Raw genomic sequence first — 57,671 nt, forward strand, 5'->3', positions numbered from 1 at the left:
TATTTACGAGGAACGGCTAATTATCGGGAAAAAATGATGAGTATTTTGGACTTAGCAAAAGTTTTTCAGCAAGGTGATTTAATTGTAAACGAGGAAGTTTAATACTATGAAATTCGATAATATGTTTAGGAATTTAAAGCTTAGGGACAGGATTATTTTAGGTTATTCTGTACCTTTACTTTTTTCTGTGGCGATCGCCACCGTAGTTTACTATAACGTCGCCAAAGTAGAATCACAAAATGAAAGGGAAGTTCTGGGTTATGAAATTGTCAGAAACACAGATATGATCGCTTTGAGTTTAGCGAGGCTGCAAAGGGCGGCTAGGGGTTACTTATTAAAACCAGATCCCCAAAACATTAGCAACTTTAGGGAAGCGGAAACACTATTTAATAAGTCAGCACAATATTTACAAGAAAAAGTAGAAGTTGCAGCCCAAAAAAATCGCCTAGATAGAATTACTGAGCTAGGAAATGAGTCCATTCAATTTAATAGTAACCTAATCGATTTAGTAAGGACTGGCAAACTAAAAGAAGCAACACAAAATTATAAATCCTTAAATCGGCAGACATTAAATCAAGAAATTGAGCAAGTATTGGATGAATTTGAAAAAGATGAAATTTTGATTCAACAACAAAAGAATAAAGAAACTAAGGAAGCTTTAAATACGCTAAATTTAGTAGTAATTTTAGGGACATTATTATCTATTGGTTTGGCTATCCCGATCGGCTTATGGATTGCTTCTCGAATTACCCAAGCAATTAATGAAAGTGTGAATGCGATCGCCTCTTCCTCCACAGAAATTGCTGCCACAATTGAAGAACAAGAACGCGCCGCTTCCCAACAAGCCTCCGCAGTTCATCAAACTACTACCACTATTGATGAGCTAGGCGTATCTTCTCGCCAATCAGCCGAACAAGCAGAAATGTCAGCCAAAGGCGCACAAGAAGCATTAGAAAAAGCTGAAGAGGGAAGTTCAGCAGTAGAACAATCTTTGCAAGAAATGGCAAATTTGAAACAAAGAGTCGAGGAAATCGCCAGCAAAATTCTTAACTTAAGCGAACAAACAAATCAAATTGGCAGCATTTCTACCTTAGTCAGCGAATTAGCCAACCAAACTAATATGTTAGCTTTAAATGCAGCCGTGGAAGCAGTTCGTGCTGGCGAACATGGCAAAGGTTTTGGCGTTGTGGCTAGTGAAATTCGTAAACTAGCTGATGCTAGCAAACAATCTGCGGATAAAATTAATGGTTTAGTAGCAGATATTAGAAACGCTATTAACTCTACAGTAATTGTGACTAAAGAAGGCACTAAAAGTGCTGAACAAGGAGAATTAATTGCTCAAAAAACTGCCGATGCTTTTGCCAGTATTATGAACGAAATCAGCAATGTTTATGAAAGTAGTCAACAAATTTCTTTAAATGTCAAGCAGCAAGCCACAGCGATTCAGCAAGTAGCGTCAGCAATGAACTCTTTAAGTACAGCTGCTATGCAAAATGCTAGTGGAATCAGCCAAACTAAACAAGGTACGCAAAAACTCAACGAAGTTGCTGTAAATCTTAAATCAGTTGTCTAGTAGTTGTTACTTTTCACTCCAAAAAGGGCATCCTGAAATTAGACTAAAAGATCGGACTATCTGGCAGTATCTGAACCAAGTTACAGGTAAAAATACTATGTTTAAGTTTGTCTTTAATCATGGATGCTTTTGAACTCATGATTAGTAATTGTACTCAGGATGGCTTGAGCAGAATCAAGTAATGTTAATTCTTAAGGAAGCGGTCTAAATATGAAGGTGTCTCAAGAGAAAGAAATGCCAAAACAGATTAGGTTAGGTTTAATTGTTCCTCTGGGATTTGGGGCAATTTTTCTAGTTATGTTAGGAATTGGCATTGTATCTAAAATAACTATGGAAAGATTGACTAAGGCAACTGAATTAGTTTCTCTTAGTTATGAAATTAAAGTGGGTTTGAAACAACTAGAAAAACTGTTAGTTGATGCAGAAACAGGGCAAAGAGGATTTGTCTATACAGGTTTACCAAAGTTTTTAGAACCTTATAATCAATCAAGAATTTTACTTCCCCGCCAGTTGGAGGAATTGAATAAAAAAATTGAAGATTCTTTGCAAAGAACAAAATTAAATAGACTTGAAGAATTAACACAGCAAAACATGGAGGAACTAGCAACAACTATTGTATTAAAAAGCTCTGGCAAGGAAAAAGAACTAAGAGCTTTGGTAATCTCTGGTAAAGGTAAGAAAATTATGGATGAAATTAGGAAAAATGTTGAGCTAATGATGAATCGGGAAAATATTCTGCTAGCTCAGAGAATGGAAGCAGCAAAGCAAGCAGAATTTTTTGCTCAAGCTGTTTCTGTTGGTGGCACAATAACCGCTGTTTTAATAGGCTCATTTCTTGTCCTGTTTATTAGTCGCCAAGTTGTTCAACCAATTAATCAGGTAGCAGCTGCGATCGCTACTTCCAGCAATGAAATTGCCACCACAGTTGCAGAACAAGAACGTACAGCTGCTCAACAAGCAACAGCTGTTAATCAAACAACTACAACAATGGATGAGTTAAATATATCCTCACAGCGATCGGCAGAACAAGCAGAAGCAGTAGCCACAGGCGCACGCCAAATATTAAACCTAGTTGATGGTAGATACGAAGAAAATTCGGGATTACATGAAGTTAGCTTGAAACAGAAAATTTCAACATTAGCTGAACACATTCTTCATTTAAGTAAACAAACTCACCAAATTGGCAGAATTTCTACTTTAGTTAGCCAATTAGCCAACCAAACTTATATGTTAGCTCTCAATGCAGCTGTAGAAGCAGTTCGTGCTGGTGAAAATGGTAAAGGTTTTGCTGTTGTCGCTAGCGAAATTCGGAAATTGGCAGATCAAAGTAAACAATCAGCCGAACAAATTAATATGATTGTGTTTGATATTCAATCAGCAACCAATTCTACAATAATCGCAGCTGATGAGGGAAAAGTAACATTAGAAGAAATTGTCACAGTGATTAACGATGTCGTTGTTAGTACTCAACAAATTTCTTTGAATGCCAAACAACAAGCAAGTGCAATTGAACAAGTAGTTGAAGCAATGAGTAACCTGAATCAAGGAGCTTCTGAAGCTGCTAGTGGAATCAGTCAAACTAAAGATAGCACGCAAAGGCTAAATGAAGCAGCCTTGAATCTTAAATCTATTGTCTAAATCAAAGATAAAGAAGTACTTATGTTTAGTAATTTAAAATTGCCAAATCGGATGTTATTAGGCTACTCAGTGCCGATCGCTAAACGAGCTTTAATCCTAAGCCAACAGACTGTTTAACTGAAAATTTATTCATGATTTCCCTGTTCCTACAAAAATAGCAAAGGAGAACCAATAATGTTTATCGATGATGAAGAACTGAGAACTATCTTTAAATCAGCCAGCGAAGAACATTTACAAAAATTAGAAGACGGCTTGTTGCATTTAGAAAAAAATCCACATGAGCAAACAAATTTAGAAGAACTCATGCGAGAGGCTCATAGTCTCAAAGGCGATGCCGGAATGTTGGGATTAAAAGACATCTCTACTTTAGCGCATCAATTAGAGCATATTTTAGGTACAGTAAAACGAGGTGAAGTAGAACTATCATCTGAGATTAGCGATCGCCTTTATCAAGGATTAGATGCCATTAGCCAATTAGTAGTAGAAGCCGTTATAGGTACTCCCCCAAGCATTGATGCCTTTCATGTTTTAGCTTATATGATGGGAGGAAATAACCTAAAATCCCCTGCTAATTCAACAGAAAATAACCAGACATCAGAAAGCGAAATCGCAACAGAAACCAGTGAAAAAGTATCCCTTTTTGAACCGCAAGTATCAGAAAATTTGCCAGATTTAGAATCAATAATTACTGCTACTGAGGTAGAAGTAATTCACCCAGAAGTAGAAGAACCACTAACAGTTAATATCCCAAATCTTACGTCTGAGGCTGCCATCAAGGAAATTAAAAAAGTAAACGTTACCATTTCTCCGATTTCGGAAAACTCACCAGAACCATTAAAAGATTCAACCAACAAAACTCCTAATGAACAAACCTATCGCATTGAAAGTGTCCGAGTAGAAACTCGACATTTAGATTCTTTAATGACTCAAGCAGGGGAACTTACAGTTACTAAAATTCGGATTAATCATCGATTATCGGAAATTGAGGAAATCAGCAATGTATGTGAAGAATGTAGTCGGATTAGAACCCAATCTTCTAATAAAATAACAGCCAAAATTGACTCAGCACAAAACGCATTTTTCCCCGTTGCTGCTTCTTTGTTTTCCCTGCCACAAAGCTCCGATTTATCCTTGAGAAAAGATTCATCCAAAAGCATAGAAAAATTCTTAGAACAACTGGAAACTCTAGTTAAGAAATTACGTAATTCTCTTTATGAAGATGTTCAAAGGCTAGAAGTAATTTCTGATGAACTTTCTGATGGAATTAGAACTCTGCGACTGTTACCATTGGCGACTATTTTTAATTTATTTCCTCGCATGGTACGCGACTTAGCTAAACAACAAGGTAAAGAAATTAATTTTATTGTTGAAGGAGGAGAAACTAAAGCCGATAAGCGCATCATTGAAGAAATGAAAGATCCTTTGATGCACATGATTCGTAATTGTGTCGATCACGGAATTGAAACCGTAGAAGAAAGATCTCGTCTTGGTAAACCAACCGAGGGAAGAATTTTACTTAGAGCTAAACAAACAACTACTAATGTAGTCATAGAAGTTATCGATGATGGCAGAGGATTAGATATTGAAAAAATCAAACAAACAGCATTAAAACGTCGTGTTTGTCGCGAAGAAGAACTCGCCACAATGACACCATCCCAAGTTCAATCTTTAATTTTTACGCCGGGATTTTCTACTCGGACATTTGTTACTGAAGTTTCGGGTAGGGGTGTAGGTTTAGATGTGGTGCGGACTAATGTTGAACATTTGAAAGGTAATATCCAAGTTGAATCTAATTTCGGCATGGGTTGTACAATTCGGATGTTATTACCCACCACTTTAGCAACAGCGCACGTCTTAATTGTTTCAGTCGATAATATTTCTTATGCAATTCCTGTGGAATATGTAATGATGGCGCGGTTAATTGCTCAGGAAGATATTTTTCCTATTGAAGGACAAGATACTATTTTGGTAGATTATCAACCTATTTCAGTGACTCACTTAGCTGATTTACTGGAAATAAATCATCAACAAGGATGGGGAACTCTTCCGCTTCAGCAAGCAACGGCAAATTCTCAGCATTTACCTTGTATCATCATTAAAGTAGGAGATGCAACTTTGGGATTAATTGTAGACGCATTACTAGATGAACAGGATGTAATGCTCAAACCTCAAGGTAAATTGCTCAAGCGGGTGCGGAATGTTTCTGGTGCGACAATCTTGGGTACTGGAGAAGTTTGTATGGTGTTAAATCCCCAGGATTTAATTAAATCTGTACGTAAGCAAGCGGTGTCAAAAGTTGCGAGGCGTTCTGTAAAATCCCTTCCTTCGGTAGAACGCAAACAAGCAATTTTGTTGGTAGAAGATTCGATCGCCATTCGTACCCAAGAAAAACGTATCCTAGAAGGAGCAGGTTATGAAGTCGTCACTGCTGTCGATGGCATGGATGCGCTGAGTAAATTGAAATCGCGTTCTTATGATGCTATAGTCTCCGACATTCAAATGCCGAATTTAGATGGTTTATCACTCACCGCCAAAATTCGTCAACATAAAGAATATAGCGAAATACCGATTATTTTGGTAACTTCCTTAGCCAGCGATGAAGATAAAAAAAGGGGTGCAGAAGCAGGTGCTAATGCCTATATTACTAAAGGCACTTTTAACCAGCAAGTGTTATTAGACACGCTGAGAAGACTCGTTTAATAGTCATGAGTCATTGGTAATTAGTCATCTTGAAAAAGACGAAAAACAAATGACAAATGACAAATGACAAATGACAAATGACAAATGAACAAAATGCCAATTCGAGTTTTATTAGTTGAGGATTCACCAGTGGCGTTGGTAATCCTTAAACGCATTCTAGCCACATCTTCAGATATCGAAGTTGTCGGCACTGCTCGTCATGGTCGAGAAGCCTTAGATTTAATTCCTAAACTTCAGCCGCAGGTAATTTGTACGGATTACCATATGCCACAAATGAATGGTTTGGAATTTACCGAAGAAGTAATGATCCGGTTTCCTCGACCAATTTTGGTAATTAGTGCTTCTGTACAAGCAGAGGATACTCAGACTATTTTTAAAATGCTAAATGCGGGTGCGGTTGATGTTTTTCCGAAACCTCGCTCTCCATCTATTGAAGAATATGAATTACTAAAACAGGAGTTAATTAGCAAAATCAAAATTCTATCTGGTGTGACTGTATTTACTAGACACCGACGCAGTAATGTTACCACGTCATTCGATCGCCCACCACTTAAGTTAGAAAGTAAAACCAATATTCCCATTTCTCGACCTTCGGGAATTAGTTTGCTATCTAGAAATCATGATTCTAAACCTAAAATTGTTGCGATAGGTGCTTCTACCGGAGGGCCACAAGCAATCAATAATATCCTCTCCCAATTACCAATAAATTTCCCTTTGCCAATCCTTTGTGTCCAACATATTAGTGAAGGATTTTTACAGGGTTTAGTAGATTGGTTAGGATCGGAATCCCAGCTACCAGTAAGAATTGCTCAATTTGGCGAAATACCTCAACCGGGAATAGTTTATTTTCCTCCTGAAGGGAGGCATTTGGAATTAGATAATTTCGGCAAATTTGTCTGTAGTAGTTCGCCGCCTGTTTCGGGTCATCGTCCTTCAGTTACAGTTACTTTTGCTTCTGTAGCTAAATGTTATAGTGCAGCAAGTATTGCGGTTTTATTAACTGGTATGGGTCGCGATGGTGCTGATGGAATGTTAGCGATCGCCAAAGCCGGAGGCATAACTATTGCTCAAAATGAAGCAAGTTGTGTAGTTTTTGGAATGCCGAAAGAAGCGATCGCTTTAGGTGCCGCAAAACACATTTTGCCAGTCAATCAAATTGCTACCATGTTACTTAAACAATTGAATATAGTAGCTGGGAGTAATAAGTATTAACTTTCTAATAGGAATTATCTGGGAAATTTAAGAATTTGGCTGTTCATACTAAATCCGGCTTCAATACCCCCGTTATTCTTTAGTCCGCGTAGGCGGACTTTGTTTGTGTAGCAGCGTTCGCGTAGCGTGTGCGTAGCACGTATTTCAATCGCCCAATCATAAAGGGGGTAGCTGTTTTATTTGCCTATTCTCCAATATAAACCGGAATCTCTAACACAAACTCTGCTCCCTTACCAGGTGCAGAATTACATCTCAATTGACCACCATGTTTTTCAGCTACAATTTGGTAGCTAATTGATAAGCCTAGCCCCGTTCCTTTACCCACAGGTTTAGTCGTGAAAAATGGATCGAATAAACGTTTTCTTACTTCTTCCGACATTCCCAATCCATTGTCGCTAATACTCACTACTACGATATGCAAATTATCATTAAATTCCGGTAAATAATCATTACTTTGCAGTTGATTTTCCCCAGCCAATAAATAACTTTCAGAGCGATTTTTTACTACGGAAGTGCGAATCGTAATTTTTCTCGGCTCTGCGACATTTTCCAAGGCATCAATAGCATTACTGATAATGTTCATAAATACCTGATTCAGTTGTCCAGCATAGCATTCAATTGCAGGTAAATTGCCGTATTCTTTAATAATTTGAATTTCTGGTTTACCTTGTCCACCTTTTAAACGACTGTGTAAAATTAGTAAAGTATTGTCGATTCCCTCATGAATATTTACAGGTTTCTTTTCGGCTTCATCTAAACGAGAGAAGTTTCTTAAGGATAAGACGATCTGCCGAATTCGTTCTGTCCCTACCTGCATCGAAGCTAATAATTTTGGTAAGTCTTCTTTGAGGAATTCTAAATCAATTTTTTCGGCTTCTTCAATGATTTCTGGGGCAGGAGTTGGATAATACTGCTGATATAAATGTAGCAATCCTAATAGGTCGGCAATATAACCATTTGCATGGTCTAAATTGCCATAAATAAAGTTAACGGGATTGTTGATTTCATGAGCAATACCTGCTACCATTTGCCCTAAGCTAGACATTTTTTCTGTATGTACTAACTGGGCTTCGGTTTGTTTGAGATTTTGTAAAGCATGACTCAATTGTTGGGCTTGACTTTGGGCGGCGAAAGCAGCGGCACGAGTCTGGGCGAAAAGTTCGGCTTGATCGATCGCGATCGCTAACTGATCCACCACGGCTTTTAACAATTCAACTTCGCTATTAGTCCAAGGTCTACTACCACTACAATGGCTACATACCACCGCACCTAGTTGCCCCGAATGAGTTTGTAAAGGAATTAATAATTGGGAAGTAATCCCAAAACTATTTAACAGCGATCGCGTCTGCTCATCTAAATTAGTTTCATTATTAATATTGTCAACTCGAATCGCTTCTAAATTCAAGATCTTTTTCGCTAAATTGGTGACTTTTTCACTCGGATAATCACCTAATGAACTCGGTAAATCTGGGTGACAAGCTTCATGAGTTACAGTTAAACTTGGTTTTTCTGGATGGGGCCAACACCAGAGAAAATGACAGCGATCGATTTGCAATAAACTGCGAATTTCATTAACTGCAATTCCTAAAATTGTATCTAAATCTAAAGAATTACGAATTTGGCTAGCTAATCTAAACAGCAAACTTTCGCGCCGGGAAAGTAATTCCGATCTGGCCCAAGTGCGATCGATCGCCACCGCGATCGCATTAGCCATCCACTCCAGCATACTATACGCTTCTTCGCTGAAAGTTTGCCGACTAGAAAGCGCCATTACCCCCACTAGACGATCTTCCACAATTAACGGATAAGCCGCAAAAGCTTTCAACAAAGAACAGCTACAACTACCGATTTTTTGTAGCCATGATTTTATCTCTAACGAGTCCTGAGTTTGAATTTGATTATTTAAGTAAGGTTGGTGACTTTGAGTAATAAAATCCACAATGGAACTATCAGGATGTAGCCAATTACACGCTGTTATTTCTGCCCTTTCTCCGGTAAAACACTGATTTTTTGATTGAGGAAAAGCGCAATTAACCGCAAAAGCAACCGCCTGCAACTGTAAATTCTCTCCAGCTGGATTTACTGTCCAAATGTAAGCACTAGCAGCATCTAGATGGCTTACCATGATTTGCGTGCAACGGTTGAGGATGTCAGGCAAATTACCACCTTGCCCTAAAGTGATGCCAATTTCGGCGCTAAAAGCTGAGAGGCGCGATCGCTCCAATAACATCCCCTCAGCTTGTTTCCTCGCTGTCACATCCCGTAAATAAATTACTAAACCATCATCATAAGGGCAAGCTCTCACCTCTAACCAAATCCCCAAAGGTAAGTAAAACTCTTCAAAATGAGCAGTAACATTTTGAGATACTACCCTCTGGCATTCTGTAAATAAATTTGAATCGCCTACCCCTGGAAACTCATGCCAAAAATTCTTACCCACCAACTCTTCTTGAGTATTGAAAAAAATCTGTTTAGCTCGTGAGTTTAAATGAGTAATTTGCCACTGGTTATCCAAGGCAATAACAGCATCAGTAATGCTTTCAAATATTTTGGCTACATCCCAAGGTGCTTGTGACGGCATTGATTTAACCTTTATTAATTGATGACCTTGGAGGCATAGTTGATTACGTAACTCCAGTTTACCTATAACCTGACGGCCTAAAGCTTGAAAAGCTTGATAAACTTGCCAAGAAATTTCTCGCGGTACATAATCCATTACAGATAAAGTACCCAAAATTACCCCTTGAGTTGTCATCAAGGGAACAGCTGCATAAAATCTTATTTTCGGATTTAGCTGTACGGCTCGATGCAGAGCAAACCTTCGATCGGTCAAGGTATCTTGGATTACTACTAAGTCAGCTTGACTGGTGGCAAAAGTGCAAAAATCTTCACATTGTTGGGCTTCATTTGTACTTAAACCAAATTTTGATTTAAGTAACAATTTTTTCCCCTTAAGCAACCGAATCACAGCAATTGGAGTTTGGCAAATATAAGCTCCTAGACTAGCCAGGTCGTCGAAATCAGCCTCAGAATTACTATCAGTTTGACACTGGCTCAAATAGTAGAGTTTCAGTGCTGTCTGACTCCCTGACAATGCTTTCATCTTTTCCGCCCCCTTTTTTTAAGTATAAAAATTAACATATTCTCTGTTTAGTACGGTAAGAGTTCGATCGAGTCCCATTAAAGAGTTTTTCTTTTTACTTACCTGGGTCATTTCCTGGGTGCATTTTTTATATTTCCTTTACCCAAGATTCTCTAAAGGTTTTAATTCAGACATATTTTTAAATAATTTTTTCTCCCACACTCTACTGTTAGCTCTAGGGGGAAACTTTAGCTAATCTCCCAATTTGGACATTTCCTCCTTTGTTCAAATTAACTAAATCTCCTGATTTATTTAAGATGCCCATTGAGAAGCCTAATAACATCTTTTGGTTCTTAAAATTATTTTAATAAGTCTCTCTATATAATTTAAATTAAATTTAATCTTTCTTTAGTTGAATTCACAAAAATTTATACTTGTTTTCGCTTAATTATCTCTAGTGTAGTTTACTTAAATAATCAACTACAATTGTATATAAAATAATGCTAAGGTGTGCTTGGGAAACAAGTTAAAGTTGTGGTGTAACCATCAACTCGAAGACGGGAGATAGAGGGTATGTCTTCAAATTCAGGTCATAGTTCAACAGTGCTGACGGTGGATGATAGCGTCGTCATGCAAGAAATGATTAAAAGAGCTTTAGGGCGAGATTATCGGGTAATAGTAGCTAGTAATGCGGTTGATGCTTTAGCATTGATCTACCATGAAAAGATATCCGTATTATTACTGGATGTCTCAATGCCTGGAATCGATGGTTTAGAATTTTGCCGAACAGTACGTAATTTACCGCAATTCCGCGATTTACCAATAATTATGTTGACGGCAAGAGACAAACTTTTCGATAAAGTACAAGGACGTTTGGCGGGTGCTACGGAATATTTAACTAAACCGTTTGATGCTCATCAACTACAACAGGTAGTGGAAAAGTTTGTCAATGAAAATTTAGCAGCAGAACTACCCGGAGAGGCTTAATTGAGTTATTTTGTCAGCCAATTTTGGCGTTGCTGGAATTAAAATAAATAAACAAAAAACTTTTTTGTAAATACTCTTCCTTTAAGGTAAAATTCATTGACGATCGCCCTGGATTATGGCTAAGGTAATTCTTACCTAACTCTGCTATTTTTGCTGAAGAAATTCTCGAATAGCCCGTAATCCTGAATCATTAGGAAGTGAGGTAGAATGTACTTGTTTTAGCCAGTTAGCTGCTTCCCAAAGTTCCATTTTGTGATGCTTACATAGATAGGCAATACAAACAGTTGGGGAACGCTCGATTCCGGCTAAACAATGGACAAAGACGGGGGGATTTTTTTCAATATTTTGGTGAACAATGTTTACGGCTTCAGTTAACTGTTCTGCGGTTAATTTAGTGGTGTAATGTCGATCGGGCAAAACCAGACGGAAACATTGAAAATTTTGGCTAATTTCCTCTGGTAAAATTCCTTCTTCTTCGCTACAAAGGGAAAGCACAGTTTTAATATCAGCTTTCAGCAGTTGTGCTTCGTCACCGGGTTGAGGTAATCTCCCAATTGCTAATTTCCGCGGAATTACCCAATCTATACGAAACAGATTTGTCGGCAGAGATTTTGGTTCTATTCCTAATAGCTTTTTTACTTGGTTAAGCATTGATTGATTATCCTAAAATTTATTTCACAAATAAGTTAAAAACCCTTCGGGAACCAATTTTAGTTTTCCTGACCTAAACTTTTCAATTTCTACCCAAAGGGCAGTTTTTTGGCGTTTCTTTTCATTGAAATTTATACTTTCTAACTGATAAAATTTAGGATCTACAAAGTCGCATTCATAGACGAATAAAATTTCGTGACCCTGCTTACCATTAAAAGTAAAAAGGCTTTCCAGACAGTCCAAATACTTGATGTTAGTTAATTCTGCCTGGATTTCTTCGTAAAATTCCCGCTTTAAGGCTTCGCAGCTAGTTTCGCCAAATTCGACTCCACCACCCAGCGCCCGGTAAAAAATTTCTTGTTTTTCAGGGTCAAAACCTTGGGCGAGAAAAATCCGATCGCTCTCATCCCGAATTATCCCCAAAGCTATGACCCTAATTTCACCCTCTCTGAGCATAAATTTAGTTGGTTAATTAGTTATCGTAAACGCTAGCTTCCCTTTGTCTAGTAACAGGCCAATCTTTATTTTCGCCACCAATAATTAATTTTTCAATGGTGACATATTCCTTACTTAACTGTTGGAAAGCATTGATTAAAATATCCAGAGCGATCGCATCACTAGTACCCAAATCAAACCAGCAACGCGCCCAAGTTCCCTGGTATTCTATCTCACTCATATTGTGCATCAAAGCCATGAAACTTTCATCAGCTGCATCTTGGTCATAATCCATGTAACTGATATCTATCCCAGTATCTTGAACTTGCAGATTTTCGGCATTAAAACCGCCCAATTTTCCCAACAAAAACCAAGAATCAAACAATTCTTCAACGTACTGTTTTTCCGCCGGACTAGGAACAGTAGAGAACTGTAACCAAATCCATAAATCAAAAGGATCGAACTCCCGAAATTCTATTTGCATTGCTTCAATCTCAACTAATCTAATTTAGGTAATTGACTCAAACTTGGCCCCCATTTTCCCTCTATTGCTCTGACCTGATTTCGCATGGCGCTACAATTACGTTTGTTTTGTTCATTGCGATCGATCGAGTTTTGACTTTTGCACTGTTCGCGAACAATTTGCGCCACCATTTCTTTAGGTAAATTTTCCGAGTTCGCCAAAGCTAGCTGAAAATGTTTTTGTGCTTCTTGGTCTTGTTTGGCATCAACTAAAATTTGTGCCTTTAAATAGTGTAACTCTGGATTGTTGGGAGTTTCTTGCAAAGCGCGATCGACATATTCCTCCGCTTGCTGATATTTTTTCAAATCCCGACTACCCACTGCAATTCCTCGATAAGCTAAATAACTTGGAGCCCCTTTTTCCAAACGTTTAATTGCCAATTCAGGATTAGCAAAAGGTAAATTTACCGAAATTAGTAAATCCAACCAACCTTTCAGCAAATTAAACTCAGGATCTTCCGGCGCGATCTTTTCCGCCTCATCTAAACTGCGGTACACCTCCTGTAATTTACCTAAAGCTTGCGTCGCCCCATTCAGCGTTCCCTTCTCTGTAATTACCGCAGCTGCGTCCAAACCATGACCAACAGCTACATAAAGATTACCACGTAAAGGATCGGTCGCTTTCAGCTTTTCCGCAGTTTCACGGGTTTTGCTGGCGTAAGTCTTAAAAGAGTCCAACAAAGCTTGATTTTTCTTATCACTTTGCCAGTCAGTGTAGACCATAGAAGCTTTCATGGCGTAAATTAGCGGTTCATCAGGTTCTTGGGCTGCTGCTTCCGGCAAATAAATTTCTGTTGCAGCTTTGTAATCTCCCTCGCGAAACACCGCGTTAAAAGCAGCTGCGGTTTTCTCCCCAATCGGTTTTGGGTTATTGACGCGAAATGGATCTCCAGCAATAGCCAAATTCACCGATAAGCTGAGCGTCATTACCAGCGAACCGATCAGCGATCGACACTTCCAAGATGATAACCCACTCACAGAAAAAATTCTCTTTCCAGCAAAAAACATCTCTCTCATTACCTCATTTCTTCTAAATCATTATTGTGAATGATGCCAAAGCCAAGACGCAAAGATAAATCATCCTGTTCCTGCCAGTGGGCAAGGGGGCAAGGGGGCAGAGGTGCAGAGGTGCAGGGGGGCAGAGAAAAAGAATAAATTTTCCATCTCCCCATCTCCCTATCTCCCTATCTCCCCATCTCCCCATCTCCCCATCTCCCCAATCCCCAGCCCCCCTTATGCCACAATGATGACAGAATGGTTCATACTTTTTACTGAATGCTCTATCTTCGAGAACTTAGTTATCACCCGGCAGCTACCCCAACACCGATTTTAAAATCGATTAACCTGGAATTAGCACCGCAGCAAATGGGGTTAGTGATTGGGCCTAGTGGTTCTGGTAAAAGTACCTTACTAGAAGTGTTAGCTGGGTTAAGTGAAAACACTTCAGGCAGGGTGTTGTGGCGAGATCAGGAATTGACTCCTGAACATTTACAGCAATTAGCTGGGTTAGTGTTTCAATTTCCCGAACGTTATTTCTGTGGTGGTACGATTTTGGAAGAATTGCGCTTGGGACATCCAGAATTAGGAGCCCAGCGAGTTCAGGAAGCATTGACAGAAGTGGGATTAGCTCATTTATCATTAGGAACTTCCCCACATTCTTTAAGTGGTGGACAACAGCGACGCTTAGCTTTAGCGGTGCAATTAATTCGTCAGCCACATTTATTATTGTTGGATGAACCGACTGCTGGGTTAGATTGGTCGATGCGTCGTCAATTGGTGAGTTTATTAGCAAAACTAAAGAATCATTTAAGTTTATTTGTGGTTACTCACGATGCGGGAGATTTGTTAACAATAGCCGATCGCTGTTGGACATTAAATCACGGCGAATTAATCCCTGTCGATCCAGCTACACTGAGAAATGGAAACTCCAAAAGCAGGAGTGCCGAAGAACAAGGGGGAACAATTTCTGTTAAGTAGAAAATGAATAATTCAATAGAAATGCCACAGTTACCGGAAATGTTGGAACTCTGGCAGCAAACCTTAAATTGGCAACCAAGTAGTAAAGAATTAAGCCAATTTCAATTACTTTATGAGTTAATTTGTCAGGGAAATCGGCAACTAAATTTAACGCGAATTACTGAACCGACAGAGTTTTGGGAAAAACATCTTTGGGATTCTTTGCGGGGAATTTCCCGATTTTTAGGTAAAACAGAACTTCCCGATTTCAAAGTAATTGATATTGGCACTGGTGCGGGTTTTCCGGGTGTACCCATTGCCATTACTCAACCAAATTGGCAAGTAACTTTGCTCGATTCAACTAGGAAAAAATTGACTTTTTTAGATAGTTTAATCTCAGAATTAGAACTTAAAAATGCTACCACTTTAACAGGTCGAGCAGAAGAATTGAGCAAACAATTTCAATATCGAGAAGTTTACGATCTTGCTTTAATTCGTGCGGTTGGATCGCCTGTAGTCTGTGCGGCTTATGCTTTACCATTTCTCAAAGTTGGCGGGTTGGCAATTCTGTATCGTGGTAATTGGACTGAAGAAGAAGCGGTAGATTTGCGATCGACTTTAAACAGCTTGGGAGGTGCGATCGAACTAATCGATCCTTTCACCACCCCAATTAGTAACAGCATCCGTCATTGTTTACATTTACGAAAACTCGCAGTCGATAAACCAGGTAAAAAGGTCAAACTTAAATCTAAATAATAACTTAAGTTGCTAATTATAAGTCTGGCTCCTTCTTATATTAGCCCCCCTTATTAAGATTGGTAGGGTGCGTCAGACTGTAAAATTTGTGCAAGTCACAGGAATTTTTAGTTCTGACGCACCCTACGGATGATAACTAGCAACTTGCATTATTTATTAAGTCTGGCTCCTTCTTATATTAGCCCCCCTTATTAAGGGGGGTTGGGGGGATCTAAACCTAGTAATCACAACATTAGATCCCCCCTAGCCCCCCTTAATAAGGGGGGAACTAATAATCGCCTTTTTCGAGACTTTTAGTTCTCAAAGGCTCTACCTGTAGAATCTTTTTGATAATGAGAACATTGACGAACGCCTTTGGCTACATCTGCCAGCAGTTCATCCGCCAAATCTAAAAGCTTTGCAATTCGTACATCGGCAAGCTCATAATACATAAATCGCCCTTGCTGTTCGCGGACAACTAAATCGCAACAACGCAAGCAACTGAGATGATTAGAAACGTTAGATTGGCTTAACCCTGTCTGCTGAACGATTTCGCTCACCGTTAATGGACCCTGCCGCAGCGTATTCAGGATCGACAAACGAGAAGGATCGGAAAATCCGCGAAAGAGTTTCGCTTTTAAATCTGCTGTTTGTGTGCAGGTAGTCATTTGTTTATGGGCGCGTCTTAGACCATTAAAAATTAGTAATGGCTGATACGTTCATAACATATCATTGATTGCTAATATATTTTATATCATTACTTGCTGATACGTTTGACAAAAGCACGTTTTTGAAGGGCTACTAAGATGAACTCAGCTTCAGCACTGAAAACTTTACAGGCACAAATTGGTGGAATGGACTGTGGTAGTTGTGCCAAGACGATCGAACTGACTTTGCAAAAACTTCCGGGAATCGCTGAAGCTAAAGTTAGTTTTCCTACAGAACGGCTGAGTGTGGCTTACGACGCACAGCAGGTGAATGAGTCCGCGATTCGCGATCGCATCACAGCCTTGGGTTATACCTTTAAAACAATTCCAAATCAAACCACTACAGTCGAGCTAGATAAAACAGCGAATTCATCTGTTGTTACCAGCGTTTCCCCAGAGAACTTAGCAGATCAAAAGTCAGATCCGGGTGGATGGCAATTTTGGTTGAAAACTCGCCGGGGACAAGTAGTTGTTTTAAGTGGCATTGGGCTAATACTGGGGTTAATTGCCGAAAAATTATTGTCATTGCCTTTGATTGCTCAGGGATTTTATGCGATTAGTTTGGTTGTAGCGATCGCACCTATTCTCAGATCGGCTTGGATTGCGCTTAAATTGCGTCGTGCTGATATGAACCTGCTGATGACTTTAGCAGCGATCGGAGCAGCAATTCTAAATCAGTGGTTTCAGGGCGCACTAGTGATTTTTCTATTTGCGCTGGGAACAACGTTGCAAAATTTTACCCTTGGTCGGACTCGGAACGCAATTCGAGATTTAATGGATTTAACTCCTGCAACCACAACAGTTAGGCGAAATGGGCAAGAAATTGCCGTTCCGGTGGAAAATATCCAAGTTGGCGAGGTTTTGACGATTCGCCCCGGTCAGAGGATCGCTCTTGATGGTATTGTTTTGTCTGGTGCGAGTGCGATCGATCAATCTCCAATTACCGGAGAATCTCTCCCAGAAAACAAGGAAAAAGGCGATCGAGTATTTGCAGGAACCTTAAACCAAAGCGGATTTTTAGAAGTTGAAGTCACGCATACAGCTAAAGATACAACCGTTGCTCGAATTGTGCATTTAGTTGAAGAAGCGCAAGAAAGCCGTGCGCCGATTCAGCAATGGGTCGATCGCTTCTCTGCTATTTATACCCCGATCGTCTTAATTATTGCCGCTGGCATTACCCTAATTCCTCCAATCTTGTTTTCCCAACCGTTTCAACCTTGGTTTTACAAAGCTTTGGTATTGCTTGTGATTGCTTGCCCTTGCGCCTTAGTGATTGCCACTCCGGTTTCATTGATTAGTGCGATCGGAGCCGCTACTCGTCAAGGAGTATTATTTAAAGGTGGGAATGCCTTGGAAACTGCCGGAAGGCTGACAACTCTGGCTTTTGACAAGACTGGCACGATTACCCAAGCATTGCCAGTGGTGCAAAAGGTACATAATCTGGGTTTAATGAGTGACAAAATGATGTTAATGATTGCCGCTTCCTTAGAACAGCAGTCAGAACATCCTTTAGCAAAAGCGATCGTAACTGAAGCAAAGGCTCAAGGATTAGATTTAGAAAATCCAGAATCCTTTACCTCTGTTCCTGGTAAGGGAATTTTGGCAAAATTTGGGCCATCTGTCTACTATGTTGGCAATCGTCGCTTATTCGAGGAACAAAATATTGAGCTTTCAAAAACTGCGGAATTGCTGTTAGCTGAAATTGAATCTTTTGGGCAAACTCCTGTTTTAATAGGAACAGAGCAAGGATTACTAGGAGCGATCGCTTTAGCTGATGGGATACGTCTTGAATCACAAGAAGCAGTACACCTTCTAAAACGTATTGGACTTAAAAGGTTGGTGATATTGACAGGCGATCGATTAGCAGTAGTAAGACAAATTGCTCGACAGGTTGGAATTGAGGAATATCAAGCAGAATTACTCCCGGAAGATAAATTAGAAGTTATTTATCAGCTGCGTCGTTCTGGTGTTGTCGGCATGGTTGGAGATGGTATAAATGATACTCCTGCTTTAGCTGCCGCTGATGTCAGTTTTGCGGTAGGTAAGATTGATGTAGCTTTGGAAGCTGCTGACGTTGTACTGGTAGGAAATGACTTAAGACGTTTAGGATATGCGATTCAATTGAGTCGTCGAACTTTATCGGTGATTCAACAAAGTATTGCAGTTGCTTTGGTTTTAAATGCTACTTTTGTAATTCTAGGTGTTTTGGGTGTAATTGGATTACCGATCGCAGTTTTTGAAGATATGGGATCTTCGTTATTAGTAACACTAAATGCTATGCGCTTGTTCAATACCAAAATCTCTGAAACTTAGGCAGACTCGATCGGTTCGTTGTGAGCACTTCAGTGCGCTTCTTTCGCAGAAAACGACTAAAGTCGCTACTACAAACTGTATACGACTGAAGTCGTCACTACGAACCTAATGATTAAGCTGAGGCGGCAAAACGTTTGTTAATTTCATCCCAATTGAGGGTATTCCACCAAGCATCTAAATAGTCAGCACGACGATTTTGGTATTTTAAATAATAGGCGTGTTCCCAAACATCGTTACCCATAATCGGATATTTTCCTTCCATTAATGGACTGTCTTGATTAGCAGTACTCATTACGCCTACTTTACCATCGGGATTGCGAACTAACCAAACCCAACCACTACCAAAACGTCTAGTACCAGATTGATTAAATAATCGTTTGAACTCAGCAAAATTACCAAAAGCGGTGTTAATAGCAGTAGCAATTTCACCTGTAGGTTCTCCACCACCATTTGGGGTCATGATTTCCCAAAACATACTATGGTTATAATGTCCTCCCCCATTGTTGCGAACAGTAGTGCGAATATCTTGGGGTACATTGTCCATATTTCGCAGTAATTGTTCGACAGTTTGACCTTTTAAGTTAGGATATTTAGCGATCGCATCATTCAAGTTTTTCACATAAGCTGCATGATGTCGATCGTGGTGAATTTGCATCGTTCGCGCATCAATATGCGGTTCTAACGCATCATAGCTATATGGTAAAGGTGGGAGTTTAAAAAACCCTGTGTTTTGTGCTACATTCGTCTCACTTTCTGTGGTAGTAATATTATCTCCAGATGCTTGACAAGCACCCAAAGTTACTGCACCAATAGTACTGCCAGCTAAAACTAAAAAATTGCGACGGTTGAGAATCATAACTACTCCCAAATCTTTCACTTTCTCAGTTTAAACGCATTTTAAACATCTTTATTGTTGCGAAAGGCGTTTAACTTCTTCTCCACCTAATAACTGATGTGCTTCTTCTAACAAAGCGGGAATTCGATCGGCATGAGGACTATTGATTAAACATTGACGCAAGTCGAATTGTTTAACTCGATCGGCTTTATTTCCAGGGAACCAATGACTAGCATTTCCTAATAAGTTATAGCGCATTTTGGCATAATCATACATATCGTAAGCTAGCGCCAAATTCCGCAACCATAAAATTACCGGAATGTTAATATTTCCCGGTGTTTCTTCCTGATAAGGTAAACCAATGTGCCAAGTTTTTACCCAATTTTCCCCTAAAACTTTCATTGCTTCTGTTTCCAATCTGGCTAAAATTGGCGGTAAAATCTCATCAGCTTGATCTAGCAAAGGTAAGGTTTTTAAATGTTCGTCAAAATCTGTTGGTTTAGCCGCACCTAAGCTTAAAGTATGTACTTGGGAATGATTTAAGCAGAACAAATCATTAAACACCATTGGGCTGAGAGGATAGCATAAGTCTACTAATTTTGGGGGCGGGTTGTAAAGTTTTCCGCCTTTGTCGGAAGGGCTAATAATAAATACGCCCATGTCATGTTTTGTCGCTGCTTCTATGGCTGACCAATTAGTTTGATTGATATAATACCAATGTAAATTGACGTAATCGAATTGATTTGTTTCTATGGCTTGAGTAATAATATTTGTTGAGCCATGAGTAGAAAAACCAATAAACCTGATTCTGCCTTGTTTTTGGAGTTTTTGCGCTACTTCTAAGCATCCACCGGGACGAACTGTGTAATCTAGTAATTCGGCGTTATTAATACCATGTATTCCCAATAAATCGACATATTCTAAGCGCAAATTACCGAGAGATTTTTCAAAGGTTTTGGCAAATTCTTGCGGGTCGGCATTCGGGGAAATTTTGGTTTGGACAATGATTTTATCGCGAGGAAATTTGGGTAAAATTCTGCCTAATTGTAATTCGGAGGTGCCATAACCTCTGGCGGTTTCAATGTGGTTAATTCCTAGTTCGATCGATCGCCGAATTGTTGCTTCTAAATTCCTTTGTTTATGCCAAGGAATGCGCCACCCTGGAACATCATGCCATTTATATTGATATCTCATTCCGCCACAAGAAAACAGGGGAATAGAAATATTTGTCCGTCCAAAGCGTCGATACTGCATTGTTCGTTAACTCACTACTCTGGGATTTATTTTCAATAATTTAGCAAAATTTCATGGGTGAAATGACTACTGTTGAACAATTTGGCGCAACTGGGAAGATTCTTCTAAGGTTTTTTCTACCCCTTGTAGTTCAAGATCTTTGATGTAGTTGATTTTAATTTCTTCCAGCATATCTATTAGGAGATTTTCGATTTCTTCAAGATTGGGTTGTTTCTGCAATTCTTCTGCTAGGGAGTTGGCAAAGTTGGTGATTAATTCAGAAGTGAGTTTGGCTATTTCAGGATCTTCTAGGGCGGCTTTGATGGTTTTGTAACTGCTTTGGGAGATGTCTTTCGCTAAGTTGTCTGCTAGTTGATTGGGTAATCTATTAACACCAGGAATGTTGTTTAGTTGTTGGTAAATCGGGGATTGATTGAGGGCGCTTTTAATCAGATATTGCAGTAATGCTTCGACTTCTATGCGAACTTGGGGAAGTACATCGTAGATGCTGAGGTAAATTAATCGGGATGCGATCGCTCTCAATTCATTAGTATTATTAATATCAATATAAGGACGGCGACTTTCAGAATTAAACATCCAATTCGCTACATCACCTCGATGAATTGCATTTTGCATTCCATCAATCATTCTTACTCCGACAACCTCGGTAATTTCTTGGGCAAAATTAGTGACAAAATCTCGGTTAATTTGGTTTCGGAATGGTTTTAAATCAACCAACTCTGCTTGATTGAGGCGAATTAATACGGGAATTACTCTTAACCATCGCCAAAAAGGTAAAAGTAAAAATATGTCATACCAACGTCGCAACATGGCTTCTAACCAAGTTAAATTTGGATTACTGCGACTAATAGCAAAAGTTCGGATTAGGTAATCGAGGGCGAACAAAATAATAAAGGGTAGGTCAAGTTTCCAGAATCGATCGATAAATTTACTATTAGTATCGATATGACGATAATAGTTCGTTTCAATCAAGGGACGAATCGCAGAATTAAAAAAGCTAATTTCTGATGACCAACCCACTTGGGAAAAATATGCGGAACTCCAAAAAGTATTAAAAGCTTGATGGGCAGAATTTTGCTCCAGGCGATCGCGAATCAGGTTTTTAATCTTTTCCAACAAACCGCTTTTATTTGCGATCGTAAATGGATTATCTTCAATCATTTGATTACTCAACAAACGCAAGTCTGCCAAAACTGCTTCTACTTCCGGTGACTGCAAAGTATCCGCTGCTACATAAGCTTCCAATTCATCGACTCGCTTTAGATATTGCTGGGTATCCCGATGCGGTTCAATGCCCTTTACTTGGTCATAAAATTTAGTGACATCGGGAAAGTGATGCCAGTAAAAGTCCCGCCAAGGAATATAACTCAGGTCAAAGAAAACTAAAAGCAAGTTGGCTAAGGCGATAATGGCAAGGATACGTTGTAGCCACAGGAAACGACGCGGGGATTTTTTGAGAGTATAAGTTGAAGTCATTAGATTTTAGATTTTAGATTTTAGATTGAAATCCTTCTGATATTGTCTAATTGTAGAGACGAGTTTAGCAGACAATCTTTCGACAAAATCCCCCTCTAGCGTACAATACTGATGCAAAAGAACAGGATATTACGCTTTTTAAGTCCGATCTTGCCTACAATGAGTATTTAGACGGGAACTAATTGAGGCCGCTTCTGTGCAAAGATTAACAAAGTCGTTATTTATTTAAGCTGTCATTGGGTTAACTGCTAACCTGTGATTGCTTCATTATCTAAAAATCATGGTGAAGGTGCCTCAAAAGGAAACACAGGAGTTTATGAAAATTGGCGATCGCATCCGGGTTAAACAGTCAGTCATTGTTTACCATCATCCTGAACATCGTGGTCAACCCTTTGATATTAAGGGTTTGGAAGGAGAAATTGTCGCGATCATACATGAGTGGCAAGGTAGACCTGTGAGTGCTAACCTTCCTGTACAGGTCAAATTTAGTAAAAAATTCAAAGCTCATTTTCGCGACAATGAGGTAGAACTAGTAGAATAATCCAGCGTGGCAGAAATTATTCAGCAGTTGAAAATGGGAAAAAAGTGAACAGAAAAACCTTCTTCCCTTCTGCCTTCTGCCTTCTGCCGTCTGCCTTCTGGCACTAGCGGCGACCTCTGAGAAACCAACTAAAAATACACAGTTCACTTCGCATTTGTTTTAACTCTTGTCGGTGGCGCTCAGCTGTCATGTAATACCATTGGCAGTGGCGCTCAAATTCTTCTCGATACTGCACTTCCCGATAAAATTCTCCGCTTACCTGTTGAACGGCAAACACTTCGTCTGCTGGTGGAGGCGGAGTAGGAATAATGCGTCTTAATTCTTCTGACATAATCTTTGGGTGCTTGGGTGCTAAAGTTCTGCCAATCTAAAATCTAAAATTGCTACAGCCAACCGCGGAGTCGGTAAATTACAATGCCGATGTACTCTTTTAAAGCACGAGTGCTATTGGCTAATCTTCCTGCATCCGGGAGGAATTCTAACACTGCTCCTTGCCAAGTGTTTTGGTTTGGGTCTTGTTCTATAGTAATAAAATCAGTGGGAGCAGGAATAGCATCTATTCCTTGACGCTTAAAAATTGCTAGCGATCGCGGTGTATGAAGTGCCGAAGTAACTAATAAAACCCGCCGTTCTATGCCTTGGGAATCGAGAATTTTGCGGACATTAACCGCGTTTTCATAAGTGTTTAAAGAAGTCGGATCTTGGAGAATTGCTGATTGGGGAACTCCCATAGTTTCCACAAGTTCTGCCATATCTTGAGATTCCGAAGCACCTGTATTTTTCCAATTAATGCGTCCGCCACTTAAGATAACTTTTGCGGCTTTGCCTTCTCGATATAATTTTGCGCCGTAGAGGATGCGATCGCCTTCTTCGCTAATTTCCACCCAAGGACGAGGCGGCACTTTTGGGACAACACTGCCGCCTAAAATCACAATAGCCGCAGCATTTGGCAATTCACCTTCAGGAATATTTTGCCATTCCAAAGAGCGCATCAAGGCACTAGAAACCCAAGCATTACTGAATAAAAATAGGATAATCAACGCCAGAGAAATTAACCCTGCTGCCCATTTTGGTTGCCGCCAAATCATAATAAAAGCGGCAATCAGCAACAGGCAAGATAATCCTAAAGGATAAATGAAAATTGGTAGTAATTTAGAGAGAAATAAGAACATTTTTCCTTAAATTTTAACGACGTTTTTTCGGAGGACGGCGCGGATTTTTCCAGAAAAACCAACTTTTTTGAGGTTGACGGCGATAACGTTTTGGTCGCCGTTTTTTAAATTTATTTTCCTTTTTATTTTTCTCCTTTTCCTCTTCAGTTCCGGTTAATTCGGGAGGAATTTTTTGGGGATCGGGTAACTCTTGGCTTTGCCATCCAGTAATTATCCATCCCGTAGCTATTCCCGCTACAAATGCTAAACCGAAACTCCAAAGAAAACCTTTTCCCAGTAACAAGAAAGCCACCAAGAAAAGTAAACTAACTGTAAGTGCAGATATAGCAGTTTTATTCAGTTGCGAACTCCTTGGAGTGGTTTCCTAAAAAAAGCCTCCAAATTAAGGGAAAAGTTTTAAACGTACCTTTCCCTTTCAGCATTTCCTTAATTTAATTGTGCCGTTAAATCTTGGGTAGTATCCAAAGTCTTCACAAAAACTTTTTCTTCTTCTGTGAAACTTTCCGCATTAGCTAATTGACTGGTTAACAGGTTAGCAGTAGCATCAGAGATGTCGCTTGTGCGGGAGTTCAGGCGATCGCGCAAAACTGCTTCCGGCGCAGTGCAGTGTAAAATTTGTAAAGGTAAGTGATTTTTTGTTGCGGCTGTGATTACTGGTTGGCGGAGAGATTGGCGATCGTACTTAGCATCCAAAATCACCGAATGACCCACCGAAGCCAGCAAAATTCCTAACTCCAACAACCTAGAATAAGTTCTTTCCGTCATTTCAGGAGTATATAAATCTTCCCCTCCCTTTTCCGACAAAGATACACCAGCCAAATGCTTTCTTACCGCATCAGAACGAATATGAATAGCATTATTTTGTCGAGCAATTTTTTTCGCAACAGTACTCTTTCCAGAACCCGAAACACCCGACATCATAATTAAACTTCCCTGCCCTAATTTAGTGCAGTCACAAGCCATTTTATAATATTGAGTAGCTGCAAATTTAGCTTGCTCTTTATCAGCATCAGGAATACTCGGATCGTCCAACAGAAAAGAAGTAATTTTTGCTCTCACATAAGCCTGACGACTCACATATAAAGGCAAAACTTGTAAACCTTCCCAATCACCACTTTCTTCTAAGTAAGTGTTTAAATAAGCATTAGCTAAATCGCGATGACCTCCCACGAAAAAATTCATTACCCCATAAGCCACATCATACATTACATCAACAAACCGGAACGGTTCATTAAACTCAATGCAATCAAACAAAAGAATTTTGCCATCCCAAAGACAAATATTTCCTAAATGTAAATCTCCGTGACATTCCCGAATCTTCCGGTTTTTGATTCTACTAGTTAAAACCTCTTGTTTTGTAGCAAAGAAATTATCAGTAAACTCCTTAGTCGCATCAAATTGCTCTTGAGTTTGCGCCAACCCAATATACTTAGCAGTTTGGGCATAATTTTCATCAAAAGCCTGACGAACTTGAGCAACTTCTCCAAAAGAAAGAATATAATCATTAGTTGGACATTTACTGTGGAATTGTGCCACTAACCTCCCCAAATCTTCCACCATTTCTTCTGTCAATTTACCCTGTTGAAACAGATTAATCAACAGATTATCTTGGGGAAACTGACACATTTTCAAAGCATATTCAACAGCTTCACCACTTCCCGCCAACTCAAACTTATTATCTCCTTGAGTAATCGGTAAAACTTGCAAATAAATCTCCGCAGCGCCACGTTTATTCATTTCTAATTCTTGGCGGCAAAAATGCTCTCGTAATTCCAAAGTAGAATAATCTAAAAAGCCAAAATTCACTGCTTTTTTCAGTTTATAAGCGTAATCTCCAGTCAATAAAACAAAAGAAACATGAGTTTGAATTAACTTAATGGGTTCTTTTACTGGATGAGGATAAAATCCAGGTTTTAACATTTCTTGAATTACCGGAGGCAAGTTAGTTTCACTCATTTTTTACCTACAAATTACAAATTACAAACAGAAAAAAACCAGGGTATAGAACCCTGGTCTAGTAAACAAATCATACCTTTATTTGAGCAAAATTTACTCAGCAGCTGATTCTGTTTCCTCTGTTGTTGCACCTTGAAGTCGCAGCACACTAGCAACTACTTGATCGGGATCTCCAACTACTTGAACGCCTGCGGGTAAAGGTATTTCCCGAATATGCAACGCATCGCCAACATCCAAACCAGAAACATCAATTTCAATGGCATCAGGAATTTTGTCAGGAGGACATTGTACTGTCACTTCGTTCATTACCGGATCTAACATTCCACCACTTAGTTTTACACCTACTGCTTCACCAACAAAATGCAGAGGTACTTCTACTTCTAGACTCTTTTGTGACGCTACAGCAAAAAAGCTGAGGTGATAAATAAAACCTTTTGCCGGATGAGTTTGCACTTCCCGCAGTAGAGTTTTACCACTCCAAGAAGCATCAGGGATGTTCAAATTAATCAGCGTGTTATTTAGAGAGGCTTTTTTGACTAATGTTTCCGCTACTTTAGCGTTCATTGTCAAAGCAACTGATTCAGTGCCATCATGACCGTATAAAACGGCGGGAATTAAACCATTGCGACGCAGAGTATTAGGTTTAGATTCTGCTGTACGCTTTTGACATTCAACTGTGAGTTCCATTTTCCGATTTTAGAGTTTAATTTGAGATTTTTCGAGGTTAGGTTAGGTTGGCAATTTGTTTATTTGCCAATGTTGATTCTGGGAAAATCCATATCTAATTGAAGAAATTTAGAGATGAGATTTTCAGACAGATACAGGTGTGCCGTCGGGATGCAATAATGCTCTTTTGGGGCCGTGAATTGGATCTTCGACGATGATGGTTTGGTCGCGACTTGCGCCTAAAGAGACGATCGCGATCGGCACTTTCATCAATTCCGCGAGGAATTTCAGATAGTCCAAAGCTTTGCTAGGTAAGTCTTCTAGAGTGCGACAGTCTGCCGTTGATTGTTTCCAACCTGGTAAAGTTTCATAGATTGGGCGACAATTGGCAAAAATACGAGAACTGCTAGGAAAATCCTCGCAGCGTTGACCATCTATTTCGTAAGCAACACAAACTTTAATTTCGTCGAGTTCGTCGAGAACGTCGAGTTTGGTAATCGCCAGACAGTCAATGCCATTAATTCGCACCGCATAGCGACCAATTACAGCATCAAACCAACCACAACGGCGTTTCCGTCCGGTGGTGGTGCCGAATTCTGCACCGCGATCGCAGAGCAACTCTCCTAGTGTACCGCCTAATTCGGTAGGAAAAGGCCCTTCGCCGACTCTGGTGGTGTAAGCTTTGGATACGCCGATCACGCGATCGATCATTGTCGGCCCAACACCCGCCCCCACGCAAGCCCCACCAGCCACCGGATTAGAAGAGGTAACGTAAGGATAAGTACCGTGATCCAAATCTAAAAGCGTACCTTGCGCTCCTTCAAATAGGATATTGCGCTTGTGCTGCACTGCATCGTAAATTTTTAAAGAGCAATCGACTACATGAGGTCGCAAACGCTCCGCATAGCCTAAATACTCCTCTATTACCGCTTCCGGGTCAAGAGGCGGCAAATTGTATAGTTTTTCCAGAATCGCGTTTTTGTAATTAATTGTCCAGTGCAACTGTTCGCGCAGCACCTCTGGATCGATCAAGTCTAAAATACGGATACCAGTTCGCTCGGACTTATCGGCATAAGTAGGGCCAATTCCCCGACCTGTAGTACCAATTTTGAAATCCCCACGCCGTTCTTCCGATGCTTGGTCAATCATGCGATGATAAGGCATCGTGACGTGCGCCGTCTGGGAAATCATTAAATTTGCGGTGGAGATCTTCAGTTCTTTCAACTGATCCAACTCTCCAATCAACACTTTGGGGTCAATGACAGTGCCAGAACCAATGATGCACTGGGTTTCTGGATACAATATGCCAGAAGGAATCAGATGCAGCTTAAAGGTTTGTCCCTGAACTACAACGGTGTGTCCAGCATTGACACCCCCTTGATAACGTACTACTACATCTGCTGATTTACTCAGTAAATCTGTTATCTTGCCTTTTCCTTCATCGCCCCACTGGGCTCCAATTACAATAACGTTAGCCAAAGGTTTATTAAAATTGCTAAAGTTTCCACAAATCTCTATTTTTAGCAGAAATGGGGACTGTTGTCAAGGTAACAGGGAATCTTAAGATAGTTTTTAGTAAAACCGAGTTTATTGCTGTTATATTTTTATGCAAAAAACCTTTCAATTATCTCATTTAATAATGAATCTGGGCTAACTCCGTTTTTCAGCGCCAGATCTCTCAATCTTTGAATATTTAAAGAAGAAATTTTAATGGGAGCAAACTTTTCAGGAAATGCCCAAGCGCACTGGTTACACTCAAGATCGCAACCTCGACAAGCAGTACTTTTAAAGTTATTACATTCTCTACACAAAGGTTGCCAATTATCTTCCTCGTTACCGCCACCCCTCAAGCGGGGAATTTTGTGGTCTTGTTCTAAACTCACAACTGGTGGTTGTCTACCACAAACGGCACAACGATGTTGATATTTCCTAAGAATTTTCTCCCAAAACGTATCACTTAGTTTTATTCTCTGTTCGCGTTGAGGGCCAATTTCTAAACTTACTAATTGATATCTTGTTTTCTTGCCACTACCCAACCTAACTATTCCTAAAAATCCTTCTTCCCCTTGCAACTCGCGGATTCGTCTGGGTACATCTTGGTAAGGTTCGTCTGTTGCTCTAAAATCATCTATTACTTGGCGGATGCGTGATAAGAGAACAATTGGCCCCGGAATATCATGTCCCGAAGGCCAAAGAGTTTCCAGTATTAATCTGTAATAATTTCTATTAGCTGGTTTAGTGGTCACAAATCCAGCACAGGCATTTGTGAGCCATTCCTCACGGTTGACTTCCATTTCACTCATGAGGAAGATTCCTCGCCACGCAAAAGCCAAACAGGACTTACTCGGAGCAACCTAGAAATCGCATCTAGCTCAAAGTCTTTGACACCGCGTTTTTGTCGCTCTATTTCTGAGATGTCAGATTGATCTAGTTTGATATTAAAGTCTACTTCCAGCGCCGCAGCTAGATCGCTTTGCTGCCACCCTAGTATTTCACGAGCCTGCTTGATTCTTGGGCCGCTAATGTTAGCCTCGCCCATTTGAGAAGTATATTTTTCAACTACGATCGGGAATGATATCTTGAGGGCTAGTGACTTTGTAGACGATTTTCGTCTATAAGGCTAATCAAGCCACAAACTTTGATGAAAGTGTTTTAGCAAAGAACTACAATAATGCGAGTTGCTTCATTTTTTGCAGGTATTGGCGGGTTCGATCTAGGTTTTGAAAGAGCAGGAATGCAAGTAGTATTTCAATGTGAAATTGATGAATTTTGCCAAAAAATTTTGAAACGCCACTGGCCTAAAGTACCGATTCATGGAGACATCAGAACCCTCATTTGTTCAACTATCCCTACCGCTGACTTATGGTGTGCAGGATGGCCCTGTCAAGACCTCAGCAATGCCAACACGGAACGAAAAGGACTTGCAGGAGAAAGAAGCGGACTTTTCTACAAATTTATGGAACTTGTTGCAGAAGTTCAGCCAGCGTGGTTGGTCTTGGAAAACGTGCCGGGGTTGCTCTCGGCAGAGCAAGGAACCGCTCTTGAGGTCGTTATCGACACGCTGGAAACGCACGGGTATTTGGGGGGATGGCTATCGTGTAACGCTCTCCATACGGGTATACCTCACGACCGAGACAGAGTGTTCTTTATTGCCAGTTTTAGATCGAAACGTGCCTATGGAATCTTTACTGACAGCAGCGAATTGTCTGGGGATTCTGCGGCGCGAAAATCGAGCGGGACGCAAACTCGATCGAGTATTCGTGAAGGCGCTATCGGAGACACTCCGCTTGTGGTACAACGTCGCGGTGGCTTCGGGTATACCCTGGCAAAAAGCGTCTGCCCCACGTTACGCGCCCAAACTGGAGGACATCAAGGAGGTCATTCAGACCGACCAATACTCTGTGGCGAGAAACTTGACTTGGACAGAGTGGGAAAGATTAATGGGGTTTCCTCCCGGATGGACGGTCGCCGAGGGAGACTCCTTGGCAACGCAGTCGTCCCCGGAATTGCCGAATGGATTGGCAGAAGAATAATTGAAATAGAAGGTAAAAGTTAGGAAAATTGTTGGTAGTAGAGAAAAAGTAAAATGACTCAATCTTCAAATTGGCTTAATTCTTTAGTAACTAACCCTTGGTTTGTGCTTGCTATCTCTATAATAAGCGTTTTAGGAGTAATTATAACTGTTGTAAATATAAAAGTCAAAAGACCTTGTTATGCTATTCGTAGTGTAGGAATAATAGAAGATATTGCCAGTAAAAGTAAATTATTAGAGATGTACTATGCTGGACATAAAATAGAAAGACTAACTGTTACCAGAATAGCTTTTTGGAATGCGGGTAATGAAACTATAGACAGAAAGGATATTGCGGCAGCAGATCCTATCAAAATAGTTTTAAGCAGTGGTTACAATATTCTTGATGTTAAGCTAATATATGAAAAGGATAAGGTTAACCAATTTAATTTTAATTTTCAAAGCGGTAATCCAGATGTAATTTTAAACTTTGATTATTTAGATAAACACGATGGCGCTATTATTCAAATCGTTCATACTGGGGAAGATAGTAAAAACTTTGAAATCTATGGAAGGGTAAAAGGTGTTGGTAAACTTCGCTTGGTATCTAATGAGTTATTTTCTAAAGGCCAAGAAATTAGTGTTGCTATTTTCTCAGCAGCAACGGCTGTAATTTCATCTGTGTTAGGTACTATAATTAATAGCATTAATAATATTGGGGTTTTATATACAGCAAACGTAATATATATAATTATAATTATGACATCAGTTTTAATAATTATATGGGAGCTAAACAAGTTTTTTTTCAAAAGAATACCTAAAGAATTCAACATTTTTAAAGATGAATATTGGGGACTTTGAGGAGGATAAAGCGTTCAACCATAAAATTTGTCTGTATTGTCCAAAATGTATAAGTGCGATCGCACCCCAACCTCCAACCCCAGCAGTGACGGAAACTATGAAAAAACTCATTAATAATTCCTATGACAACTGAAACTATTACCCTTCAAATTCCAGAAATACTTTATCAACGCTTGGTCAATACTGCTAATGCGACACAGCGATCGATTGAAGAAGTTATCCTCCATGCTTTACAAGTTGGTAGTCCTCCACAGTGGGATGATGTACCAGAAGAGTTTCAAGCTGATATTGCGGCTTTGGATAAACTAGACGACGATACTTTATGGCAGATTGTTAATAGTCGGAAAACAGCAGCGGAAATGAAAAGATACGACTCTCTTTTAGAGAGAAATTCTAACTGTACACTCACAGAATCGGAACGTTTAGAATTGATGGCATTGCGGCAAGAAGCTGACCTTTTTATGTTAAGAAAAGCACAGGCAGCAGTGTTACTTCGCTGGCGGGGAAATCTCGTACCAACGCTTTGATAATTCATGTCTACCTATATTTCGGAAAGTTTAAGAAATCTAATTTCCCAAAGCGATCGAACAAAGAAATCACATTTCTGGGTCAAAGATTCCCCTTTCTAATTCTCTGTAAATCCTGCCAAAACTCCTCCCGCGTTACAGAATCCAAAATTTCACCTCGTTCTTGGGTATAGTTACCTTGTCCCCATCCCATTTGTTGCAAAAAGCGAATCGCATCAGACTGTCCCAAATTGCTGACCAAAATCTGATAACCTTTTTCTCTTAACTCTAGTGGTGTCATCATTGTTTACACATTATACAAATTACCAATTATCGTACTGTGGCTACTTCTACATATTCGCATTCAGTAGTTGGTTGAGGAATAGGTAAGCCATCTTCTTGCATTGCTTCTAAATGAAATGCGATCGCTTGCTTGGTTGGTTGAGTGTAGAAGTGCGATCGCGCTACGCCAACGCGATCAAACTTTGAAACAAAGTCTTGGATAGACTAAAAAAGATCACATAGCTTCCGAAGCCTAAACCTAGAAAATATGCCAACTGAAACTATTACCCTTCAAATTCCAGAAATACTTTATCAACGCTTGGTGAATACTGCTAATGCGACACAGCGATCGATTGAAGAAGTTATCCTCCATGCTTTACAAGTTGGTAGTCCTCCACAGTGGGATGATGTACCAGAAGAGTTTCAAGCTGATATTGCGGCTTTGGATAAACTAGACGACAATACTTTATGGCAGATTGTTAATAGTCGGAAAACAGCAGGAGAAATGGAACGATACGACTCTCTTTTAGAGAGAAATTCTAACGGTACACTCACAGATGCGGAACGTTTAGAATTGATGGCATTGCGACAAGAAGCTGACCTTTTTATGTTAACAAAAGCACAGGCAGCAGTGTTACTTCGTTGGCGGGGAAATCTCGTACCAACGCTTTGATAATTCATGTCTACATATATTTCGGAAAGTTTAAGAAATTTGATTGGAGAAAGCGATCGCCAACGTTGCTGCTATTGTTTAACTACTGAAGCCAATAGTGGCATTCCGATGTCTTACGATCATATTCAACCTATTTCTAAAGGTGGAGAAACTAGCTTTGAAAATGTTTGTTTAGCCTGTCGTTCTTGCAATGAATTTAAGAGTGATGCAACCGAAGCTGTAGACCCTTTAACAGGAGAAACTGCACCGCTTTTTAATCCGCGATCGCAGAATTGGTCAGAGCATTTTTCTGGGAGTTCTGATAGTACGAAAGTTGAAGGTTTAACTAGCATTGGACGAGCAACAATTGTACGTTTGAGAATGAACAATTCAGTTATAGTTGCAGCTAGGCGACGATGGGCAATTAGCGGTTGGCATCCTCCGGCAAACTAAGTTTATAATTTCTTAATCACCCGACAATTGCTGCTACTTCTACATATTCGCATTCAGTAGTTGGTTGAGCAATAGGTAAACCATCTTCTTGTATTGCTTCTAAATGAAATGCGATCGCTTCTTGAATATTTTGTTTCAATTCTTCTATAGTATCGCCAACACTTACGCACCCAAGTAAATCGGGAACATAAGCGGAATAATTACCTTTCGCTTTTTCAATTACCACAGCGTAACGCATTATTCATTCTCCAATTGTGCTTGTTTCCAAATACTCATAAGTGTTCCATTGGAAAAGAGCGATCGCTTAATCCCCTATTCAACTTCTAATTCTCTTAAAATGGTTTTAACTGGCAAAAATAGACTGCGTTTTGTCTTTTTAAAAGGCACAAAACCTTGCTTCAACCAAAATTCCTTTGCTTCCTCATTCCTGGTATCAACCCTAATTGCTTGAGTCAAATTCGTCTCTCTGAATGTTGGGAACAGTTTTCAGAGTACAAAATCTCCATCCCACGCATCGCTCCTGTTATACTTATCTTTAAATTCCTCAACAGTTGATTTGAGATCTTCTGATGCTGGGGGAGGATTTTCCCAAAGATTTTCTGATTTGATGGTGTTGGATGTTGTTTCTTGCTTTGGCTTTCTGCTTTCACGCCGAATATTAAAACCTTCCAGCACTAAGCGTGGTTCTCTCTGTAGAACAAGGAATATTAGCAAGAGTTGCAATATAATTACTACTGATAAGAGTAGCGGCAAACTTAGTAGCAGAGATTCATAACTCATGGGGTTGGGAATAAAAATAATTAATTATTAATTATATCATTATTTTATTTGATTGATGCGGTTTTGGATTTGGAGTGTTAGTGATGAAACAAATCAAAATAATTGTCGAAAAACATGAGGATGGCTACATTGCCTATCCCCTTGGCATCAAAGGCGTTGTAGTTGGAGAAGGCGACAGCTACGAAGAAGCCTTAGCTGATGTTAAATCTGCTATCCGCTGTCATATCGAGACTTTTGGCAACTCCGTGTTTGTAGAAGAATCTCCCGTTATCGAGGTTTTTGTTGCGGAAACAGAGGTAGCTATTTAATGGCTAAATTTCCTGTAGATGTTCCGAAAGCTAAAGTTATTCGGGCATTGGAATTACTCGGTTTTGTGATTCTTAGAGAACGGGAACATATAGTGATGGTGCGACAAAATCCTGATGGAACAAGCACTCCATTAACTATGCCAAATCACTCACAAATTAAAGGCTCAACACTTAGATCTATTTGTACCCAATCAGGGATATCGCGAGAAGAATTTTTAACGGCGTATGAGCAAAGTTAAAATGTAGTTTAGTTGTGGCTAGTATAGTTGTGGGTTAGGGGAGATCGCTTCTTGCCAAGATCACCCAGTTGGGTGAAACGAATGGGGGAAGTCATAACTTACCTTAGAGTGAGAAACTAAAGTCATATAGAGAAATTAAATATTTTTAACTCTATCCTCTCTGAGAAACTACAACAAACAGCAACTTTTGCCCCGCGAACGAGTGGGGTTTTTTATTGGTTTAACTATCTCGACTTTCAGGAATATAAGGATTACCAAGGGCGGCGGGAGGGGTAGATTTTCCGGCTAATCCTACTAAAGCTAATAGAGCAATTATATAAGGTAACATCACTAAAAATTGATAAGGAATATTCAAATTAAAGGCTTGAATTCTCAATTGTAAAGCTTCAGTAGCACCGAATAATAAACAAGCAAAAGCAGTGCTGACGGGATGCCATCTACCGAAAATTAAAGCAGCTAAAGCGATAAAACCTTTACCAGCACTCATGCCTTCTACGAAAAAGTTAACATGAACTAAAGTTAAATATGCTCCGCCTAAACTGGCAAGACAACCGCTAATTATCACAGCTACATAACGCACTAAGCTAACAGAAACTCCCGCAGTATCGGCGGCGCGTGGATATTCTCCAACCGCCCGTAAAGATAAACCTAAACTAGTGCGAAATATTAGATAGGTGGTGAGGGGAACTAAGATGAATAAGAGGTAAATTAAGGGGTCTTGATTGAATAGTAAAGAACCGATAATGGGGATATTTTTTAATCCGGGGATGGCAATGGTGTTAATTCCGGGAAGTTTTTGTGCTTGTCCACTATTAAATAAGATTCTTGCCCAAAAGGAAGTTAAACCAACAGCAGTGAGATTAATTGCTAATCCTGATACTAACTGATCGACTCTTAAACTAACACAAAGGTAAGCGTGCAAAAGTCCGACTATGCCACCGATGATAATTGCTAATAGTAATCCTACCCAAACATTGCCTGTAAAAAATGCTCCGACGGCGCTAGCAAATGCACCAGATAATAACATTCCTTCTAAGGCAATATTAATTACTCCTGAACGTTCGGAAAAAAGTCCTCCTAAAGCGGCAAAAGCTAGAGGAACTGCAAGGCGTAAACTGGCAATTAGATAGTCGGTGAAAAAGCTGAGGTTGTCCATAAAATAACAAAAATTAACCGCAGATGGGAGAAGAAATAAATGAGACTTTTGCCTAAAATATAATACTAAATCCGGGTTTATTACCCCATTTTAGGAATTTTTTTAACCACGCACCGCTACGCGAACGTGGTTCAATAAAATCCATAATTTATAATCCTAAACCAATAAATGTTGCTATCATCTGCGTTCATCTGCGTGCATCTGCGGTTTAAAAAATCCCTGAAACTTAAATCTCCTTTCCAAAGCAAAACTAATCGCAATAAATAATACGGTTAAACCTTGAATTGCATAAACCACTGTCACCGGAACATTTGCACTGCGTTGCATGACATTTGCGCCGCTGCGAAGTGCTCCGAAAAATAGGGAAGTTGCGACAACTCCGGCGATGTTTCCGCGACTTAAAAAGGCGATCGCGATCGCATCATACCCATATCCAGGCGAAAATTGATCGAAAAGTCGATGCCTCAACCCCAAAACTTCCGAGGAACCCGCTAACCCCGCCAAACCTCCCGCTAACGCCATCACCAGTATAATAGTGCGTTTCACCGACATTCCGGCATATCGCGCCGCTGTGGGGTTCATTCCTACCGCTGCGATTTGGTATCCTAAAGGCGATCGCGCCAACACTACCCACAAAACGATCGCCGCTATTAACCCAACTAAAATTCCGGCGTGGGCTTGGGTTTGCGGCAGTATAATCGGCAACCAAGATGTTTCAGGGAGTAAGGGAGAATACGGACTAGGCGCTCCTGGTTCAATTAAAGGTTGCTGTACCAAGTATCCCACCAAGTTCAAAGCGACATAGTTAAGCAACAATGTAGTAATTACTTCATTTACACCCCGTACTGCTTTTAAGTATCCGGGAATTGAGCCCCAAATTCCGCCAAACAAAAATCCGCCTAATAACGCTAAGGGTAGATGAATCCACGCAGGTAATCCTGGTAAATATAACCCGACTAAAGTACTACCGAGTCCACCCATGTAAATTTGCCCTTCTGCGCCAATGTTAAATTGTCCAGCTTTTAAGGCGACTAACACTCCTAAACCTGCTAATAATAAAGGTGCTGTTTTGGTGAGAGTGCTGCCGAAACCATAATAGTTTGTCAGTGATTCATTAAAGAGGACTGTATAAGCGATGACAGGATTATTGCCACTGAAGGCGATTAATATTGCACCAACTAGTAAGGCGAATGCGATCGCCACAATTGGCGATAAAATTGGGAGCAGAATCGGTAAAATAGGCTGATTTTTTGTCATCATTGAGCGTAAGAATGAGCAAATTTACATTGTAGATTTAATTTAATTTATAATATGTTGCAAATGCTAGTTACTAGAAAACAAACACTATGAACCGAAAATTTTTAGCTAGCGCCGCTACAATCACAATTCTGGGATTATTAGCTAGTCCGAGTTTATCTCAAACTGACACTAATGCCGAACTAAATGCACAACTCAAACAGGCAATTTGTACTCAACAATGGCGCAGAGCTATCCATGTTTTAAATCGCATGAAAGCGAGAGTACCACAAATGGAAAGCGAATTAAATAGTTATCGTCGCCAAATCCAAAGTTTAGCTAATTCTAGAGCCAGAATTCGACAAAATTGGCCTCCTGAATATTGTACTGCTACTTCTACAAATACTCCAGCACCCACAACTCAAACTACTCCTACTCCCCCGCCAACAATGCCAACAACAGCAACAGCTTCCTCAGTAACAGGCGAGGTTGCTGTTAATGAAATTAGCAGCGTATTTCGGGGGAGAACTGTTCGGGGTACTGTGGTAAATAATACTAATAATCCGGTGTCAAATATTAAAGTTAATTTTGCAATTGTCCGCAATACTACACCTGATGGGGAACCAACTGAAGAACGAGTAATTGAAACAGGTTCGCGGGAAATTCCTGGTACGATTGCACCTGGAGGAACAGTTAATTTTGAGGGAAGTGTTAATCAAAGAATTAGAGGTAATCCAAAAGTAATTTCTGTGGAATGGCGAAATACAATTGATAATTCCGAAGGTTCAAATCCACCGAAAGAAAATCCTCAGTAAATAGCCTATTTTTTGAACCGCAGAGGCGCAGAGAACACAGAGGGATTTCTAGTTGTAGGATGGTTAGATTAAGCGGCGAAATTTAGCGGCAATTAAAGGTGAAAGCGTTAATATGAACATACCGATTGGTAAAAGTCCGCCTTTGAGTAGGTTATAATCTGCGGCGATTCTTTCCCAGGAATAACCTGCTACAAAAAGTCCGAATGTCACCTCAAATGTTAGCATTAATACCAGCCAAAGTAAGCCAATAGCTAATAATTCAAAGACACTTTTTGCCCCAATCCATTTAATGAAAATAATGGTAATTGTTAGAATAATTACTGCACCTGTGAAAACTCCGATTTGTCTGGCGTGAAAATCACCGACGTAGGGTACAAGTAGCAGGGTGCGTGCGATTCCATTTGCGATTTCACCACAGACAATAATTACCCAAACTATAAGACTTTTAAAAAGTATCATTGGGTATTAACCTCCGATCGTTTTGAATCTAAAACCTTACCACCAGTCATTAAATAACCCACTTGTTCGATAGTCGCGGTAGTTGCGTCTAGGATATCAATAAATTTACCTTCATACATTACCGCAATCCGATCGCTAACCGCCATCACTTCTTCTAATTCAGTAGAAATATACAAAATTGCTGCGCCTCTTTCCCTTTCTGCTAACAATTTTTGCTGTACATATTCTGTCGCACCTACATCTAATCCTCTGGTAGGTTGCATGGCAATAATTAGATCGGGATTTCCCGAAAGTTCCCGCGCCAAAACTACTTTTTGTTGATTTCCTCCCGAAAGTTGACTAACTTTAATTTCGGGATTTTCGGCGCGAATATCAAAGTTTTCCATTGCTTCAGCAGCATGATGATTAATTACCTGATATTGCAATAACCAACGACGACAAAAAGGGAGAAGTTTAAAGGTTTTGAGAATCAAATTTTTGGCAATGCTAAAACCCATTACTAAACCCATTTTTTGCCGATCTTCGGGAATATAAGCTATACTTTTATTGGTGGTTTTTTTGCTAATTGTTCCGGCGGAAATTTGGCGTAAGTTGGCGTTAGCGTCAGCGTACCGCAGGTATATCGCATCTGCTAATTCTCTCTGTCCATTTCCATCTACTCCCGCTATTCCTAAAATCTCCCCAGAATGCAATTGAAAAGAGACATCTTTTACCACAGGTAAATCTCTTTCATCTCTCACCTGTAAATTCTGCACTTCTAACACTACATTTCCCGAAGTATGAGGAGATTTATCTAATTGAAATAATACCTCTCTCCCTACCATTAATCTGGCTAATTCTTGCGAGTTTGTTTCTTTAATTTGTAAATTTGCTACTACTTTTCCTCGTTGCAAAACTGTTACTGTATCGCAGAGGTTCATTACTTCTTCTAATTTGTGGCTAATGAAGATGATGGTGCGATCGCGATCGGCTAATTCCCGTAAAATTCTCGCTAAATTTTTCACCTCTGACGGTGTTAATACTGCTGTTGGTTCATCTAAAATTAATAACTTTGCTTGGCGATAAAGTGCTTTTAAAATTTCAATTCTTTGCTGAATTCCCACAGGTAAATCTCCCACTTTCGCCAAAGGATCGACATCTAGATTAAATGATTTCGCTAATTGGAAAATCTCTTGACTTTTCTCTGATAAATTCAACCTTAAATCTAACTTAGTTCCCAGAATAATATTTTCGGTGACAGTTAGTTGCGGTACTAACATAAAATGTTGGTGAATCATCCCAATTCCCTGCTGAATTGCCATTGCAGGTGAGAAAATTTGCACAGGTTTATTTTCTAAATAAATTTTTCCTGCATCTGGTTGATAAAGTCCACAAAGGATGTTCATTAAAGTAGTTTTACCTGCACCATTTTCCCCTAATAAAGCATGAATGCTACCTTGATTAACTGTTAAGTTAATATTGTCATTAGCAATAAAGTTGCCAAAGGTTTTAGTGATGTTTTCCAGTCTTAGGTAAGTCATTATTGAACCGCTACGAATCTACAAACCCCCGTCTTGTTGAAGAAGTCGGGGGTTTTATGAACTATGCTTGCTTTACACAACGGGTACTTTTCCCATTTTCCTGACAAGGTTCAAACATTATTTTTTTAGCTAAAATTGCTTCCTTTGTTTGCAATGCTTTCTGTTGTAATTCTTGCGGAACCATATCGCTAAATTTGCCGATATAAAGAATTTCTGGTCTTTCTAAACCAATTGTATAAACTTCACCTTTGAGATTATTTTTTACTGCTAAGTCAGCTAAATAAGCAATGGCTAAATCAATTCGTTTTACCGCACTAGTTAATACTGCTTTCGGTGCTAAATTTAATTGATCTGTTGTATTTCCAAAAGCAAAAACTCCTTTTTCCTCTGCTGTTTGTAAAACCGCAGGAGAAGCATTATCTAACCACTGATAAATTACATCAACGCCTGATGAAATTAAAGCTAAAGATGCTTCTTTTGCTTTCGCTGCATCATTCCAATCACCTGTGTAACTTGGTGTTATTTGGATGTTCGGTTTAACTGATTTAGCACCTAACTCAAATCCGCGTAATTCTTCATCAGTTGCTTGAAAAGATTGTGCTGATAAATACGCAAGTTTATTTGATTTTGTCATATTAGCGCCAATAATGCCGCAAATATAACTTGTCTGTAAATGATCGATTCGTAAAGATGCCATATTTGCACCTTGTACTGCACCATTTACACCAACAAAAAATGTTTTAGGGAATTGGGGTGCTACTTGTTGAATTGCTGCATCAAATTGTCCGCCATGAGCAAATATTACATTATAGCCACGTCTAGCAAAATCTGATAAAGCTTCTGTTTGATCTGCTTGTGCTACTTTTTCCACAAAAGCTGTTTCTACTCCTAATTGATTTTTGGCAGTATCCAATCCTTGAAAACCCGCTTGATTCCAGGCTTTATCAGTAGTAATTCCTGGTAAAACCATCGCTATTTTGAAGTTTTTCCCATTAGTAACCGCAGTGCTATTGTTAGTTGTATTACCTACATTTGGGGTGGGAGAATTGGAACTGTTACCGCAAGCTTTTAGTAATAAACTAGTACCAAGAGCAGCGGAAGCGTAATAAATAAATTGTCGTCTGGGAAGTTTTTGAGACATATTGCGATCGCCTGATTCACCAAATTTAAAGACTGGATTAGTTATACTGTTAATTCTTTCTGTCAAATCAGACCGTATTCTGATATACATTAATAATATAAACTATTTTGTTAAAACAATGAGTCAATCACTAGTTTTGAAACAAATTCCTTCACAATTGATTACTGTAGAAAATTTTCGTCCTTTCGGACAAGTAATTTTTCCCAGTCAAGATGGCAAAAGTTTTGATGCAGAAGATGCACAGTTAAATTTACAAAATGGCACTCCTCGATTTTATATTATGCAATTAACTCAGAGAGGACGCAAATTTCACAAAATTACTCGTCATGTTCAATGCACCCAATGTCTCGGTTCTTTAGCAGGAAAAGATTGGTTAATTGCGGTTGCTCCTCCTAATAATAACATCGATCGACCTGCGATCGAACAAATTGCCGCTTTTCACATTCCCGGAAATTGTTTTATTAAATTAGAAGTAGGTACTTGGCACGCTGGGCCATATTTTGACCATGAATTTGTAGACTTTTATAACTTAGAACTTGCTGATACAAATGTAGTGGATCATTTTACTCATGACTTTTCTCAAAGTCATCAATTAGAATTTGAGTTCGTTTAGTTATATATGCGAGATCCCCGACTTCTTCAAGAAGTCGAGGATCTGTAATTAAACTTCCTTTTCCATTACTTCACCATCAATTATTTCATAACCCCAAATAGAGTTCTTATTTGCCAAATTTCTCGCTGCATCATACTCACCCAAGCGACAAAGTTCTGCTAATAGTTGATATCCCTCTTCTTTTTGTTGTTGCCGTTTTTCTTGACGCAAATTCTCTCTTTCTTTGGGTGAAAGAGATTTTCTTCCGAAACTAAAACCATCAATTCTATTAACTCTTTCCATATTTTCCAGCTTAAAAGGGTGTAATATCTACCACTTCCCCATCAATAATTGCATAACCCCATTCTGGATGTTCAGCAATTTGCTTTTCTACTAAAGTTCGACCCATTGGAGTTTGATAAGCTGCTTGTAAAGCTTCTACTCTCGGAGGATCATTGCTTGAATTTAGGTTTTTATCTTCTCCAATTTTGTTATTTGAATTAAGTTCGATAATTTTTTGGTAATTAGAGGAATTTAAAGAAAATTCCGGTGATAATGCTGCTAACTTTTGCATAACAGTTTCTTTGGTTACATTAGGTTTGTCTCTAAAAGATGGTGGTAAATAAGGGGTTTGGATGCCTGATTTTTTGGCTTTAATTGCTTCGTCGGCGATCCGATCGCACTTTCGCAAAAAACCTTCCCACAAATCTTTTCCTAACACCGGATTTCGCAAATCAGAACGTGCTTTTGATACTGCAACTTCTAAAGGTTCGCCTTTTTGGACATAATATTGTATCCGTTCTTCTTCAAAAGCCGGATAAGCGATTCCCGGTTCAATTTCCCAGTCTCGCTTAATTTTTTGACTTTCTCCTAATGGAATTCCCTGCACAAATTCATCCCAAAATGGTGAAACTATACCTTTGGTTATGCCATCTATTGTTTTAAATACCCATTCTGAAGGATTGTAAAAACCTTTTTCTTTAGCATATTCTAACAAAGCTTTTTGAAATTCAGCAAATTGTTCTGGAGTTTGCCAAGGACCACTAAATTGATAATTTGGTGTCACTTTTACCGCAATTGGTTGACGTTGCCAAGGTATATTTTGCTCATTTTTGCTCGCTGGATTTGCTGGAATTAATTCTAAATTATTGCTCGCAGTTTCCTGAGTAGAATTACTCTTTAATTCATGCAAAAGTTCATGTAACTTTTCCTCTAAAGCTTCTAAGTTTAGCCAAAATTCTAAAGCATGATTAACTAATCTTTCTTTTAGCAAAGACCTCTCAATTAATTCTTTTCTTGCTAGTTCCTGTTCTCTAGGATTTAACCCAGTTTCTTCTTCTATTTCTTTGATAGTAATTTTTATCCAATCATAAGGATTAGTCGATCGCGATCGCCATTGCAAAAGCTGACCAAAAAATATACAAGATGTCACGCTACCAGTGACTTTTGCTAATCTCGGATAGTAAACTGCGGTTTTGCCTAAATCACTGAAAAATACTCCGATTTTCACTCCTAAATACTCCAATTATTTGGCATAATTCTTTATTGCATTAAGTCTTATTTTAGTTCTTTTATCTTGATTGTTCTGTCATCGCAATCATGATTTAAGCTGAGACTGATTGCTTCTTTATCTTAAGTAGTGCGTCAAATGTTAATTATTGCGATTTTAACCAGTTTTTCTCCTCTGACGCACCCTACGACAATAGCTAAATTACAGTAAATTTACGTAAAGTTTATCTAAAACTAGCTTTTAATGTGAATTTCTCATGAAGATTTCATAAATCTAAGGTTAAGCTTGTGTAGTAATACTGAAATTCTCTGGTAAGGAATCAGGTATGAGTAAGGCAAGTTTGCTAGCAATCTCCGCAGCACTTGGCGTTACCGCAGGTAGTCTCGGATTAGCAACACCTGCGTTCGCCGTTCAGTTAACATTAGTGCAAGACGAACCCTACGCACCCGCACCTAGCGGCTGGGTAGATTTAGGGTGGAAAGTGGAAGGTCGTGCAGGCGCACCTTTAGGAGAAGATTATGAATTTGCGATCGGTCCAGATGGTGCTCAAGCAAACAAAACTGATGATATTTACCGCGATTGGAACAATGGCGAAACAGTAGATTGGTCATTTAATTGGGATGGTCAAACTGCTAAATTTACTCTAGCTGGTGAAGACATTTTCTACTCTTTATTGAATCCTTCACCTAACATTTTTAATGGCTTTTCTTTGCTGACAAATGTTGATACTAGAACTTACGATGCTCCGGCTTTAGGAGAACGAAGAGTCGAAGAAGGAACGGCAATTGATTTAATAGTTGAAACCCTGAACGGGGAAGCTGTTAATAACATTTTTAGCAATGCTATTGGACAAGGGGAAGAAGTCCAAAATTTGAGTAAGAAATTCTTTTCTAGTTCGGAAACAATTAACTCCTTAGCTGGCACAGTTAAGGTAAGTTGGTTAAGTATCGATCCCAATGAAATTAAAGCTCGTTCTCGCGTTTCTTTCCAACTTGAAGGTTACGATTTCAATGGTGAACAAACTTCGATTCCTGAACCTACCTCAATATTAAGTTTGTTAGCTTTTGGCGCTTTTGGTATTGGTTCAGTAATTAAACGCCGCCAAGTAAATTAAAAAGTTAAATGGGATACGGTTAATCTGGTACGATCGCCATAAAAATAACTCAATCCAACTTTAAAATTGAGTATGAACACGACGAAACCTGATTTAACTGTGCAAACATCAGCTAGCGAAGATTATCCCTTAAGTCCTGTTCCTGAGTCTTCCCGGAAATCTCTGTGGTCATTGACACCACTTTTAATGGGTTTTACGCTGTACTCAGGAACACTATTTGCAGGTGGTTTAGTTGGCCCTGCTTATCGTTTTTGGCCCGATTTAATTACCATCATTCTTGTCGGGAATTTAATTTTAGGAACTTATGCTTCTGCACTTAGTTATATTGCCGCTAAAACTGGATTAAATACAGTATTAATGGCGCAATTTAGTTTTGGTAAAATCGGTTCCCGGTGGGTGGATTTTATCTTGGGTTTTACTCAGATTGGTTGGTATGCTTGGGGTTCGGCTTTAATGGCAGAATTAGCTAACAAACTGTTAGGAGTTCCTGCTAGTTGGAATTGGTTAATTATTCTGTTTTTTACTTATTTCTTTTGTATAACCGCTTATATTGGCTATCGGGCAATGGATTGGTTATCGCGGATTGCTGTGCCCGCAATGTTAATTTTAATGTGTTGGAGTTTGGCGATCGCATTTGCGAAAGTCGGCGGTTGGGAAAGTTTACAATCAATTCAACCCACTAAAGAATTAGGATTAGGAGAAGCTTTAACAATTATTGTCGGCACTTTCGTTTCTGGTGGTACTCAAGCTACTAATTGGAGTCGCTTCGCCAACTCTGGAAAAACTGCTTTAATTAGTACTTTTTCTGCTTTTCTTTTTGCCAATGGGTTTCTAATTTTTTGTGGTTCATTTTGCGCTTTAGTTTATGGCAATGAAGATATTGTACAAGTAATGGTAATACAAGGCTTACTTTTCTGGGGTTTAGTCTTGTTATTCTTTAATATGTGGACAACGCAAGATAACACTATTTATGCCTTTTCTGTCGCAGGCGCACATTTTTTTCGTAGTAATAAACGCACTGCTTTTGTATTAGGTGGTGCTACTGCGGCTTTAATCCTCGCTTGGGGCGGAATTTATAATTTGCTAATTCCTTATTTAATTTTACTTGGTACTTTTATTCCTCCGATTGGTGGGGTAATTATGGCAGATTATTGGTTAATTAATCGCCAAGAATTCCCCGCTTTAGACTCTCGGCAACCTGCATTTAATTGGGCGGGAATTATTGCTTATGTTTTGGCAAGTGCGATCGCTTACTTATCTCCAGGCATTAAACCAATTAACGGTATCATTTCTGCGATCGTTCTTTACTTTATCCTGCGCCGTTTCATCTTCCGTTCTCACCATAGACCAATTGAAAATTAATTATCAAAATTACTCGATCGCTGTTAAAATAGGAAAATCAAAAACTACGACAAAAGCAGCATCATGGCAGAAAAAATACCGACTGCGGCTGAATATGTTGATACAATATCTCAATTAGTTGATTTGCCGATCGATCCCGAACATCGTCCAGGTGTCATCCAAAACTTTGAGCGAATTATGACGATCGCCAAATTAATCACAGAATTTCCTTTACCTGAAGATCTCGAAGCAGCACCCATATTTGAACCATAACCAAACTCGATCTAGAGTTACCTATGGAATCAATCCAAAATCTAAAATCTAAAATCTAAAATCGAATGGCTTACGGTTTTCCTGATGCTACCCAAATCGCCGAAGTAGTTAGACAAAAAGAAGTTTCTGCCAAATCAATTGTTGCCGCATCATTGGCGCGAATTGCTGACCGAAATTACAAGTATAATTGCTTCACAAATGTAATCGCTGAAACTGCTTTGGCAGAAGCTGAAAAAATCGATCGCACCATCTCTGAAGGCAAAGACCCAGGTATTTTAGCCGGAGTTCCTTTTGCAGTTAAAAACCTCTTTGATGTTGCCGGAATTACAACTTTAGCAGGCGCAAAAATTAACGCCGAAAATCCTCCCGCTAGCCGTGATGCTACCGCAGTTGCTAGGTTGAAAAAAGCAGGTGCGATTCTCGTTGGTACATTAAATATGGACGAGTACGCCTACGGTTTTGTCACCGAAAATAGCCACTATGGACCAACTCGAAATCCTCACAATCTCAATTGTATTGCTGGTGGATCTTCCGGTGGTTCCGCTGCTGCTGTCGCCGCTGGACTTGTACCAATTACTTTAGGTTCGGACACCAACGGATCGATTAGAGTTCCCGCAGCTTTTTGCGGAATTTTCGGTTTAAAACCTACTTACGGTCGTTTATCTCGATCGGGCGCATTCTTATTTGCTGCTAGCTTCGATCATATCGGCCCTTTTGCTCGATCGGTCCGAGATCTTGCCGCTATTTTTGATGTTTTGCAAGGAGAAGATCCTCAAGATCCAGTTTGCACTAAAAGACCTCCAGAACCTTGTTTACCACAATTAAATCAGGGAATTGAAGGTTTAAGAATTGCCATTGCTGGGGAATATTTTGCCGAAAATGCAGCACCGGAAGCATTAGCCGCAGTTGCTAAAGTTGCACTGGCTTTAAATACTACTGAAATAGTCACTATTCCCGAACCACATCGCGCCAGAGCCGCAGCATTTATTATTACTGCTAGTGAAGGCGCAAATTTACATTTAAAAAATATCAAATCTCGCCCTCAAGATTTCGATATTGCTACACGCGATCGCTTTATTGCCGGAGCATTAATTCCTACAACTTGGTATATTCAAGCCCAAAGATTTCGGCGTTGGTATCGCGATCGCTTACGAGAAATTTTTGCTAATGTTGATATAATTATTACCCCGACAACACCTTGCGCTGCCCCAGAAATTGGACAAGAAAAAATGGTAATTGCTGGCGAAGAAATGTTAGTTCGTCCTAACTTAGGATTATTCACTCAACCTCTATCTTTTGTCGGTTTACCAATAATTTCTGTACCCATACAACGTCCCGGTGACTTACCTTTAGGCGTGCAAATTATCGGCGCACCTTACAAAGAAGCATTGGTTTTTCGAGTAGCAAAGTATTTGGAGGATATAAGTATTACTACGGTGTCAGTTATACAGTAAAAAAATTATAATTTTGGCATACCTGTATATCCATTCGCTGATTTATTGCTTTTCAGCTAATAGCTGAATTTTGGCAACAAAGTATAGAAATGGAAACTATATCTCTTTTATCAATTAGAGATTAGTAATTTCTAAGAATCATTTGTCTAAGTGATATTAGGTAGTTATGAAAAATCTATAAAGGGTAATCTATCACAATAAACTGTTTATTTGAGGCAAAGAAACTCATGGGTTTTCTTAGATTTATTTTGGCTGTTAGCGTTATTATTGCTCATGCTTCACCCATTGCTGGATTAAGATTTGTTGGCGGATCGATCGCTGTTGAAACATTTTTTATGATATCTGGTTTCTACATGGCATTAATTTTAACGGAAAAGTATGTAGGTAAAGGTAGATATCAAGCATTTTTGCAAAGTAGACTGTTACGACTATTTCCAGCGTATTGGGTAGTTGCCATTTTTATAGTTCTCATTTCTGTACTGCACAGCACTTTTTTAGAAGGAGGTTTAGTTCTCCAAAGCTGGATGCAAAATTGGAATGTATTAAATATATTTTCCAAAATTTTTCTAATCTTTACTAACATTTTCATAGTTGGTCAAGATTGGGGAACCTTTTTGCAAGTTCATCAACCAGATGGCTATTTAACACTTGCTTTAGATTACACGAAAACCGAGCCTCAAGTACATACTTTTTTACTGATTCCTCCAGCCTGGTCTTTGAGTGTAGAATTACTATTTTATATGATTGCACCTCTATTAGTAAGCCGAAACTTACTAACAATTGTTTTAATGATGTTCGCTAGTTTAATATTAAGGCTGGGGCTTTATTCGGTAGGCTTAGATCACGACCCTTGGACATATAGATTCTTTCCTACGGAGTTATTATTTTTCTTAGGCGGAATCATTTCTTACAGAATTTATGCCAAGTTTAAAAATCATATTTTAGATCCGGGAAAATTGCTGTTAATAATGTTATTTGCTCAAGCTTTTACCCTGGGATATCAATTTATTCCCGAAACTGTGTTTAAACAATGGATCTACTATGCGGTATTGTTAGTATCATTACCATTCGTTTTTATCTACACCAAAAAAAGCAAATTTGATAGGTTATTGGGAGAATTATCTTATCCAATATATATAGTTCATCTTTTTGTAGTTGTTCTCATTGGACGAATTGTATATAGCACTGCTTTAAAAACAGTAGTACAAAACCGTCAAGAATTAATTCTAGAGAATTTCTCTGGCATTATTACGTTGTTTGTGTCAACTTTACTTGCCATACTATTAATTAAATTAGTGATGGAACCAGTGGAAGGATATAGGCAAAGTATTGCTAAAAAATTAACTCAGACGAAACCAGCTTCAGAATTATAAATTATTCATTTTGTAGGGGCGGGTTTAGCTGAAATCCTTGCTGTGTGAAAGATATACCAATCAAAACCCGCCCCCAAATGTACCGCATCCAAACGAGAAACGCTATATTAAATCTGCCCCTACAAACTCAAAACTTTTTTCGGTTCTGTGCTTGCTTCCAAGCTTTCCTTGCTCTCTCCCTGGCTTTGGCTAAAATTTCCTTTTCATCTACGGTCAAAATTTGGCGATTTTGCATCACAATTTTCCCGTCTACCATCACAGTATGTACGTCCGATCCTCTAGCAGAATAAACTAAAGTGGCGATCGGATCGTGCAACGGAGTTAAATGAGGAACTTGAGTATCAATTAAGATTAAATCAGCTAAAAAACCGGGTTGAATCGCACCTAAAGAATCGCCCATGCCGATCGCCTTTGCACCACCTCTCGTTGCCATGCGAAACACATCTTTTGCCACTAAAATATCTGGCTGACGAGTAACAACTTTCTGCAAAAGTGCCGCATCTTTCATAGTTTGAATCATATCTTGATTGTTATTACAAGCTGGGCCATCGCACGCTAAACCAATATTAATATTTTTGGCTCTTAATTTGGGAATTGGCGCTACACCCGAAGCTAAAATCATGTTGCTGGTAGGATCGTGAATCACATGAGAACCCGTTTCAGCAATTAACTCAATGTCGGAGTCAGAAAGGTGAACGCAATGATTTAACATTACTTGATTTCCTAATGCTCCCACATCTGCTAACATTTCTACATTACTTTTACCAGTTCGCTGTCTTACTAAATCGTTATATTCGGGAGTTTCGGAAGTGTGGAGGTGAATTAAAACATTTTTATTTTGGGAAATTTGGATAGCATCTTCAAAGGCTTTGGGGCTCGAACTCCAAGGAACTAAAGGGCCTACACCAATGCGAGTTCTGCTAGTTTGACAATGACAAATTAAGTGTTCGGAACGGCGCATAATATCGGCACGAGTTTCGATAAAATCTTCATAAAAATTTTCATCGTTTGTACAGCGAAAAAAGATGGAACGAATACCCGTGCGATCTAAACTATTGACGGAAATTTCATCTACGCCGTCGCTATAATGGGGGGTAAAAAATATTTCGCAAATCGTAGTATTTCCTGCTTTCAGATTTTCGATCGCACCCAATTCCATACTAATAGCATAATCTTCCGGCTCAAAAGCTTGCATCAGAGGAATTTGTGTTTCCGAAAGCCAATGTAACAAAGTACGATCGCTACCCAAAGAACGTCCTAAAATCATACATAAATGGGTGTGAGCGTTGATGAAGCCGGGACAAACTAACATTCCTGTGGCATCGATAACTCGATCGACATCGCTGGTTTCAGGTTGACCGCTGCCAACCGCGACAATTTTATTTTCTACTCCTAAAACATATCCATTTTCGATGATTGTACCAGCATCGTCGCTAGTCAAAATCGTGCCCCCTGAAATTAGCCAATTAGACATTGAGGATTTTTCCTTCGTGATTTATACTTTGTGAATTTTAACCTTTTGAGCAATATGTATTTATGATGTCTTTTGGTCATCTACCTATGGGAATACTAATATTAAAGAATGAATTGAGTTGATAAATATGGAATTAGTTAACATGAACACAAAAATTCCTGGTTATCGGATCACCGAGCCATTATATGCAGGGTCTAAAACTCTGGTATATCGCGCAGTTAGGGAACTAGACGAGCAACCTGTAGTTATTAAGCTGCTCCGGCAAGAATATCCTAGTTTTCGGGAGTTGCTGCAATTTCGCAATCAGTACGCGATCGCTAAAAATCTCGATTTACCTGGAGTCGTCCGTTGCTACGCCTTGGAAAACTACCGCAGCAGCTATATCCTAATTATGGAAGATTTTGGGGGTGTTTCTTTAAAACAATACATTTCAAATCATACCCTTAATGTAGGAGAATTTTTGCCGATCGCGTTACAAATTGTTACCGCTTTAGATGGTCTTTACAGCCAGCGAATTATTCATAAAGACATCAAACCTGCAAATATTCTGATTAATCTAACTACCAAACAAGTTAAACTAATTGACTTTAGTATTGCTTCCTTACTTCCCAGAGAAACTCAGGAAATCAAAGGTAATAACGTTTTTGAAGGTACCTTAGCTTACATTTCTCCAGAACAAACTGGTCGCATGAATCGGGGAATTGATTATCGTACTGACTTTTATTCGCTAGGAGTAACTTTTTACGAATTACTAACTGGTAGGCTTCCTTTTCCCACTAACGAACCAATGGAATTGGTGCATTCTCACCTTACTAAACAACCGATCGCAGTCCACAATTTAAATCCTACTATTCCCTTAGTATTAGCCAATATCGTTGATAAATTAATGGCAAAAAATGCCGAAGATCGTTATCAAAGCGCCTTGGGAATTAAACATGATTTAGAAATTTGCTTAAATCAATGGGAATCAACAGGAAAGATTCCATCATTTGAGTTAGGTAAACGGGACATTTGCGATCGCTTTGTCATTTCTGAAAAACTGTATGGTCGTCAAGCAGAAGTTAACACTTTATTAGCTGCGTTCGATCGGGTAAGTCAAGAAAGCAGCGAACTGATACTTGTCGCCGGATTTTCTGGTATTGGTAAAACAGCCGTTGTCAATGAAGTTCACAAACCAATTGTTCGACAAAAAGGCTATTTCATCAAAGGAAAATTTGACCAATTTCAGCGCAACATTCCCTTTTCTGCCTTTGTCCAAGCCTTTCGAGATTTAATGGAACAATTGCTCAGTGAAAGCGATGAAAAACTCCAAAAATGGCAGAAAAAAATATTAGCAGCTTTGGGAGAAAACGGTCAAGTAATTATTGAAGTTATTCCCGAACTTGAACAAATTATTGGTCAACAACCAGAAGTTCCCGAACTCTCAGGCGAAGCAGCGCAAAACCGTTTTAATCTTTTATTCCAAAAGTTTATTCAAGTCTTCACAAATCAAGAACATCCCTTAACAATTTTTATTGACGACTTGCAGTGGACAGACTCCGCCTCCTTAAAATTAATCGAACTATTAATGAGCGAAAAAGATACTCGTTATTTGTTATTAATTGGAGCTTATCGAGATAACGAAGTTAGTCCTACTCATCCGTTGATTTTAACTTTAGAAAAACTGCAAAAAATCGGCACAACCGTCAATACAATTACTTTGTCTCCTTTAGTTTTATTAGACTTAAATCATTTGATTGCTGATACGCTAAATTGTCCATTGGACATGGTATTACCTCTCACCGAATTGATATACCAAAAAACTACAGGAAATCCATTTTTTAGCAATCAATTTATCAAATATTTATATGAAGAACGGGTGATTAGTTTTAATTTTGAACTTGGTTATTGGCAATGTAACATGGCAGCAGTCAGAGCATTAGCGCCCACAGATGATATTGTAGAATTTATGGGAAAACAGCTGCAAAAATTATCCCAAAATACCCAAAATGCCCTAAAACTAGCAGCTTGTATTGGTAACGAATTTGACTTGCATACATTAGCGATCGTCGCTCAAAAAACTTCCGCAGAAATTGCCAATGATTTATGGGTAGCCTTACAAGAAGGATTAATTATTCCCAAAAATGAAGTTTACAAATTTTTCCAGCAAGATGAACTAGAAAAAATTAATTCGCCATTAACAATTGAATCAAATAATGGTGCTGCTTATAAATTTTTACACGACCGAGTACAACAAGCCGCTTATTTTCTGATTCCCCAAGCTGAGAAACATTTCACTCACCAACAAATAGGCAAGTTGCTTTTACAAAATACACCAGTTGCAGAAAGAGAAGACAACATTTTTGAAATAGTCAATCATCTGAACATTGGTGAGGATGACATTACCATTCTATCAGAAAAAGCTGAATTAATTGAACTCAATCGTATTGCTGCTCGCAAAGCTAAATTAGCAACAGCTTATGAACTTGCTGCTAAATATTTGAATGTCGCTTTAGATTTGCTCAGTGATGATTGCTGGGAAACTGAATACGATCGAGCGATTAACCTTTATTTAGAAGCGATCGAAGCAGAGTATTTAAATGCCAACTTTCAAAAAGCTGAAACTTTAGCAGAAATTGCCATCCAATCTGCTCAACAAGACCTAGATAAAGTTAAAGTTTATGCCAAAAAATTATTACTCTCGATCGCCCAAAATCGCCTCGCTGAAGTATTAGAAATAGCAACAACTGCTCTGCAAATTTTAGAAGTTGATTTACCAGAAAATCCCGATGCACCATCTACTTTTGTTAGCCAACTTCAGCAAGATATGAGTATTCACGGAATAGAGCAAATTGAAGATTTATCTGGCTTAGATTTAATGACCGATCCTCATAAATTGGCAGCCATGCGAATTCTGATGATTTTGTTTGCTCCAGTGTTGATCGGCTATCCTCATTTGATGCCACTTTTAGGATTTAAAATGGTCGATTTGTGCGTAAAATACGGCAATTCACCCTTAGCAACATTTGCTTATGTTTTCTATGGTTGGTTACTTTGTGGCGTTCTAGGAGATATCGAAGCGGGATATAAATTTGGTCAATTAGGTGTGAATTTATTGTCCCAGTTTAGCGTCAGCGAAATTAACTGTCGCACTGAAGAAGTATTTTATGGATTTGTCAAACATTGGAAAGATCCTTTATCAACAACCCTCGATCCTTTGCTGAAGTCATTTCAAGCAGGAATTGATGTCGGAGATTTAGAATATGCAGGTTACAGTGCGACTATTTACTGTCACAATCTCTTTTTCGTTGGTCAACCTTTGGATTATGTAACTCAAGAACAGGAAAAATTTATTAATGTGATGCGAAAGAATAAACAAGAATTCTTGATTAATCACACCAGTATTATTTGTCAATTAGGGTTACAATTCCAAGGAAAATCTCAAGCAATATATCAACTGAGAGGCGAAAGTTTTGACGAAATAACAATGATGCCGGAGTTTATTGAAAAGAAAACCGTAATGTCAATCTTTTCGGTTTACAACTGCAAAGCCATTCTTTGTTATTTCTTAAAAGACTTTGAACAAGCATTAGCAAATGCGCGATCGGCAAATGAATATGTGATGGCAGTTGGCGGAATGGATGTTTTTGCTGAACACTACTTTTATTATTCTTTAGCATTGCTAGCTTGTGCCAATATAGCAACAGCAGATAACCTCAACATCTATTTAGAACAAGTGAAAGTTAATCAAGAAAAAATGCAAGTTTGGGCAAACTCCGCGCCAATGAACTATAAACATAAATATGATTTGATCGAAGCTGAAAAGTTACGAGTTCTGGGAAATACCTGGGAAGCCGCAGATTTTTACGATCGCGCAATTCAAGGTGCTAAAGAACAAAATTATCTCCAAGAAGAAGCCTTGGCTAATGAACTCGCAGCCGAATTTTATTTCACTCAAGGACGGGAAAAGTTAGCTAAAGTTTATTTAGTCGATGCTTACTACGCTTATGAACGCTGGGGAGCAAAAATTAAAATTCAAGATTTAGAAGCACGCTATCAGCAACTACTGATCTCAATGCTCGAATCAGAAAAAGTTTACTTTCAGTCAGTACAAACTACTATAAGTGATAACTCTTTTGTTCATGATACTAATACTCAAACCTCAATTACTCAGGAAAGTTCTAGTACTTCTGAAGCCCTAGATTTACTAGATTTAGCAGCAGTGATTAAAGCCTCTCAAGCCTTATCTGGCGAGATTCAATTAGAGCAATTATTGGCTAAATTAATGCAAGTAGTAATGGAAAATGCAGGTGCAGATCAAGGAAGTTTAATGCTAAACCGTGAAGGTAATTTAGAAATTGTAGCTCGTTGTACTGGTTCGCGAGATTTTTATCAGTTAAATCTACCTGTAGAAGCTAGTTTTGACGTTCCTTTGCCTGTGATCAATTTCGTTAAACGCACCCAAGAAACTGTTCTAATTAACGACCCTCTGAGTCATGCTTCCTTTGCCACAGATGCTTATTTTATGGCTAATCAACCTAAAAGTTTCTTATGTACTCCGATTCTCAATCAAGGTAAATTAATTGGTATCCTTTACTTGGAAAATAGCATAGCTTCGGGAGCATTTACAAGCGATCGCCTAGAAGTCCTTCACTTACTTTCTTCCCAAGCTGCCATTTCTTTAGAAAATGCGACTCTTTACAGCACCTTAGAACAAAAAGTAATCGAACGTACCCAAGAACTTTCTCAAGCTTTAGAAGATTTGAAAACCACGCAAAAACGACTCGTAGAATCAGAAAAAATGGCGGCTTTAGGTAGCTTGGTAGCAGGAGTAGCACACGAAATAAACACCCCTGTTGGTACTAGCATTACCGTAGCCTCTACTTTAGCTGATGCTACCCAATCATTTATTAATTCAGTGGAACAAGGACAATTAAAGCGATCGACTTTAAACAACTATTTGGAAGTAGCAACTGAAAGCACAGAATTGATTTTACATAATCTTCAACGTGCGGGAGAATTAATTCAAAGCTTCAAACAAGTAGCTGTCGATCAAGCCAATTTAGAAAAACGTCGGTTTAGCGTAAAATCATATTTAGAGGAAGTTTTACTTAGCCTTGCACCCCAATTCAAACACCCTGGTCACACCCTAATCGTAGAAGGTGACGAAAATATTACCATTGACAGTTATCCTGGTGCATTGGCACAAATTATCACTAACTTAGTCGTAAACTCCCTCACTCACGCCTATCAAGTAGGAGAATGCGGAAATTTAAAATTGGAAATTTCGCAACAAAATCAAGTGGCGATCGTTCAGTACAGTGATGATGGTTGCGGTATTCCTTCAGAAAACTTGGATAAAATTTTCAATCCCTTTTTTACAACAGCAAGGAACCAAGGAGGTAGCGGTTTAGGTTTACATATCGTTCATAACTTAGTTACCCAAAAACTCCAAGGAACGATCGATGTTCGTAGCGAGGATAATTTGGGTACTCTATTTATTATGAAATTCCCCCTTTGAGGACTAGGGGGGAGCGGGACAGGGTGGCAGGGTGGCAGGGTAGCGGGGTGTAAAAAAATCTATCTTATTTTGTTGGAGAGAATAAATCATGATTGTTCATAATCATAACAGTAACAAGCTTCAGACAGACGATGACAATGAGGATTTTTTGATATTAGAAGAAGACACAGAATTAGTAAGTACGGAAGTAGGGGGAAATCTAGCGGAAAATTCCCCTGCCGATCCAGAATCTCCGGTTTGGAAAATTGCCATCGTTGATGATGATGCCACTGTCCACCAAGCAACAAGGTTAGCTTTAAAAAACTTTCTATTTGAGAATAAACCCTTAGCTTTTCTCTCAGCTTACTCTGGTTTAGAAGCAAAGCGATTAATTGCCGAAAACTCTGATATCGCTTTTATTTTGCTAGATGTAGTAATGGAAACCAACGATGCTGGTTTAGAAGTAGTTCGTTATATTCGCGAGGAACTGAATAATCAAAATGTTCAAATTGTTTTACGTACAGGTCAACCAGGAGAAGCACCAGAAGAATCAGTGATTGTTGCTTATAAAATCAACGATTATAAACTTAAAACTGAACTGACTCGACAAAAATTAATTACAGCAATGATTTCCGCTTTGCGGGCATACCGAAATGCGATCGCCCTAGAAACACAAGCCAACAATTTAGCTCAAACTTTGCGTGACTTAGAAAAAACTCAACTGCAACTAATTGAAAGCGAAAAGATGTCTGCTTTGGGATATCTGGTAACTGGAATTGCTTACGAAATCAATAATCCATTAGGATGGATTTCCGGTAATTTGAGTTTGCTGGAAGAATTAGTACACAACTTGTTGCAACTAGTTGAATCCCATCATCAACTATGCCCTAGCCTCTGTACGGAAATTAAATCAAAAGTTGAGGAACTTGACTTAGAATATCTCAAAGAAGACTTACCAAAATTGATTACTTCTACCAAAGAAGGAATCGATCGCCTCCACCAGCTAAGTAACAGCTTACGCATCTTTTCTAAAACTAACACAGATGCAAAAATCCCTCTGAATATTCATGAATGTATCGACAGCACTCTGCTAATTTTGAAACATCGTTTGAAAGCCAACAATTATCATCCGGCAATCGAAGTATCGAAAGAATATGGTAATATACCTTTGGTTCAATGCTTTCCCGGACAATTAAATCAAGTCCTGATGAATCTGCTCAATAATGCTATCGATGCAGTAAAAGAATCTAGTCGAGAACGCAATTTCTCAGAGATTCAAGCAAATCCCAATCGTATTACTATTCAGACTGCTTGGGAAGATCAAAGACACATTATCATTCGGATTCAAGATAATGGTGTCGGAATGTCGGAAGCAATTCAGCAACAGGCTTTTGAACCATTTTTTACCACGAAATCTGGTAAACAAGCAAGCGGATTAGGATTAGCGATCGCTCGTCAAATTGTCGTCGAAAAACATCAAGGAAGTATCAAAGTAACATCATCCCCAGGAGAAGGTGCAGAGTTTGCGATCGTTCTGCCGATCCAGCGTAACTAATTACCCCATTCTCTAACACTCCATCTCTATTTTCGATCTGAAAATAAAAGTGTCATTCCCATGACGTGCCTAAAATTTTAAATTTTTCAGGCACAAAAACAGTTATTTTTGGAAAGACAAAAATGCTTATTGTTCAGGTAGTTTTCGGGTCATTCAAACTCAAATAATTTCGTTGAGATTTATTGGCGCTACAAATGAATATTGATTACCGTAAAGCAGAGACGATTCCTGACAGAAAAACGTCTCTCGACAGATTTTTTCGCTAATTTTCACAATCTGCCTATAGTTATAAATATACCTATATATAGGAAGATGAACGATACTTACATCAGAATATTTCTAGATGATTATCTATATAAATGAAGAGGAAATTAGGCATATTTACTAGCTAATCTTAGCACTGAGTATATGGATTAGCAGGAGTTGGAAATGGCAATTTCACAATCATTAATGGGGAATCAATTATTAATTGGTACACCTGAGCCAGACTTTATTGCTGGATTAGAAAATACCGACACAATCTTAGGCGCAAAAGGTGAAGATATTCTAGTTGCTAATGAAGACTTAAGTATGGTCAATGGCAACCAAGGAAGCGACACAATTAATGGTAATGAAAGCGACCAAATGTTGCGTGGAGGTCAGAACAATGACTTTATTGCTGCTAATATCGGCAACGACACAATATTAGGCGATTTAGGTAGCGATACTTTAATAGGCGATCCCGGAGATGACTTAATATTTGGAGCTCCATTTGAAGATGTAGACTTTGCCGGAGATGGGCAAGATTATCTCTATGGCGGACAAGGAAATGATACCTTATTCGGTGGTGCTGAAGACGATTTAGTATTTGGTAACGAAGATTCAGATATTCTTCACGGCAACAAAGGTAACGACACAATTTACGGCGGACAGGGTAAAGATACGATCTACGGAGGTCAAGAAAATGACCAACTTTTTGGTGACAAAGGTAATGATGTCCTTTGGGGAGATTTAGGCGTAGATAGCTTAAATGGTGGTAGTGGTGATGATGTATTTGTGATTGGTAGACGCAACGATGTAACAGGTTTTCTGAGTACAGGTGGAAGTACGATCGACCAAGCAACTTTCATCGCAGACTTTAACGACGGATTAGATTTAATTGCCTTAACAGGTGGGCTAACTTTTGACGACCTAGAC

The 57,671-nt window shown here is 39.1% G+C and carries 55 protein-coding genes and 1 pseudogene (2 of these 56 running past the window's edge); 28 read left to right on the forward strand and 28 right to left on the reverse strand.

Going from position 1 to position 57,671, the window contains the following annotated elements:
• From ACE1B6_RS20790 to cheB, 5 genes are all read left to right on the forward strand, one after another.
• Positions 1–102 carry the end of a chemotaxis protein CheW gene (locus ACE1B6_RS20790; protein WP_413259175.1) on the forward strand. Its footprint begins 951 nt before the window's first position, so 102 of the gene's 1,053 nt are visible here — the last part of the coding sequence; its start codon lies beyond the left edge, outside the window; the stop codon is at positions 100–102.
• A gap of 4 nt (positions 103–106) precedes the next feature.
• Entirely contained in the window at positions 107–1,573 is a 1,467-nt protein-coding gene (locus ACE1B6_RS20795) for a methyl-accepting chemotaxis protein (RefSeq protein ID WP_413259176.1), read from the forward strand.
• Positions 1,574–1,807: 234 nt separating this feature from the next.
• Positions 1,808–3,211: a CHASE3 domain-containing protein gene (locus tag ACE1B6_RS20800; RefSeq protein WP_413259177.1), complete on the forward strand. Its 1,404-nt coding sequence runs from the start codon at positions 1,808–1,810 to the stop codon at positions 3,209–3,211.
• A 174-nt stretch (positions 3,212–3,385) separates the two neighbouring features.
• Positions 3,386–5,911, forward strand: a complete 2,526-nt coding sequence (locus ACE1B6_RS20805) for a hybrid sensor histidine kinase/response regulator (RefSeq protein ID WP_413259178.1) — start codon at positions 3,386–3,388, stop codon at positions 5,909–5,911.
• Positions 5,912–5,995: 84 nt separating this feature from the next.
• Positions 5,996–7,123 (forward strand): chemotaxis-specific protein-glutamate methyltransferase CheB, encoded by a 1,128-nt coding sequence (gene cheB, locus ACE1B6_RS20810; RefSeq protein ID WP_459563070.1) that lies wholly within the window; start codon positions 5,996–5,998, stop codon positions 7,121–7,123.
• A 184-nt stretch (positions 7,124–7,307) separates the two neighbouring features.
• Here the strand turns inward: cheB and ACE1B6_RS20815 are convergent, their stop codons facing one another.
• A complete protein-coding gene (locus ACE1B6_RS20815) occupies positions 7,308–10,226 on the reverse strand; it encodes a GAF domain-containing protein (RefSeq protein WP_413259179.1) in 2,919 nt (972 codons plus the stop codon).
• A 552-nt stretch (positions 10,227–10,778) separates the two neighbouring features.
• On the opposite strand from ACE1B6_RS20815, the gene ACE1B6_RS20820 reads away from it, so the two are divergent.
• Positions 10,779–11,192 carry a response regulator gene (locus ACE1B6_RS20820; protein WP_413259180.1) on the forward strand — a complete coding sequence of 138 codons (414 nt, stop codon included), beginning with the start codon at positions 10,779–10,781 and terminating at the stop codon, positions 11,190–11,192.
• 144 nt (positions 11,193–11,336) lie between these two features.
• Here the strand turns inward: ACE1B6_RS20820 and ACE1B6_RS20825 are convergent, their stop codons facing one another.
• From ACE1B6_RS20825 to ACE1B6_RS20840, 4 genes are read right to left on the reverse strand one after another with little or no spacing between them, the layout of a single operon-like run.
• A complete protein-coding gene (locus ACE1B6_RS20825) occupies positions 11,337–11,843 on the reverse strand; it encodes a protein-tyrosine phosphatase family protein (protein ID WP_413259181.1) in 507 nt (168 codons plus the stop codon).
• A gap of 24 nt (positions 11,844–11,867) precedes the next feature.
• Positions 11,868–12,299: an NUDIX hydrolase gene (locus ACE1B6_RS20830; RefSeq protein WP_413259182.1), complete on the reverse strand. Its 432-nt coding sequence runs from the start codon at positions 12,297–12,299 to the stop codon at positions 11,868–11,870.
• A gap of 16 nt (positions 12,300–12,315) precedes the next feature.
• Positions 12,316–12,762, reverse strand: coding sequence for a DUF3531 family protein (locus ACE1B6_RS20835; RefSeq protein WP_413259183.1), 447 nt, complete (start codon positions 12,760–12,762; stop codon positions 12,316–12,318).
• A 14-nt stretch (positions 12,763–12,776) separates the two neighbouring features.
• On the reverse strand, positions 12,777–13,808 hold the full coding sequence (locus ACE1B6_RS20840; RefSeq protein ID WP_459563072.1) for a Sll0314/Alr1548 family TPR repeat-containing protein: 1,032 nt from the start codon (positions 13,806–13,808) through the stop codon (positions 12,777–12,779).
• Positions 13,809–14,075: 267 nt separating this feature from the next.
• Here ACE1B6_RS20840 and ACE1B6_RS20845 point away from each other — a divergent pair, with 267 nt between their 5' ends.
• The gene (locus tag ACE1B6_RS20845; RefSeq protein ID WP_413259185.1) at positions 14,076–14,777 is read left to right on the forward strand and encodes an ABC transporter ATP-binding protein; all 702 of its coding nucleotides are present in this window, start codon (positions 14,076–14,078) and stop codon (positions 14,775–14,777) included.
• Positions 14,778–14,780: 3 nt separating this feature from the next.
• Positions 14,781–15,512 carry a 16S rRNA (guanine(527)-N(7))-methyltransferase RsmG gene (gene rsmG, locus ACE1B6_RS20850; protein ID WP_413259186.1) on the forward strand — a complete coding sequence of 244 codons (732 nt, stop codon included), beginning with the start codon at positions 14,781–14,783 and terminating at the stop codon, positions 15,510–15,512.
• Positions 15,513–15,805: 293 nt separating this feature from the next.
• Here rsmG and ACE1B6_RS20855 read toward each other — a convergent pair whose 3' ends face one another.
• Positions 15,806–16,159: an ArsR/SmtB family transcription factor gene (locus ACE1B6_RS20855; RefSeq protein ID WP_413259187.1), complete on the reverse strand. Its 354-nt coding sequence runs from the start codon at positions 16,157–16,159 to the stop codon at positions 15,806–15,808.
• Between the two features lie 138 nt (positions 16,160–16,297).
• Between ACE1B6_RS20855 and ACE1B6_RS20860 the strand changes: the two genes are divergently transcribed.
• On the forward strand, positions 16,298–18,511 hold the full coding sequence (locus ACE1B6_RS20860) for a heavy metal translocating P-type ATPase (protein ID WP_413259188.1): 2,214 nt from the start codon (positions 16,298–16,300) through the stop codon (positions 18,509–18,511).
• A gap of 112 nt (positions 18,512–18,623) precedes the next feature.
• Here the strand turns inward: ACE1B6_RS20860 and ACE1B6_RS20865 are convergent, their stop codons facing one another.
• From ACE1B6_RS20865 to ACE1B6_RS20875, 3 genes are all read right to left on the reverse strand, one after another.
• Positions 18,624–19,367: a superoxide dismutase gene (locus tag ACE1B6_RS20865; RefSeq protein WP_413259244.1), complete on the reverse strand. Its 744-nt coding sequence runs from the start codon at positions 19,365–19,367 to the stop codon at positions 18,624–18,626.
• A gap of 51 nt (positions 19,368–19,418) precedes the next feature.
• Positions 19,419–20,600, reverse strand: a complete 1,182-nt coding sequence (locus ACE1B6_RS20870) for an aldo/keto reductase (RefSeq protein ID WP_413259189.1) — start codon at positions 20,598–20,600, stop codon at positions 19,419–19,421.
• Between the two features lie 66 nt (positions 20,601–20,666).
• Positions 20,667–22,076, reverse strand: a complete 1,410-nt coding sequence (locus tag ACE1B6_RS20875) for a hypothetical protein (RefSeq protein ID WP_413259190.1) — start codon at positions 22,074–22,076, stop codon at positions 20,667–20,669.
• Between the two features lie 316 nt (positions 22,077–22,392).
• Between ACE1B6_RS20875 and ACE1B6_RS20880 the strand changes: the two genes are divergently transcribed.
• Positions 22,393–22,617 carry a ferredoxin-thioredoxin reductase variable chain gene (locus ACE1B6_RS20880; protein WP_413259245.1) on the forward strand — a complete coding sequence of 75 codons (225 nt, stop codon included), beginning with the start codon at positions 22,393–22,395 and terminating at the stop codon, positions 22,615–22,617.
• A 103-nt stretch (positions 22,618–22,720) separates the two neighbouring features.
• Here the strand turns inward: ACE1B6_RS20880 and ACE1B6_RS20885 are convergent, their stop codons facing one another.
• The 8 genes from ACE1B6_RS20885 to ACE1B6_RS20920 all read right to left on the reverse strand — a co-directional run bounded on the left by ACE1B6_RS20885 (position 22,721) and on the right by ACE1B6_RS20920 (position 28,950).
• Positions 22,721–22,948 (reverse strand): hypothetical protein, encoded by a 228-nt coding sequence (locus ACE1B6_RS20885; protein ID WP_413259191.1) that lies wholly within the window; start codon positions 22,946–22,948, stop codon positions 22,721–22,723.
• Positions 22,949–23,000: 52 nt separating this feature from the next.
• Positions 23,001–23,789: a YdcF family protein gene (locus ACE1B6_RS20890; protein ID WP_413259192.1), complete on the reverse strand. Its 789-nt coding sequence runs from the start codon at positions 23,787–23,789 to the stop codon at positions 23,001–23,003.
• 13 nt (positions 23,790–23,802) lie between these two features.
• Positions 23,803–24,081 (reverse strand): hypothetical protein, encoded by a 279-nt coding sequence (locus ACE1B6_RS20895; protein ID WP_413259193.1) that lies wholly within the window; start codon positions 24,079–24,081, stop codon positions 23,803–23,805.
• A 134-nt stretch (positions 24,082–24,215) separates the two neighbouring features.
• The gene (locus ACE1B6_RS20900) at positions 24,216–25,745 is read right to left on the reverse strand and encodes a bifunctional aminoglycoside phosphotransferase/ATP-binding protein (protein WP_413259194.1); all 1,530 of its coding nucleotides are present in this window, start codon (positions 25,743–25,745) and stop codon (positions 24,216–24,218) included.
• A gap of 93 nt (positions 25,746–25,838) precedes the next feature.
• On the reverse strand, positions 25,839–26,432 hold the full coding sequence (locus tag ACE1B6_RS20905) for a 50S ribosomal protein L25/general stress protein Ctc (protein WP_413259195.1): 594 nt from the start codon (positions 26,430–26,432) through the stop codon (positions 25,839–25,841).
• Positions 26,433–26,555: 123 nt separating this feature from the next.
• On the reverse strand, positions 26,556–27,890 hold the full coding sequence (locus tag ACE1B6_RS20910) for an adenylosuccinate synthase (protein WP_413259196.1): 1,335 nt from the start codon (positions 27,888–27,890) through the stop codon (positions 26,556–26,558).
• Between the two features lie 125 nt (positions 27,891–28,015).
• The gene (locus ACE1B6_RS20915; protein ID WP_413259197.1) at positions 28,016–28,714 is read right to left on the reverse strand and encodes an HNH endonuclease; all 699 of its coding nucleotides are present in this window, start codon (positions 28,712–28,714) and stop codon (positions 28,016–28,018) included.
• Positions 28,711–28,950, reverse strand: a complete 240-nt coding sequence (locus tag ACE1B6_RS20920) for a helix-turn-helix domain-containing protein (protein WP_413259198.1) — start codon at positions 28,948–28,950, stop codon at positions 28,711–28,713. Before ACE1B6_RS20920 ends, ACE1B6_RS20915 begins: the two co-directional genes overlap by 4 nt.
• 132 nt (positions 28,951–29,082) lie before the next feature.
• Between ACE1B6_RS20920 and ACE1B6_RS20925 the strand changes: the two are divergent.
• The 4 genes and pseudogenes from ACE1B6_RS20925 to ACE1B6_RS20940 all read left to right on the forward strand — a co-directional run.
• Positions 29,083–29,589: pseudogene (locus tag ACE1B6_RS20925) on the forward strand (DNA cytosine methyltransferase); the annotation flags it as partial.
• Between the two features lie 24 nt (positions 29,590–29,613).
• Positions 29,614–29,967, forward strand: coding sequence for a class I SAM-dependent methyltransferase (locus ACE1B6_RS20930; RefSeq protein ID WP_413259247.1), 354 nt, complete (start codon positions 29,614–29,616; stop codon positions 29,965–29,967).
• Between the two features lie 30 nt (positions 29,968–29,997).
• A complete protein-coding gene (locus ACE1B6_RS20935; RefSeq protein WP_413259199.1) occupies positions 29,998–30,783 on the forward strand; it encodes a hypothetical protein in 786 nt (261 codons plus the stop codon).
• 122 nt (positions 30,784–30,905) lie between these two features.
• The gene (locus ACE1B6_RS20940) at positions 30,906–31,310 is read left to right on the forward strand and encodes a hypothetical protein (RefSeq protein WP_413259200.1); all 405 of its coding nucleotides are present in this window, start codon (positions 30,906–30,908) and stop codon (positions 31,308–31,310) included.
• Between the two features lie 82 nt (positions 31,311–31,392).
• Here the strand turns inward: ACE1B6_RS20940 and ACE1B6_RS20945 are convergent, their stop codons facing one another.
• Complete coding sequence (locus ACE1B6_RS20945; protein ID WP_413259201.1) at positions 31,393–31,593, reverse strand: hypothetical protein; 201 nt, start codon at positions 31,591–31,593, stop codon at positions 31,393–31,395.
• Between the two features lie 246 nt (positions 31,594–31,839).
• Here ACE1B6_RS20945 and ACE1B6_RS20950 point away from each other — a divergent pair, with 246 nt between their 5' ends.
• Entirely contained in the window at positions 31,840–32,244 is a 405-nt protein-coding gene (locus ACE1B6_RS20950; protein WP_413259202.1) for a hypothetical protein, read from the forward strand.
• Between the two features lie 6 nt (positions 32,245–32,250).
• Positions 32,251–32,676 (forward strand): HNH endonuclease, encoded by a 426-nt coding sequence (locus tag ACE1B6_RS20955; RefSeq protein ID WP_413259203.1) that lies wholly within the window; start codon positions 32,251–32,253, stop codon positions 32,674–32,676.
• A gap of 16 nt (positions 32,677–32,692) precedes the next feature.
• On the opposite strand, the gene ACE1B6_RS20960 is transcribed toward ACE1B6_RS20955, so the two are convergent.
• Together ACE1B6_RS20960 and ACE1B6_RS20965 are read right to left on the reverse strand one after the other, a co-directional pair.
• Positions 32,693–32,914: a type II toxin-antitoxin system HicB family antitoxin gene (locus ACE1B6_RS20960; protein WP_413259204.1), complete on the reverse strand. Its 222-nt coding sequence runs from the start codon at positions 32,912–32,914 to the stop codon at positions 32,693–32,695.
• A 74-nt stretch (positions 32,915–32,988) separates the two neighbouring features.
• Positions 32,989–33,132 (reverse strand): hypothetical protein, encoded by a 144-nt coding sequence (locus tag ACE1B6_RS20965; protein ID WP_413259205.1) that lies wholly within the window; start codon positions 33,130–33,132, stop codon positions 32,989–32,991.
• A gap of 407 nt (positions 33,133–33,539) precedes the next feature.
• Between ACE1B6_RS20965 and ACE1B6_RS20970 the strand changes: the two genes are divergently transcribed.
• Together ACE1B6_RS20970 and ACE1B6_RS20975 are read left to right on the forward strand one after the other, a co-directional pair.
• The gene (locus tag ACE1B6_RS20970) at positions 33,540–33,764 is read left to right on the forward strand and encodes a type II toxin-antitoxin system HicB family antitoxin (protein WP_413259246.1); all 225 of its coding nucleotides are present in this window, start codon (positions 33,540–33,542) and stop codon (positions 33,762–33,764) included.
• A complete protein-coding gene (locus ACE1B6_RS20975; RefSeq protein ID WP_413259206.1) occupies positions 33,764–34,003 on the forward strand; it encodes a type II toxin-antitoxin system HicA family toxin in 240 nt (79 codons plus the stop codon). Before ACE1B6_RS20970 ends, ACE1B6_RS20975 begins: the two co-directional genes overlap by 1 nt.
• Positions 34,004–34,223: 220 nt before the next feature.
• Here the strand turns inward: ACE1B6_RS20975 and ACE1B6_RS20980 are convergent, their stop codons facing one another.
• Positions 34,224–35,159, reverse strand: coding sequence for an ABC transporter permease (locus ACE1B6_RS20980; protein WP_413259207.1), 936 nt, complete (start codon positions 35,157–35,159; stop codon positions 34,224–34,226).
• Between the two features lie 177 nt (positions 35,160–35,336).
• Positions 35,337–36,416, reverse strand: a complete 1,080-nt coding sequence (locus tag ACE1B6_RS20985; RefSeq protein ID WP_459563073.1) for an ABC transporter permease — start codon at positions 36,414–36,416, stop codon at positions 35,337–35,339.
• Between the two features lie 89 nt (positions 36,417–36,505).
• Between ACE1B6_RS20985 and ACE1B6_RS20990 the strand changes: the two genes are divergently transcribed.
• Complete coding sequence (locus ACE1B6_RS20990) at positions 36,506–37,210, forward strand: hypothetical protein (protein ID WP_413259209.1); 705 nt, start codon at positions 36,506–36,508, stop codon at positions 37,208–37,210.
• Positions 37,211–37,273: 63 nt separating this feature from the next.
• Here the strand turns inward: ACE1B6_RS20990 and ACE1B6_RS20995 are convergent, their stop codons facing one another.
• The 3 genes from ACE1B6_RS20995 to ACE1B6_RS21005 all read right to left on the reverse strand — a co-directional run bounded on the left by ACE1B6_RS20995 (position 37,274) and on the right by ACE1B6_RS21005 (position 40,330).
• Positions 37,274–37,669 carry a hypothetical protein gene (locus ACE1B6_RS20995; protein ID WP_413259210.1) on the reverse strand — a complete coding sequence of 132 codons (396 nt, stop codon included), beginning with the start codon at positions 37,667–37,669 and terminating at the stop codon, positions 37,274–37,276.
• Positions 37,666–39,189 (reverse strand): ABC transporter ATP-binding protein, encoded by a 1,524-nt coding sequence (locus tag ACE1B6_RS21000; RefSeq protein ID WP_413259211.1) that lies wholly within the window; start codon positions 39,187–39,189, stop codon positions 37,666–37,668. The genes ACE1B6_RS20995 and ACE1B6_RS21000 overlap by 4 nt, the downstream gene beginning before the upstream one ends.
• A 61-nt stretch (positions 39,190–39,250) precedes the next feature.
• Positions 39,251–40,330: a BMP family protein gene (locus ACE1B6_RS21005; protein ID WP_459563074.1), complete on the reverse strand. Its 1,080-nt coding sequence runs from the start codon at positions 40,328–40,330 to the stop codon at positions 39,251–39,253.
• Positions 40,331–40,448: 118 nt separating this feature from the next.
• Here ACE1B6_RS21005 and ACE1B6_RS21010 point away from each other — a divergent pair, with 118 nt between their 5' ends.
• Positions 40,449–40,943: an ureidoglycolate lyase gene (locus ACE1B6_RS21010; RefSeq protein ID WP_413259213.1), complete on the forward strand. Its 495-nt coding sequence runs from the start codon at positions 40,449–40,451 to the stop codon at positions 40,941–40,943.
• Between the two features lie 48 nt (positions 40,944–40,991).
• On the opposite strand, the gene ACE1B6_RS21015 is transcribed toward ACE1B6_RS21010, so the two are convergent.
• Positions 40,992–41,225 carry a hypothetical protein gene (locus ACE1B6_RS21015; protein WP_413259214.1) on the reverse strand — a complete coding sequence of 78 codons (234 nt, stop codon included), beginning with the start codon at positions 41,223–41,225 and terminating at the stop codon, positions 40,992–40,994.
• Positions 41,226–41,235: 10 nt separating this feature from the next.
• The gene (locus ACE1B6_RS21020; protein WP_413259215.1) at positions 41,236–42,432 is read right to left on the reverse strand and encodes a hypothetical protein; all 1,197 of its coding nucleotides are present in this window, start codon (positions 42,430–42,432) and stop codon (positions 41,236–41,238) included.
• A gap of 325 nt (positions 42,433–42,757) precedes the next feature.
• Between ACE1B6_RS21020 and ACE1B6_RS21025 the strand changes: the two genes are divergently transcribed.
• The 5 genes from ACE1B6_RS21025 to ACE1B6_RS21045 all read left to right on the forward strand — a co-directional run bounded on the left by ACE1B6_RS21025 (position 42,758) and on the right by ACE1B6_RS21045 (position 47,987).
• The gene (locus tag ACE1B6_RS21025) at positions 42,758–43,546 is read left to right on the forward strand and encodes a choice-of-anchor W domain-containing protein (protein WP_413259216.1); all 789 of its coding nucleotides are present in this window, start codon (positions 42,758–42,760) and stop codon (positions 43,544–43,546) included.
• Positions 43,547–43,618: 72 nt separating this feature from the next.
• On the forward strand, positions 43,619–44,908 hold the full coding sequence (gene codB, locus ACE1B6_RS21030; protein WP_413259217.1) for a cytosine permease: 1,290 nt from the start codon (positions 43,619–43,621) through the stop codon (positions 44,906–44,908).
• Between the two features lie 63 nt (positions 44,909–44,971).
• Complete coding sequence (locus ACE1B6_RS21035) at positions 44,972–45,160, forward strand: DUF4089 domain-containing protein (RefSeq protein ID WP_413259218.1); 189 nt, start codon at positions 44,972–44,974, stop codon at positions 45,158–45,160.
• Positions 45,161–45,225: 65 nt separating this feature from the next.
• Positions 45,226–46,614, forward strand: coding sequence for an AtzE family amidohydrolase (locus tag ACE1B6_RS21040; protein ID WP_413259219.1), 1,389 nt, complete (start codon positions 45,226–45,228; stop codon positions 46,612–46,614).
• Between the two features lie 227 nt (positions 46,615–46,841).
• The gene (locus ACE1B6_RS21045) at positions 46,842–47,987 is read left to right on the forward strand and encodes an acyltransferase family protein (RefSeq protein WP_413259220.1); all 1,146 of its coding nucleotides are present in this window, start codon (positions 46,842–46,844) and stop codon (positions 47,985–47,987) included.
• A 127-nt stretch (positions 47,988–48,114) separates the two neighbouring features.
• Here the strand turns inward: ACE1B6_RS21045 and ACE1B6_RS21050 are convergent, their stop codons facing one another.
• On the reverse strand, positions 48,115–49,461 hold the full coding sequence (locus ACE1B6_RS21050) for an amidohydrolase family protein (protein WP_413259221.1): 1,347 nt from the start codon (positions 49,459–49,461) through the stop codon (positions 48,115–48,117).
• Positions 49,462–49,603: 142 nt separating this feature from the next.
• Here ACE1B6_RS21050 and ACE1B6_RS21055 point away from each other — a divergent pair, with 142 nt between their 5' ends.
• From ACE1B6_RS21055 to ACE1B6_RS21065, 3 genes are all read left to right on the forward strand, one after another.
• Positions 49,604–54,961, forward strand: a complete 5,358-nt coding sequence (locus tag ACE1B6_RS21055; protein WP_413259222.1) for a trifunctional serine/threonine-protein kinase/ATP-binding protein/sensor histidine kinase — start codon at positions 49,604–49,606, stop codon at positions 54,959–54,961.
• Between the two features lie 88 nt (positions 54,962–55,049).
• Positions 55,050–56,495, forward strand: coding sequence for an ATP-binding protein (locus ACE1B6_RS21060; RefSeq protein WP_413259223.1), 1,446 nt, complete (start codon positions 55,050–55,052; stop codon positions 56,493–56,495).
• 429 nt (positions 56,496–56,924) lie between these two features.
• On the forward strand, positions 56,925–57,671 hold the beginning of the coding sequence (locus ACE1B6_RS21065; protein ID WP_413259224.1) for a choice-of-anchor D domain-containing protein. Its footprint extends 3,234 nt past the window's final position; only the first 747 of its 3,981 coding nucleotides appear in the window; it begins with the start codon at positions 56,925–56,927; its stop codon lies beyond the right edge, outside the window.

This window comes from Floridaenema fluviatile BLCC-F154, from assembly GCF_041929135.1.
Taxonomy (GTDB): domain Bacteria; phylum Cyanobacteriota; class Cyanobacteriia; order Cyanobacteriales; family Aerosakkonemataceae; genus Floridanema; species Floridanema fluviatile.

Coding starts and splice junctions, on each gene's coding strand:
- ACE1B6_RS20795 (WP_413259176.1), top strand. CDS start 107: ATGAAATTCGATAATATGTTTAGGAATTTAAAGCTTAGGGACAGGATT.
- ACE1B6_RS20800 (WP_413259177.1), top strand. CDS start 1,808: ATGCCAAAACAGATTAGGTTAGGTTTAATTGTTCCTCTGGGATTTGGG.
- ACE1B6_RS20805 (WP_413259178.1), top strand. CDS start 3,386: ATGTTTATCGATGATGAAGAACTGAGAACTATCTTTAAATCAGCCAGC.
- cheB (WP_459563070.1), top strand. CDS start 5,996: ATGAACAAAATGCCAATTCGAGTTTTATTAGTTGAGGATTCACCAGTG.
- ACE1B6_RS20815 (WP_413259179.1), bottom strand. CDS start 10,226: ATGAAAGCATTGTCAGGGAGTCAGACAGCACTGAAACTCTACTATTTG.
- ACE1B6_RS20820 (WP_413259180.1), top strand. CDS start 10,779: ATGTCTTCAAATTCAGGTCATAGTTCAACAGTGCTGACGGTGGATGAT.
- ACE1B6_RS20825 (WP_413259181.1), bottom strand. CDS start 11,843: ATGCTTAACCAAGTAAAAAAGCTATTAGGAATAGAACCAAAATCTCTG.
- ACE1B6_RS20830 (WP_413259182.1), bottom strand. CDS start 12,299: ATGCTCAGAGAGGGTGAAATTAGGGTCATAGCTTTGGGGATAATTCGG.
- ACE1B6_RS20835 (WP_413259183.1), bottom strand. CDS start 12,762: ATGCAAATAGAATTTCGGGAGTTCGATCCTTTTGATTTATGGATTTGG.
- ACE1B6_RS20840 (WP_459563072.1), bottom strand. CDS start 13,808: ATGTTTTTTGCTGGAAAGAGAATTTTTTCTGTGAGTGGGTTATCATCT.
- ACE1B6_RS20845 (WP_413259185.1), top strand. CDS start 14,076: ATGCTCTATCTTCGAGAACTTAGTTATCACCCGGCAGCTACCCCAACA.
- rsmG (WP_413259186.1), top strand. CDS start 14,781: ATGAATAATTCAATAGAAATGCCACAGTTACCGGAAATGTTGGAACTC.
- ACE1B6_RS20855 (WP_413259187.1), bottom strand. CDS start 16,159: ATGACTACCTGCACACAAACAGCAGATTTAAAAGCGAAACTCTTTCGC.
- ACE1B6_RS20860 (WP_413259188.1), top strand. CDS start 16,298: ATGAACTCAGCTTCAGCACTGAAAACTTTACAGGCACAAATTGGTGGA.
- ACE1B6_RS20865 (WP_413259244.1), bottom strand. CDS start 19,367: ATGATTCTCAACCGTCGCAATTTTTTAGTTTTAGCTGGCAGTACTATT.
- ACE1B6_RS20870 (WP_413259189.1), bottom strand. CDS start 20,600: ATGCAGTATCGACGCTTTGGACGGACAAATATTTCTATTCCCCTGTTT.
- ACE1B6_RS20875 (WP_413259190.1), bottom strand. CDS start 22,076: ATGACTTCAACTTATACTCTCAAAAAATCCCCGCGTCGTTTCCTGTGG.
- ACE1B6_RS20880 (WP_413259245.1), top strand. CDS start 22,393: ATGAAAATTGGCGATCGCATCCGGGTTAAACAGTCAGTCATTGTTTAC.
- ACE1B6_RS20885 (WP_413259191.1), bottom strand. CDS start 22,948: ATGTCAGAAGAATTAAGACGCATTATTCCTACTCCGCCTCCACCAGCA.
- ACE1B6_RS20890 (WP_413259192.1), bottom strand. CDS start 23,789: ATGTTCTTATTTCTCTCTAAATTACTACCAATTTTCATTTATCCTTTA.
- ACE1B6_RS20900 (WP_413259194.1), bottom strand. CDS start 25,745: ATGAGTGAAACTAACTTGCCTCCGGTAATTCAAGAAATGTTAAAACCT.
- ACE1B6_RS20905 (WP_413259195.1), bottom strand. CDS start 26,432: ATGGAACTCACAGTTGAATGTCAAAAGCGTACAGCAGAATCTAAACCT.
- ACE1B6_RS20915 (WP_413259197.1), bottom strand. CDS start 28,714: ATGAGTGAAATGGAAGTCAACCGTGAGGAATGGCTCACAAATGCCTGT.
- ACE1B6_RS20920 (WP_413259198.1), bottom strand. CDS start 28,950: ATGGGCGAGGCTAACATTAGCGGCCCAAGAATCAAGCAGGCTCGTGAA.
- ACE1B6_RS20935 (WP_413259199.1), top strand. CDS start 29,998: ATGACTCAATCTTCAAATTGGCTTAATTCTTTAGTAACTAACCCTTGG.
- ACE1B6_RS20940 (WP_413259200.1), top strand. CDS start 30,906: ATGACAACTGAAACTATTACCCTTCAAATTCCAGAAATACTTTATCAA.
- ACE1B6_RS20945 (WP_413259201.1), bottom strand. CDS start 31,593: ATGATGACACCACTAGAGTTAAGAGAAAAAGGTTATCAGATTTTGGTC.
- ACE1B6_RS20950 (WP_413259202.1), top strand. CDS start 31,840: ATGCCAACTGAAACTATTACCCTTCAAATTCCAGAAATACTTTATCAA.
- ACE1B6_RS20955 (WP_413259203.1), top strand. CDS start 32,251: ATGTCTACATATATTTCGGAAAGTTTAAGAAATTTGATTGGAGAAAGC.
- ACE1B6_RS20960 (WP_413259204.1), bottom strand. CDS start 32,914: ATGCGTTACGCTGTGGTAATTGAAAAAGCGAAAGGTAATTATTCCGCT.
- ACE1B6_RS20970 (WP_413259246.1), top strand. CDS start 33,540: ATGAAACAAATCAAAATAATTGTCGAAAAACATGAGGATGGCTACATT.
- ACE1B6_RS20975 (WP_413259206.1), top strand. CDS start 33,764: ATGGCTAAATTTCCTGTAGATGTTCCGAAAGCTAAAGTTATTCGGGCA.
- ACE1B6_RS20980 (WP_413259207.1), bottom strand. CDS start 35,159: ATGGACAACCTCAGCTTTTTCACCGACTATCTAATTGCCAGTTTACGC.
- ACE1B6_RS20985 (WP_459563073.1), bottom strand. CDS start 36,416: ATGACAAAAAATCAGCCTATTTTACCGATTCTGCTCCCAATTTTATCG.
- ACE1B6_RS20990 (WP_413259209.1), top strand. CDS start 36,506: ATGAACCGAAAATTTTTAGCTAGCGCCGCTACAATCACAATTCTGGGA.
- ACE1B6_RS20995 (WP_413259210.1), bottom strand. CDS start 37,669: ATGATACTTTTTAAAAGTCTTATAGTTTGGGTAATTATTGTCTGTGGT.
- ACE1B6_RS21000 (WP_413259211.1), bottom strand. CDS start 39,189: ATGACTTACCTAAGACTGGAAAACATCACTAAAACCTTTGGCAACTTT.
- ACE1B6_RS21005 (WP_459563074.1), bottom strand. CDS start 40,330: ATGTCTCAAAAACTTCCCAGACGACAATTTATTTATTACGCTTCCGCT.
- ACE1B6_RS21010 (WP_413259213.1), top strand. CDS start 40,449: ATGAGTCAATCACTAGTTTTGAAACAAATTCCTTCACAATTGATTACT.
- ACE1B6_RS21015 (WP_413259214.1), bottom strand. CDS start 41,225: ATGGAAAGAGTTAATAGAATTGATGGTTTTAGTTTCGGAAGAAAATCT.
- ACE1B6_RS21025 (WP_413259216.1), top strand. CDS start 42,758: ATGAGTAAGGCAAGTTTGCTAGCAATCTCCGCAGCACTTGGCGTTACC.
- codB (WP_413259217.1), top strand. CDS start 43,619: ATGAACACGACGAAACCTGATTTAACTGTGCAAACATCAGCTAGCGAA.
- ACE1B6_RS21035 (WP_413259218.1), top strand. CDS start 44,972: ATGGCAGAAAAAATACCGACTGCGGCTGAATATGTTGATACAATATCT.
- ACE1B6_RS21040 (WP_413259219.1), top strand. CDS start 45,226: ATGGCTTACGGTTTTCCTGATGCTACCCAAATCGCCGAAGTAGTTAGA.
- ACE1B6_RS21045 (WP_413259220.1), top strand. CDS start 46,842: ATGGGTTTTCTTAGATTTATTTTGGCTGTTAGCGTTATTATTGCTCAT.
- ACE1B6_RS21050 (WP_413259221.1), bottom strand. CDS start 49,461: ATGTCTAATTGGCTAATTTCAGGGGGCACGATTTTGACTAGCGACGAT.
- ACE1B6_RS21055 (WP_413259222.1), top strand. CDS start 49,604: ATGAACACAAAAATTCCTGGTTATCGGATCACCGAGCCATTATATGCA.
- ACE1B6_RS21060 (WP_413259223.1), top strand. CDS start 55,050: ATGATTGTTCATAATCATAACAGTAACAAGCTTCAGACAGACGATGAC.